At 53.1% G+C, this 57,671-nt stretch carries 52 protein-coding genes, 1 other RNA gene and 1 pseudogene (2 of these 54 running past the window's edge); 32 read left to right on the forward strand and 22 right to left on the reverse strand.

What is annotated here, in order from left to right; genetic code table 11:
• Together EDC52_RS14530 and EDC52_RS14535 are read right to left on the reverse strand one after the other, a co-directional pair.
• Positions 1–29, reverse strand: the 5' portion of a protein-coding gene (locus EDC52_RS14530) for a cupin domain-containing protein (RefSeq protein WP_131866115.1). Its footprint begins 295 nt before the window's first position; the window shows 29 of its 324 coding nt (coding positions 1–29); its start codon is at positions 27–29; its stop codon lies beyond the left edge, outside the window.
• Positions 30–41: 12 nt separating this feature from the next.
• Positions 42–1,208 (reverse strand): oligogalacturonate lyase family protein, encoded by a 1,167-nt coding sequence (locus EDC52_RS14535; protein WP_131866117.1) that lies wholly within the window; start codon positions 1,206–1,208, stop codon positions 42–44.
• 389 nt (positions 1,209–1,597) lie between these two features.
• Between EDC52_RS14535 and EDC52_RS14540 the strand changes: the two are divergent.
• From EDC52_RS14540 to EDC52_RS14570, 7 genes and pseudogenes are all read left to right on the forward strand, one after another.
• Positions 1,598–3,148, forward strand: a pseudogene (locus tag EDC52_RS14540) (MFS transporter).
• A 90-nt stretch (positions 3,149–3,238) separates the two neighbouring features.
• Positions 3,239–5,428, forward strand: a complete 2,190-nt coding sequence (locus tag EDC52_RS14545) for a right-handed parallel beta-helix repeat-containing protein (RefSeq protein WP_131866119.1) — start codon at positions 3,239–3,241, stop codon at positions 5,426–5,428.
• A 416-nt stretch (positions 5,429–5,844) separates the two neighbouring features.
• Positions 5,845–6,735 carry a carbohydrate ABC transporter permease gene (locus EDC52_RS14550; RefSeq protein ID WP_131866121.1) on the forward strand — a complete coding sequence of 297 codons (891 nt, stop codon included), beginning with the start codon at positions 5,845–5,847 and terminating at the stop codon, positions 6,733–6,735.
• Positions 6,728–7,639, forward strand: coding sequence for a carbohydrate ABC transporter permease (locus tag EDC52_RS14555; RefSeq protein ID WP_131866123.1), 912 nt, complete (start codon positions 6,728–6,730; stop codon positions 7,637–7,639). Before EDC52_RS14550 ends, EDC52_RS14555 begins: the two co-directional genes overlap by 8 nt.
• 16 nt (positions 7,640–7,655) lie before the next feature.
• Positions 7,656–8,783 (forward strand): ABC transporter ATP-binding protein, encoded by a 1,128-nt coding sequence (locus EDC52_RS14560; protein ID WP_131866125.1) that lies wholly within the window; start codon positions 7,656–7,658, stop codon positions 8,781–8,783.
• A 13-nt stretch (positions 8,784–8,796) separates the two neighbouring features.
• The gene (locus EDC52_RS14565) at positions 8,797–10,086 is read left to right on the forward strand and encodes an ABC transporter substrate-binding protein (RefSeq protein ID WP_131866127.1); all 1,290 of its coding nucleotides are present in this window, start codon (positions 8,797–8,799) and stop codon (positions 10,084–10,086) included.
• Between the two features lie 279 nt (positions 10,087–10,365).
• Positions 10,366–11,046 carry an oligogalacturonate-specific porin KdgM family protein gene (locus EDC52_RS14570; protein WP_131866129.1) on the forward strand — a complete coding sequence of 227 codons (681 nt, stop codon included), beginning with the start codon at positions 10,366–10,368 and terminating at the stop codon, positions 11,044–11,046.
• 198 nt (positions 11,047–11,244) lie between these two features.
• On the opposite strand, the gene pepT is transcribed toward EDC52_RS14570, so the two are convergent.
• Positions 11,245–12,480 carry a peptidase T gene (gene pepT / locus EDC52_RS14575; RefSeq protein ID WP_131866131.1) on the reverse strand — a complete coding sequence of 412 codons (1,236 nt, stop codon included), beginning with the start codon at positions 12,478–12,480 and terminating at the stop codon, positions 11,245–11,247.
• Between the two features lie 169 nt (positions 12,481–12,649).
• On the opposite strand from pepT, the gene EDC52_RS14580 reads away from it, so the two are divergent.
• A complete protein-coding gene (locus tag EDC52_RS14580) occupies positions 12,650–14,242 on the forward strand; it encodes an ABC transporter substrate-binding protein (protein WP_131866133.1) in 1,593 nt (530 codons plus the stop codon).
• 222 nt (positions 14,243–14,464) lie between these two features.
• Here the strand turns inward: EDC52_RS14580 and EDC52_RS14585 are convergent, their stop codons facing one another.
• Positions 14,465–15,055 carry a SadB/YajI family lipoprotein gene (locus EDC52_RS14585; protein ID WP_131866135.1) on the reverse strand — a complete coding sequence of 197 codons (591 nt, stop codon included), beginning with the start codon at positions 15,053–15,055 and terminating at the stop codon, positions 14,465–14,467.
• Positions 15,056–15,231: 176 nt separating this feature from the next.
• On the opposite strand from EDC52_RS14585, the gene nrdR reads away from it, so the two are divergent.
• From nrdR to pgpA, 6 genes are all read left to right on the forward strand, one after another.
• Complete coding sequence (nrdR, locus tag EDC52_RS14590; RefSeq protein WP_131866137.1) at positions 15,232–15,684, forward strand: transcriptional regulator NrdR; 453 nt, start codon at positions 15,232–15,234, stop codon at positions 15,682–15,684.
• Positions 15,685–15,697: 13 nt separating this feature from the next.
• Positions 15,698–16,825, forward strand: coding sequence for a bifunctional diaminohydroxyphosphoribosylaminopyrimidine deaminase/5-amino-6-(5-phosphoribosylamino)uracil reductase RibD (gene ribD, locus EDC52_RS14595; protein ID WP_131866139.1), 1,128 nt, complete (start codon positions 15,698–15,700; stop codon positions 16,823–16,825).
• A gap of 86 nt (positions 16,826–16,911) precedes the next feature.
• Positions 16,912–17,382 carry a 6,7-dimethyl-8-ribityllumazine synthase gene (ribH, locus tag EDC52_RS14600; protein ID WP_131866141.1) on the forward strand — a complete coding sequence of 157 codons (471 nt, stop codon included), beginning with the start codon at positions 16,912–16,914 and terminating at the stop codon, positions 17,380–17,382.
• A gap of 15 nt (positions 17,383–17,397) precedes the next feature.
• On the forward strand, positions 17,398–17,817 hold the full coding sequence (gene nusB, locus EDC52_RS14605) for a transcription antitermination factor NusB (RefSeq protein ID WP_131866143.1): 420 nt from the start codon (positions 17,398–17,400) through the stop codon (positions 17,815–17,817).
• A gap of 95 nt (positions 17,818–17,912) precedes the next feature.
• Positions 17,913–18,887, forward strand: coding sequence for a thiamine-phosphate kinase (thiL, locus tag EDC52_RS14610; protein ID WP_131866145.1), 975 nt, complete (start codon positions 17,913–17,915; stop codon positions 18,885–18,887).
• A gap of 3 nt (positions 18,888–18,890) precedes the next feature.
• Positions 18,891–19,394 carry a phosphatidylglycerophosphatase A gene (gene pgpA / locus EDC52_RS14615; protein WP_196237772.1) on the forward strand — a complete coding sequence of 168 codons (504 nt, stop codon included), beginning with the start codon at positions 18,891–18,893 and terminating at the stop codon, positions 19,392–19,394.
• Positions 19,395–19,444: 50 nt separating this feature from the next.
• Here the strand turns inward: pgpA and EDC52_RS14620 are convergent, their stop codons facing one another.
• The 4 genes from EDC52_RS14620 to xseB all read right to left on the reverse strand — a co-directional run bounded on the left by EDC52_RS14620 (position 19,445) and on the right by xseB (position 23,540).
• Positions 19,445–20,419, reverse strand: a complete 975-nt coding sequence (locus tag EDC52_RS14620) for an aldo/keto reductase (RefSeq protein ID WP_131866147.1) — start codon at positions 20,417–20,419, stop codon at positions 19,445–19,447.
• A 73-nt stretch (positions 20,420–20,492) separates the two neighbouring features.
• Positions 20,493–22,355 carry a 1-deoxy-D-xylulose-5-phosphate synthase gene (gene dxs, locus EDC52_RS14625; protein WP_131866149.1) on the reverse strand — a complete coding sequence of 621 codons (1,863 nt, stop codon included), beginning with the start codon at positions 22,353–22,355 and terminating at the stop codon, positions 20,493–20,495.
• A gap of 37 nt (positions 22,356–22,392) precedes the next feature.
• A complete protein-coding gene (ispA, locus tag EDC52_RS14630; RefSeq protein WP_131866151.1) occupies positions 22,393–23,295 on the reverse strand; it encodes a (2E,6E)-farnesyl diphosphate synthase in 903 nt (300 codons plus the stop codon).
• A 2-nt stretch (positions 23,296–23,297) separates the two neighbouring features.
• Positions 23,298–23,540, reverse strand: a complete 243-nt coding sequence (gene xseB / locus EDC52_RS14635; RefSeq protein ID WP_131866153.1) for an exodeoxyribonuclease VII small subunit — start codon at positions 23,538–23,540, stop codon at positions 23,298–23,300.
• 225 nt (positions 23,541–23,765) lie between these two features.
• Between xseB and thiI the strand changes: the two genes are divergently transcribed.
• On the forward strand, positions 23,766–25,214 hold the full coding sequence (gene thiI / locus EDC52_RS14640; RefSeq protein WP_131866155.1) for a tRNA uracil 4-sulfurtransferase ThiI: 1,449 nt from the start codon (positions 23,766–23,768) through the stop codon (positions 25,212–25,214).
• On the opposite strand, the gene yajL is transcribed toward thiI, so the two are convergent.
• Positions 25,202–25,810: a protein deglycase YajL gene (gene yajL, locus EDC52_RS14645; RefSeq protein ID WP_131866157.1), complete on the reverse strand. Its 609-nt coding sequence runs from the start codon at positions 25,808–25,810 to the stop codon at positions 25,202–25,204. The two genes, thiI and yajL, sit on opposite strands and share 13 nt — an antisense overlap.
• Positions 25,773–26,687 carry a 2-dehydropantoate 2-reductase gene (gene panE / locus EDC52_RS14650; RefSeq protein ID WP_131866159.1) on the reverse strand — a complete coding sequence of 305 codons (915 nt, stop codon included), beginning with the start codon at positions 26,685–26,687 and terminating at the stop codon, positions 25,773–25,775. The genes yajL and panE overlap by 38 nt, the downstream gene beginning before the upstream one ends.
• Positions 26,688–26,900: 213 nt before the next feature.
• Between panE and EDC52_RS14655 the strand changes: the two genes are divergently transcribed.
• Positions 26,901–27,392, forward strand: coding sequence for a YajQ family cyclic di-GMP-binding protein (locus EDC52_RS14655; protein ID WP_131866161.1), 492 nt, complete (start codon positions 26,901–26,903; stop codon positions 27,390–27,392).
• Between the two features lie 133 nt (positions 27,393–27,525).
• Here the strand turns inward: EDC52_RS14655 and EDC52_RS14660 are convergent, their stop codons facing one another.
• The 8 genes from EDC52_RS14660 to EDC52_RS14695 all read right to left on the reverse strand — a co-directional run bounded on the left by EDC52_RS14660 (position 27,526) and on the right by EDC52_RS14695 (position 36,403).
• Positions 27,526–28,887 (reverse strand): MFS transporter, encoded by a 1,362-nt coding sequence (locus EDC52_RS14660; RefSeq protein ID WP_131866163.1) that lies wholly within the window; start codon positions 28,885–28,887, stop codon positions 27,526–27,528.
• A 154-nt stretch (positions 28,888–29,041) separates the two neighbouring features.
• Entirely contained in the window at positions 29,042–29,932 is an 891-nt protein-coding gene (gene cyoE, locus EDC52_RS14665; RefSeq protein ID WP_131866165.1) for a heme o synthase, read from the reverse strand.
• A gap of 16 nt (positions 29,933–29,948) precedes the next feature.
• Positions 29,949–30,281: a cytochrome o ubiquinol oxidase subunit IV gene (locus EDC52_RS14670; RefSeq protein WP_131866167.1), complete on the reverse strand. Its 333-nt coding sequence runs from the start codon at positions 30,279–30,281 to the stop codon at positions 29,949–29,951.
• Positions 30,281–30,904: a cytochrome o ubiquinol oxidase subunit III gene (locus tag EDC52_RS14675; RefSeq protein ID WP_131866168.1), complete on the reverse strand. Its 624-nt coding sequence runs from the start codon at positions 30,902–30,904 to the stop codon at positions 30,281–30,283. Before EDC52_RS14675 ends, EDC52_RS14670 begins: the two co-directional genes overlap by 1 nt.
• Positions 30,894–32,888 (reverse strand): cytochrome o ubiquinol oxidase subunit I, encoded by a 1,995-nt coding sequence (gene cyoB, locus EDC52_RS14680; RefSeq protein WP_131866170.1) that lies wholly within the window; start codon positions 32,886–32,888, stop codon positions 30,894–30,896. Before cyoB ends, EDC52_RS14675 begins: the two co-directional genes overlap by 11 nt.
• A gap of 5 nt (positions 32,889–32,893) precedes the next feature.
• On the reverse strand, positions 32,894–33,820 hold the full coding sequence (cyoA, locus tag EDC52_RS14685) for a cytochrome o ubiquinol oxidase subunit II (RefSeq protein WP_131866172.1): 927 nt from the start codon (positions 33,818–33,820) through the stop codon (positions 32,894–32,896).
• A gap of 458 nt (positions 33,821–34,278) precedes the next feature.
• Positions 34,279–35,766 carry a muropeptide MFS transporter AmpG gene (ampG, locus tag EDC52_RS14690; protein WP_131866173.1) on the reverse strand — a complete coding sequence of 496 codons (1,488 nt, stop codon included), beginning with the start codon at positions 35,764–35,766 and terminating at the stop codon, positions 34,279–34,281.
• 58 nt (positions 35,767–35,824) lie between these two features.
• The gene (locus tag EDC52_RS14695) at positions 35,825–36,403 is read right to left on the reverse strand and encodes a lipoprotein (protein ID WP_131866175.1); all 579 of its coding nucleotides are present in this window, start codon (positions 36,401–36,403) and stop codon (positions 35,825–35,827) included.
• 294 nt (positions 36,404–36,697) lie between these two features.
• Between EDC52_RS14695 and bolA the strand changes: the two genes are divergently transcribed.
• The 9 genes from bolA (at position 36,698) to EDC52_RS14740 (ending at position 47,616) form a co-directional block, all read left to right on the forward strand.
• Entirely contained in the window at positions 36,698–37,018 is a 321-nt protein-coding gene (bolA, locus tag EDC52_RS14700) for a transcriptional regulator BolA (RefSeq protein WP_131866312.1), read from the forward strand.
• Between the two features lie 322 nt (positions 37,019–37,340).
• Positions 37,341–38,645 carry a trigger factor gene (gene tig, locus EDC52_RS14705; RefSeq protein ID WP_131866177.1) on the forward strand — a complete coding sequence of 435 codons (1,305 nt, stop codon included), beginning with the start codon at positions 37,341–37,343 and terminating at the stop codon, positions 38,643–38,645.
• Positions 38,646–39,059: 414 nt separating this feature from the next.
• Positions 39,060–39,683, forward strand: coding sequence for an ATP-dependent Clp endopeptidase proteolytic subunit ClpP (clpP, locus tag EDC52_RS14710; protein WP_131866179.1), 624 nt, complete (start codon positions 39,060–39,062; stop codon positions 39,681–39,683).
• A gap of 114 nt (positions 39,684–39,797) precedes the next feature.
• The gene (clpX, locus tag EDC52_RS14715; protein WP_131866181.1) at positions 39,798–41,072 is read left to right on the forward strand and encodes an ATP-dependent protease ATP-binding subunit ClpX; all 1,275 of its coding nucleotides are present in this window, start codon (positions 39,798–39,800) and stop codon (positions 41,070–41,072) included.
• A gap of 194 nt (positions 41,073–41,266) precedes the next feature.
• On the forward strand, positions 41,267–43,627 hold the full coding sequence (gene lon / locus EDC52_RS14720; RefSeq protein ID WP_165911726.1) for an endopeptidase La: 2,361 nt from the start codon (positions 41,267–41,269) through the stop codon (positions 43,625–43,627).
• Positions 43,628–43,836: 209 nt separating this feature from the next.
• Positions 43,837–44,109, forward strand: a complete 273-nt coding sequence (gene hupB / locus EDC52_RS14725) for a nucleoid-associated protein HU-beta (RefSeq protein WP_131866185.1) — start codon at positions 43,837–43,839, stop codon at positions 44,107–44,109.
• A gap of 241 nt (positions 44,110–44,350) precedes the next feature.
• Complete coding sequence (gene ppiD, locus EDC52_RS14730) at positions 44,351–46,231, forward strand: peptidylprolyl isomerase (protein ID WP_131866187.1); 1,881 nt, start codon at positions 44,351–44,353, stop codon at positions 46,229–46,231.
• A gap of 176 nt (positions 46,232–46,407) precedes the next feature.
• Positions 46,408–47,073: a ComEA family DNA-binding protein gene (locus tag EDC52_RS20360; RefSeq protein ID WP_131866189.1), complete on the forward strand. Its 666-nt coding sequence runs from the start codon at positions 46,408–46,410 to the stop codon at positions 47,071–47,073.
• 261 nt (positions 47,074–47,334) lie between these two features.
• A complete protein-coding gene (locus EDC52_RS14740; protein WP_131866190.1) occupies positions 47,335–47,616 on the forward strand; it encodes an Arc family DNA-binding protein in 282 nt (93 codons plus the stop codon).
• A gap of 112 nt (positions 47,617–47,728) precedes the next feature.
• Here the strand turns inward: EDC52_RS14740 and queC are convergent, their stop codons facing one another.
• Both queC and EDC52_RS14750 read right to left on the reverse strand, forming a co-directional pair.
• Entirely contained in the window at positions 47,729–48,424 is a 696-nt protein-coding gene (gene queC / locus EDC52_RS14745; protein ID WP_131866314.1) for a 7-cyano-7-deazaguanine synthase QueC, read from the reverse strand.
• Between the two features lie 75 nt (positions 48,425–48,499).
• Positions 48,500–49,540: a PLP-dependent cysteine synthase family protein gene (locus tag EDC52_RS14750; protein ID WP_131866192.1), complete on the reverse strand. Its 1,041-nt coding sequence runs from the start codon at positions 49,538–49,540 to the stop codon at positions 48,500–48,502.
• A gap of 114 nt (positions 49,541–49,654) precedes the next feature.
• Between EDC52_RS14750 and EDC52_RS14755 the strand changes: the two genes are divergently transcribed.
• From EDC52_RS14755 to EDC52_RS14780, 6 genes are all read left to right on the forward strand, one after another.
• Positions 49,655–50,110 carry an Lrp/AsnC family transcriptional regulator gene (locus tag EDC52_RS14755; RefSeq protein WP_131866194.1) on the forward strand — a complete coding sequence of 152 codons (456 nt, stop codon included), beginning with the start codon at positions 49,655–49,657 and terminating at the stop codon, positions 50,108–50,110.
• Positions 50,111–50,188: 78 nt separating this feature from the next.
• Positions 50,189–51,958 carry a SmdA family multidrug ABC transporter permease/ATP-binding protein gene (locus EDC52_RS14760; RefSeq protein WP_131866196.1) on the forward strand — a complete coding sequence of 590 codons (1,770 nt, stop codon included), beginning with the start codon at positions 50,189–50,191 and terminating at the stop codon, positions 51,956–51,958.
• Positions 51,951–53,723: a SmdB family multidrug efflux ABC transporter permease/ATP-binding protein gene (locus EDC52_RS14765; protein WP_131866198.1), complete on the forward strand. Its 1,773-nt coding sequence runs from the start codon at positions 51,951–51,953 to the stop codon at positions 53,721–53,723. The genes EDC52_RS14760 and EDC52_RS14765 overlap by 8 nt, the downstream gene beginning before the upstream one ends.
• Before the next feature lie 244 nt (positions 53,724–53,967).
• The gene (gene glnK, locus EDC52_RS14770) at positions 53,968–54,306 is read left to right on the forward strand and encodes a P-II family nitrogen regulator (protein ID WP_024104989.1); all 339 of its coding nucleotides are present in this window, start codon (positions 53,968–53,970) and stop codon (positions 54,304–54,306) included.
• A gap of 38 nt (positions 54,307–54,344) precedes the next feature.
• Positions 54,345–55,631 (forward strand): ammonium transporter AmtB, encoded by a 1,287-nt coding sequence (gene amtB, locus EDC52_RS14775; protein WP_165911727.1) that lies wholly within the window; start codon positions 54,345–54,347, stop codon positions 55,629–55,631.
• Positions 55,632–55,879: 248 nt separating this feature from the next.
• Positions 55,880–56,440: a YbaY family lipoprotein gene (locus EDC52_RS14780; protein ID WP_131866202.1), complete on the forward strand. Its 561-nt coding sequence runs from the start codon at positions 55,880–55,882 to the stop codon at positions 56,438–56,440.
• 56 nt (positions 56,441–56,496) lie between these two features.
• Here the strand turns inward: EDC52_RS14780 and EDC52_RS14785 are convergent, their stop codons facing one another.
• Positions 56,497–56,844 carry an MGMT family protein gene (locus EDC52_RS14785; RefSeq protein ID WP_165911728.1) on the reverse strand — a complete coding sequence of 116 codons (348 nt, stop codon included), beginning with the start codon at positions 56,842–56,844 and terminating at the stop codon, positions 56,497–56,499.
• Between the two features lie 158 nt (positions 56,845–57,002).
• Here EDC52_RS14785 and ffs point away from each other — a divergent pair.
• Positions 57,003–57,099: signal recognition particle sRNA small type (ffs, locus tag EDC52_RS14790), an RNA gene on the forward strand.
• 385 nt (positions 57,100–57,484) lie between these two features.
• On the opposite strand, the gene EDC52_RS14795 is transcribed toward ffs, so the two are convergent.
• On the reverse strand, positions 57,485–57,671 hold the 3' portion of the coding sequence (locus EDC52_RS14795; RefSeq protein ID WP_131866204.1) for an HHA domain-containing protein. 17 nt of this gene lie beyond the right edge of the window; the window shows 187 of its 204 coding nt (coding positions 18–204); its start codon lies beyond the right edge, outside the window — the gene reads right to left on this strand; the stop codon is at positions 57,485–57,487.

Genomic DNA, 57,671 nt, shown 5'->3' on the forward strand with positions numbered 1-57,671 from the left:
TCAATCGTATCTTTATAGTAAATAAACATCTTGAATCCTCGTTAATTGAAAAGTTGTGGCCCAATGTTCACCAGATAGAGCGCCGGTTTGCCATCACAGTCAGAGGTATAGAGTACCTGTTTGTTATCCGGGCTGAACGACGGATGGGGATGGGTCACCTGGCGATCGCCGTTAAGCACTTTCCACGAGCTGTTGTGGGCGGATAAGCGGGCATGGCGGCGGGTCGCTACGTCAAAGATATAGAGCCAGGGATCATTCTGAATACGGTAACCGCCGCTGTCAGAGACATCAACCGGCGCATCAGCGCCGTCGCCGACCAGCAGTGTCCCGTCTTCATTGCTCATCAAGTGGGAGCAAGCCGGCATCAGCATCAGTTCCTCATTGACGCCGGTATCAGGATTAAAGCGGCAGATGCGGCGGTCCTGTTCCCCTTTCAGATAAGAAACATAGATCATCGCCTGCCCGTTCGGTACCCAGAACTCATGGGTGCAGCTCTCGCCTTCGGCGTGCTCTTTGACCTTACGCATCTGGCTGCCATCTTGATTGATAAGCCACATCCGCGCATCGACCAGGTCATGGGGGCCTTCATGGCAGAAGGCAACGGTGTTGTCATCGTGGGGCCGATAAATCGGATGTCCAAGCCATTCATTGGCGTCCAGGATAACCGTGGCCTCACCGGTAGCCAGGTCGACGCGCAGTAATCGGCAGTGTGGCTGGCGAGTATAGAAATCCCGGAATACTTTCCAGTCGGTAAGCGGTGTCCAGTCGGCTTTAGCGATCTCGATGCCCACCATCGAGGTGCAATCGCTGTTGGCCACCCAGGTACCATAACCCACCCATGCGTCCGGAACCTGATAGACGGTGGTTTCGGCGAGATCGCTCAAGCTGACCTTTTGCAGGAAACGTTCATTTTTCACGTAATAAAGATACTGATCATCCGGTGATAAAAAACCACCAAAGGTATTGTCACCTTCGCCTTCGGTCAGCTGTAGCGCTTGCTGCTGGCGCAGATCAAGCAAGTAGTAGTTACGACGCCCCTCAAATTCGGCGCCGAAAATCAGTTTGCTGCCATCTTGGGTAAAGCATTTCTGATAAAAATAATTGCGATGGCAGATGACCTCGGGGGGCGTCAAGCGAGTGACCGTGGCCCCGGTATCCGGATCCTGAAAAACATGAAAATCGAGTGGTATGACTTTTCCTTTTGGCATGGCTTACCTCATAACTCCTGTGACAGCCCGATAACCCTGCGGGCGCAAAATTAAGACAACAATTATTTTATGAAACATTGTTTCAATTATTGAGGGGATAATAACGAATCAGGGTAAAACCTACAGCTATAGGCACGATAAATGTATTGCTGATCACAAAATACTTTAGGCCCTGAGCAATGCATTCCTGCTTAGCCCTCGGGCTGTAGATAACCCCAGTTGTTAGATCGCCGGTGGTCAGTTTAATTTTGTTACACATGTCTCATTTGTGAAATTAATCACCTTTTGAATAACCTGATGTGATTTCAATCACACTAAATTACCGATCCAAACCGTATAAAACCGAAATTCCTATAATTTTAAAACATTGGTTTATTTTTCATATGGAGATGACGGTGAAAGAAAGAAATGTGTCATTCGGGCATTTATTGGCCTACGGTGGGGGGAATTTACTCGGCAGTGGGGCGCTGGCAATCAGCGGAGCCTGGCTACTCTACTTCTACACAACATTTTGCGGACTGACGCTCATCCAGGCATCCGCCATCTTTTCAATCGCCAGCATCATTGATGCAATCAGTAACCCAGTAATGGGCTACCTGACGGATAATTTCAGCAACACTCGGCTGGGTAAAAAATTCGGCCGCCGCAGGTTCTTTATTTTACTGGGGATCCCGCTGATGATGTTCTACCCACTGCTGTGGGTGGATGGCTTCGGCTTCTGGTACTACCTGGCGACCTATGTCATATTCGAGCTGATTTATACTTCGGTAATGGTGCCTTATGAAACGCTGGCTACCGAAATGACCAGCGATTTCTCCATACGCTCTAAAATGACCGGCTACAAAGCGATCTTCGGCAAGTTAGCTAATTTCCTGGCGGCGTTTATTCCGGGCCAGTTCATCCTTATTTATGGTAAAGATTCCGCCCAACCCTTCTTTTATACCGGCCTGACTTATGGTGTTATTTTATTTATTGCGGTAGCGGCGCTGTATTTTACCAGTTGGGAACGCAAATCCGAGGCTGAAAAACAGGTCAGGCTGAAGGCAAATTCCCTGGCCACCAGTCTGCTTACCATGAGCCGGGATATGAAGTCCACCTTCCATTTACGGGTATTCCGCAAACACCTCGGCATGTACTTGTTCGGCTTTGGCGCCGAATGGCTTTTTGCGTCGATCTTTACTTATTTCGTTATTTTCGTTATGCAGTTCAACCCGGCCATGGTTGCCGGTCTCAACAGCTTAAACTCGATATTGCAGCTGTGCTCTACAGCGCTGTTTATTGCTTTTTGCGTCAAGCATGGATTCAGCAAGCCATACAGTCTGGCGCTGGGCATCGTTATCTTTTCGGTGCTGCTCTATACCATGCTCTACTTCTTACACCTGCCAGCACAGTGGGTCACCGTGGCGATGATATCGATTACCGTGATCTTTGGTATTGGCACCGGCGGCGTGTATTACATCCCCTGGACGGTATATACCTTCCTGGCCGATGTGGATGAAGTTTTCACTGGCCGTCGCCGGGAAGGGATTTACGCCGGCGCCATGACGTTCTCGGGCAAAATTACCCGCTCGATCATTGTTTTCCTGATGGGATCAATCCTCAGTTATTACGGATTCCAGTCCAAATCCTAGGTCCAGCCAGAAAGCGCGGTCAACGCGATAGCCATTGTGTTTGCTGCCGGCGTAATTATTCTCGCCCTGACGGCCATAGTTTTCAGTTCACAGATGAAGCTGAATCGCAAAACGCACAGGGTGGTGCTGGCTGAAGTGGCCCGGATCAAAGCCGGCGGCAAGGTCAGTGACATTGAGCCCCAGGCAAGGGCGGTGATTGAGGATCTGGTGGGTTACCCTTATGAACAGTGTTGGGGAAATAATAAAGCCTGCCAAAAAATGCTGGGGGCGAATCCTCTCGAGGCGTATCAGGTCAAGGAAGCCCACTGATGGCGGCGGGCCAACACTGCGCTGGTAGCTATTTTATCAACCTTCCCCCGCTACGGTACAGGTAGCGGGTTTACAGCGGATCGGACAGGCATGTTGCGATTATTCATAACGGCGGTGGTGGTGATGCTCACAGTAAATCCGGCAGCGGCAACTGACATACCGGACGTTTCACGTCTACGTTGGCAAAAGATCACCTTCGGGCAATCAACCGACATCGATTTTGCCACTAACGTCCTTGCCGACAAGGTTGGCGTCAATGATGTCACCGTCGGCGGCAAGAAATTGCCCCAGGCGGTGCCGATGGCGCTGCAAACGCCGTTTACCCTGGAAAGCCGCGGCGGCAAGATAGGCAACAGCCATGACGGGCTGACGTTTTATTACACCACCTTGCCGGTGAATGTAAATTTCGTGCTGCAGGCTACGGTTTCCGTTTCACAATTCGGCCCAGAAAACGGCGCCAAGCCCGCCGGCCAGGAAGGCGTCGGCATGCTGGTGAGGGATGTGATTGGCCAGGGCCGGCAGGAACAGCCGGTAGCCGGTTATGAAGAGTTTCCCGCCTCCGCCAACCAGGTGATGAATGCCATCCTGACCCAGGATAAGCGGTCCCATACCCGCGTCCAGGCTTCGCATATTACCCGCACCGGTTCACTCCAGCCAGCGGGTAATCAGGGGGTGCAAATCACCCGACAATCTTATCAGCCCGATATAGATCTGGCAAAAACGCCGAGCTTCAGGCTGCGATTGGAACGCACCGACCAGGATTTTGTCACCGGCTTTGCCCCGCTCGACAGCGAGCAGTGGGTGAACCATCGCGTCGAGGGTGCTGATCTGGTGGCGGTTCAACGCAAAGACGTCTATTACCTGGGCTTCTTTGCCGCTCGCAATGCCCGGATGACCGTTGATAACGTCAAGCTCAGCCTGAGTGCAGCCCATACGGTAGCCAGCAAGCCGAAACCGCTCGTCCTGGCGCCGCTGAAAGTTGAACTGGCTTCGTCGCCGGTCAGTGCCTTTGCTGATTATGCGTTCCAGCTGCGAGCCAATCGGGATGGCAGAGTGACGGTAAGGCAGGATCAGGTGGTGCTGGCGGCGGAAAGCCCATTGAAGGCCGGTGATGTTATCTCGATTCCGGCGACACTGCATCGGCCTGTCAGCCAGTTCAGTTATGTGTTTACCGATAGCGACGGCAGGCAACTTGCTGAGCAAACCACTGAGGTTAGCTGGCAGCAGCAGTTTACCGACGGCGATACGCTGTGGGTTTCGCCGCAAGGACTGGCGGCAAACGACGGCACGGCCAGTAAGCCTTTGGACTTCGCTACCGCCGTCGCGGTGCTGCCGCCAGGAGGGACGATTTTGCTGCAACAGGGGGAGTATCCGTTAGCCACTATCCCGGCTACCGCCAGCGGCAGCCCTACGCGGATAAAAACGCTTAAAGCCGCCGGTGAGAAAGTGGTTTTTCACGGCCTGTCGCTGTCAGGGCATTACTGGATGATAGCCAATATCGAGGTTACCGGTAAAAGCTTTCATATTGCCGGCAGTCATAACCATATCGACCGAGTGATTGCCCATCATGCGGATGATACCGGTATCTGGGTCTCATCGCCGGAAGGCATCGGCCGGGCGTTATGGGCCAGCCATAATCTGATTTCCAACTCAGAGTCTTTTGCCAACAAGGATCCGGGCAACATTAACGCCGACGGCTTTGCGGTCAAGATGCGGGTAGGAGCAGGTAATCGTGTGGTGAACTGCATTGCGCATGACAATGCAGATGACGGTTTTGACCTGTTTAACAAAATCGAAGATGGCCCCAATGGGCAGGTAGTGATCGAAAACAGCATCGCCCTTAACAATACCAATAATGGCTTTAAGCTTGGTGGGGAAGGGCAATCCGTGGCGCATCGGTCAAGCGGAAACTTGGCGGTTGGCAACGGCATGGACGGCTTTACCGATAATTTCAATCCCGGTCAATTGGCTATTCAACACAATATAGCGCTGGATAATAAACGATTTAATTTCATCTTCCGCCAGGGGCCTTATAATGATCCCAATGAACAAGGCGTATTTAAAAATAATATTTCCTTGCGAACCAGTGCCACACAATACAATGATGTGATAACAGGACATGCCGATAATAGTAACTTTTTTTATCAAAATAATCACACCATTAACAACGATGGTATCGTGCTTAATAATCGCCAATTTATTTCATTATCGGTGCCGGAACATTTTTCCCGACAAGCTGACGGCGCCTTTGAACTGGGCGATTTCCTAAAGCGAAGATAGCCTAGCGGGCTGTCGATGCCCGCAGCCGCTGCTTTTGCCCACCGCCTGTCAGCGTTATCGCCGGCAGGCTTGACTGTGCCTGGAATTATCGAGAAAACAGGCGTAATGAACCCTGACAGAGGACGTTTAGCGGCCATCATGCCCAGGCGACATAATAAATAAATTCAATCATTTGCACCGGGAGGGAAGCATGCCGAAATGGATTTATGTAAGGAAATAAGTCGGGGATCACATTTTCAAGATCCTACCGATGACGGCGGGCAAAAATACCCATAGAGTAAAATGAAATGGTGTTTCTATTTTATTGTTTTGAGGTTTTAAATTTGAATAAATTCATTCACCTGGTTTGAGCGGCGACTCACACTTACTGACTTTTTTGTTTGACAACAGCCGATTACCTTACACGGACAAGCATTATGAATGAAAACAAAATGCTGGGACTGGCCTACATCTCTCCCTATATAATAGGGCTGCTGGTGTTTACCGCTTATCCCTTTATTTCTTCGTTGGTCCTGAGTTTTACCGAATATGATTTAATGAGCCCGCCGGTATTTAACGGGGTTGAGAATTACCGTTATATGTTTGCGGAGGATGATCTTTTTTGGAAATCCATGGGCGTGACCTTTGCGTATGTATTCTTGACTATTCCGCTTAAGCTTGCATTTGCATTATTTATCGCCTTTGTGCTGAATTTCAAGTTGCGCGGCATCGGCATGTTTCGTACCGCATTCTACGTGCCATCTATCCTCGGCAGCAGCGTGGCGATTGCAGTATTGTGGCGTGCGCTGTTCGCCATTGATGGGCTGCTGAATGCCATTATTGGCGTGCTGGGATTCGACCCGGTGAACTGGCTGGGCGAACCTTCCCTTGCACTGATGTCGGTGACTCTGCTGCGTGTATGGCAGTTTGGATCGGCGATGGTTATCTTCCTGGCTGCACTGCAGAATGTGCCTCAATCCCAATATGAAGCCGCCATGATTGATGGTGCTTCCAAATGGCAAATGTTCACCAAGGTAACGGTGCCGCTGATTACGCCGGTGATATTCTTCAACTTCATCATGCAGACGACCCAGGCGTTCCAGGAATTCACTGCGCCTTATGTGATTACCGGTGGTGGCCCGACCCATTACACCTACCTGTTCTCACTTTATATTTACGACACCGCATTCAAATACTTTGATATGGGCTATGGCTCTGCGCTGGCGTGGGTGCTGTTCCTGGTGGTGGCGGTATTCGCGTCCGTCGCGTTCAAGTCATCTAAATACTGGGTGTTTTACTCCGCCGATAAAGGAGGAAAAAATGGCTGATTTACCACAGTACACTGACGCTAAAGCCCTGTCGGAAGCCGCAGAACGTGAAATCAAGCGGACCCGCCGCCGTGAGCGCATTAACGCAACCTTTCGCTATACCACACTGATTGTGGTTGGCCTGCTGATGCTCTATCCACTGGCGTGGATGTTCTCGGCCTCGTTCAAGCCCAATCAGGAAATCTTTACCACCATGGGGCTTTGGCCGGCGCATCCGACCTGGGAAGGTTTTATCAACGGTTGGAAGACCAGTACCGAATACACCTTCGGGCATTACATGCTTAATACCTTTAAGTACGTCATCCCCAAGGTACTGTTAACCATCATTTCATCGACCATCGTGGCCTATGGATTTGCCCGTTTTGAAATCCCGTTCAAGGGCTTCTGGTTCGGAACACTGATTACCACCATGCTGCTGCCAAGTACCGTGCTGCTTATCCCTCAGTACATCATGTTCCGTGAGCTGGGCATGCTTAACAGCTATATGCCGCTGTACCTGCCGCTGGCATTTGCCACTCAGGGCTTCTTTGTCTTCATGCTTATCCAGTTTCTGCGCGGTGTACCGCGTGATATGGAAGAAGCGGCCCAGATCGATGGCTGTAATTCCTGGCAGGTGCTGTGGTATGTGCTGGTGCCGATTTTACGGCCGGCGATCATTTCGGTCGCTCTGTTCCAGTTCATGTGGTCGATGAACGATTTCATCGGTCCGCTGATTTATGTTTACAGCGTAGATAAATACCCGATAGCGCTGGCGCTAAAAATGTCTATCGACGTTACCGAAGGGGCACCGTGGAATGAGATCCTGGCAATGGCAAGCATCTCTATCCTGCCGTCCATCATCGTTTTCTTCCTGGCGCAGCGCTATTTCGTGCAGGGCGTGACCAGCAGTGGAATCAAAGGTTAATTGAGGAAAAGAAGTCATGGCAGAAGTCATTTTTAATAAACTCGAAAAAGTGTACTCCAATGGTTTCAAGGCGGTGCACGGTATTGACCTGCGGATCCAGGACGGAGAGTTCATGGTCATCGTCGGCCCTTCGGGCTGCGCCAAGTCAACCACGCTGCGCATGCTGGCCGGGCTGGAAACCATCAGCGGCGGAGAGATCCGTATCGGCAGCCGGGTAGTCAATAACCTGGCGCCGAAAGCGCGCGGTATCGCCATGGTATTCCAGAACTATGCGCTTTATCCCCATATGACGGTGCGGGAAAACCTGGCATTTGGCCTGAAGCTGAGCAAAATGCCGAAAGAACAAATCAAAACCCAGGTTGAGGAAGCGGCACGGATTCTGGAGCTGGAAGATTTGCTCGAACGCCTGCCACGCCAGCTTTCAGGCGGGCAAGCCCAGCGGGTGGCGGTCGGTCGCGCCATCGTCAAAAAGCCGGATGTGTTCCTGTTCGATGAACCGCTGTCTAACCTGGATGCCAAATTGCGCGCGTCAATGCGCATCCGTATTTCGGATCTGCACAAGCACCTTAAGCAAAGCGGCAAAGCGGCGACCACCGTTTATGTTACCCATGATCAGACTGAAGCCATGACCATGGGCGACCGTATCTGCGTAATGAAACTTGGCCATATCATGCAGGTTGATACCCCGGACAATCTTTATCATTACCCAAAAAATATGTTTGTCGCCGGTTTTATCGGTGCGCCGGAAATGAACATCAAACCTGGCCAGTTGGTTGAAAGCAACGGCCAGGTATCGCTACAGATCGGTCATTCGCTGCTGACGCTCAATGCCCATCAGCAGGAAAAAGTCAGGAGCTATGTCGGCAAACCCATTTTTTACGGTATCCGCCCCGAGTTTGTCACCATTACCGAAGCGGCAGCCCTTAGCAATGGCGGCAGTGGTGAACTGGTACGCGTCGAAAATATGGGCCACGAATTCTTTATTTATATCCGGGTGGGCGATGTCGAATTGACCAGCCGTATGCCATCGGATGAAGCCAGAGTGATGATCGCCAAGGGGCTGAATCGTCAAATTGGTTTCGCGTTTAGCATGGAACACTGTCATCTCTTTGATGCAGCGACAGAAAATAACATTACCCTATGAAGGAATGTACCCTATGAAAAGAACGCTAATTAACCTGGTCGTCGCCGGTAGTCTGGCGATGCTATCTTCTCAGGCCTTTGCAGCAGAGCAGGTCGATCTGCGCATGTCCTGGTGGGGCGGCAATGGTCGGCATCAGGTGACGCTTAAAGCGCTGGATCAATTTCATCAAAAGTACCCCAATATTACCGTTAAAGCGGAATATACCGGCTGGGACGGACATTTATCACGCCTGACCACGCAGATTGCCGGCGGTACTGAGCCTGATGTTATGCAGACCAACTGGAACTGGCTGCCGATTTTTTCTAAAACCGGCACCGGTTTCTATGATTTGAACAGTGTCGCCGATACATTGGATTTAAAACAGTTCAACCCGGGCGATCTTGAGCAGACGACGGTCGACGGTAAACTGAACGGTATTCCGACCTCGGTGACAGCGCGAATTTTTTATTACAACGATGAGACCTGGAAGAAGGCTGGAGTCGATTATCCCAAGAACTGGGATGAACTGATTGCCGCTGGTAAGGTATTTAAAGAAAAACTGGGCGATAAGTATTACCCGATCATCCTGGAGCATCAGGATACTTTTGCTTTGATCAGTTCTTACATGATCCAGAAGTACAATCAACCGGCGGTGGATGAGAAGGGCAAAAAATTTGCCTGGAGCAAAGATCGCTGGGTTGAATTCTTTACCCTGTATAAAACCATGGTAGATAGTCATGTTATGCCTTCATCGAAATACTACGCCTCGTTCGGCAAAAATAACATGTATGAAATGAAACCATGGATCAACGGGGAATGGGCGGGTACCTATATGTGGAACTCCACCATAACTAAATATTCCGATAACCTGGTCGCGCCGGCAAAACTGGACCTGGGCCCTTATCCGATGTTACCGGATGCCAAAGATGCAGGGTTATTCTTTAAGCCCGCCCAGATGTTGTCGATTGGCAAATCGACCAAACATCCTAAAGAAGCCGCTTTATTGATTAATTTTCTGCTTAACAGCCCAGAAGGGGTGAAAACTCTGGGTCTTGAACGTGGCGTGCCGCTGAGTAAAGCGGCGGTTGAAACCTTGACCAATGATGGCGTAATCAAGGATGGTGATCCGGCAGTAGCGGGTCTAAAACTGGCTTTATCATTGCCACATGATTTGACAACCTCACCTTATTTTGATGATCCGCAAATAGTGACGTTATTTGGGAATGCTATTCAGTCCATTGATTATGGTCAGAAGACGGTGGAAGAAACCGCTGAAGATTTCCAACGTCAGGGAGACCGTATTATTAAACGCGCCACCCGTTAAACATTAACCTGCCGCTTAATACGTTAATAAAGCGTTATAAGTATTAAGGTAATGATGTTGTTCATTTCACCCTGCCATCGATGATGGCGGGGTAGTTTTGCTTCTTATTTATCCATTAAAAAACAAGTAGTTAGATCAAGATCACATCTATGAAGACATCCCCAGGTAATACCGCATAGTTATGATTGCGATCACACATTTAGCTAACTAAATAGTTAAAATCCAATACCAGATTAAAAGAAACAATATTTCAATTATAACGACAGTGGATGATTAATTATGAAGATAAAGCTCCTTACCCTGGGTGTGGCCGCCGTACTCTGTGCAAATGCTGGTGCAGTCAGTGTTGACCTCCGTCATGAATATACTGATGACAGCCGTGCTAATAAAGATCGCGTATTAGTTGCTCATCGCTTCGATAATGGTTTTGGATTCTCTGTGGAAGCCAAAGCTAAATCAGGTGGTGATGATGAGCAAAAGCCTTTCAATGACATGGTAGATAATGGATCTGAATATGACATTAACTATCAATATAAACTGACGCCAGAGGTTAACCTGCAACCAGGCCTGGCATTTGAAACCTCGTCCAGCAAAGCAATCTACAAGCCATATTTACGCGCCCAATATACTTTCGACAGCGGTATTTATGTAGCTGCCCGCTATCGTTATGAATATACGCGCGACACCACCACCGGTGCTGAGGATGAGCACGTTAACCGCGGTGAAGCCTGGTTAGGTTATCGCTGGGATAAATGGCGTGCAGAATTGAACTATATTTACAAAAAGAGTGATTTGGTCAAATTCGATAATAAGAAAGAAGATTACGAATATGATGGTAAATTGCAGTATTCCATTAACAAGAACTGGGCCCCTTATATTGCGGTAGGTAACGTTTCAGTCCGTAAGACCACCGACGAACGCCAGACGCGTTATCGGGTAGGGGTACAGTACAGCTTCTGATAACCTGTCGGTTGCAGCGTTATATACCGAGGGGCACTGGGTTAGATTGCGCTGACCCAGTGCCTTGAGGTTTTTTAATGCAGGCTGGCACTGTTACTGCATTCAACCATCGAATTCCCCTTACGCACCCTCATTCCTATTTCTTCGACGACCACATTGTGCAACAAACACACCCTTTGTCCTATCCTTGGGCTTCGATTATCGATTCCGGGCGGCCAGTAGGCAGAGGGCCAGGGCGACTTCATACGATTTGACAAAAGAAGGTATCGGCAGGAACTCGAACGGCGAATGGAAATTATGTGCGCCGGTAAAAAAGTTGGGCGTCAACAGCCCTTTAGCTGATAGGGCAGCGCCGTCAGTGCCGCCGCGCATCGGGGTAACCTTAGGCGTCACGCCGACCTGCGACATAGCGGCAAAAATCAAATCAACCGCCCGGCGATCCTCGCCGATGGCATTACTGATATTGCTATAGGTGTCGGTAATGGTGCATTCCACCCGGCCGGTCGGATAAGCGGCGGCAATCTGTTGTGCCGTTTCAGTCAGCTGTTGTTTGCGTGCGGCAAAACTGTCCAGAAAAAAATCGCGGATCGAGACATTCAGACGAGCCTTATTGGCATCGGCGCTAAGCCCATTGAACCAGATATAGCCTTCTCGCCCCTCGGTATGCTCTGGCGTTTGCCGGCGGTCAAACTGACTGATGAAGTCATGGGCCATCAGCAGTGGATTGACCAGCACGTTTTTAGCCGACATCGGATGCGCGGGGACGCCGGTAAAGACAATATTCGCCGCTGCGGCATTGAAGTTTTCATACACCACTTCCCCCAGTTCACAGCAGTCGATAGTCCAGGCGAAATCGACGTCAAACCGCTTCAGGTCCAGGGCTTTGGCACCGCGCAGGCCAATTTCTTCATCCGGTACAAACGCGACGACGATATCGCCGTGCTGCATATCGGCGCTGATATTCTCCAGTACTGTCATCACCACCGTGACCGCTGCCTTATTGTCCGCACCCAGCACGCTGGTGCCGTCGCTGAAAATAATCTGCTGGCCGGCGTAGGCCTTGATTTCAGGATGTTCTTCTACCCGCAGCCAGATATCCTGGGCCGGATTGAGGCACAGATCCTGACCGCTGAAGGTCAGTACCTGAGGATGAATATCGGCTGACAGGCCGACGTCGACGGTATCGATATGGGTAATGAAGCCAATGCGCGGCGCGCCGGCGACATTGCCGCGTTTAACTGCGGTCACGGTCGCACGGTCATCTATCTGTATCTCCTCCAGACCGAGTGTGGCCAGTTCGTCGGCCAGCATTTGCGCCAGCACCTGCTGACCAGGGGTGCTGGGAAGGCGAGTGGCCGCAGGATCACTCTGGCTGGTTACCGAGAGGTAGCGAAAAAAGCGGGAGGTCAATTGAGCGCTCAGAGCGTCAGTCATACAGATTCCTTTTATTAATCTTTTGCAATTATCTTTAAGCTACATAATAGTGAAGGTTATTAATAGGATGATTGGTTGTTTTTTTTTTACGTTTGCCGTCAGGTAAACCTTATCTCCGGGTCGATATCCTCGACGTATTGATGGGTCACTTTGTATAGGATTGTTAGCCATGAAAATGCGGCTGTTCAGATATACCCTTGCAGCGCTGGCGGTAGCCGCGTCCTCGTCGGTAGCGGCAAAAACGTTGGTGTATTGTTCAGAGGGGTCGCCGGAGAATTTCAATCCGCAGATTTATACCTCCGGCACCAGCGTTGATTCCAGTGCAGTGCCACTGTATAACCGATTGGTCGATTTCAAAGTGGGTACCACTGAACTGGTGCCAAGCCTGGCCGAGCGTTGGGATATCAGCGATGACGGAAAGGTCTATACGTTTCACTTGCGCAAAGGGGTAAAGATCCACAGCAATAAGAATTTTACCCCCAGCCGGGATTTCGATGCCGATGATGTGGTTTTCTCCTTTATGCGCCAAAAAGATCCGGCCCATCCTTACCATAAGGTTTCCGGCGGCGCCTATACCAACTTTGACAGCCTGGAGTTCGGCTCGCTTATCACCGCTATCGATAAGCTGGACTCGCATACCGTGCGTTTTACCCTTGCCCATGCGGAAGCGCCTTTCCTGGCCGATCTGGCTTGGTATTTTGCCTCAATCCTATCGGCTGAATATGCCGATAAGATGCTTAAAGCCGGTACGCCTGAAAAAGTGGATCGCGAGCCGGTCGGCACCGGCCCATTCCAACTGGTTCAGTACCAGAAGGACTCACGCATTTTGTATAAGGCTTTCCCTGACTACTGGGCCGGCAAGGCCAACATCGATCGCCTGGTGTTTTCGATAACGCCAGATGCGTCCACCCGTCTGGCCAAGCTCGAAAAGAATGAATGCCAGGTAATGCCGTTCCCCAATCCGGCTGATCTGCCGCGTATGCGTGACAATCCCGATATCAACCTGCAGCAAAAGGCTGGGTTGAACATTGGTTTCCTGGCCTTCAATACCCAGAAAGCGCCGTTGGATAAGGTGAAAGTTCGTCAGGCGCTGACAATGGCAATCAATAAACCGGCGATCATTGAGGCGGTATTCCAGGGGACCGGCATTGCAGCCAAAAACCTGCTGCCGCCGGACGTATGGAGTGCCGATAAGGATTTGACGGATTATCCTTATGACCCGGAAAAGGCGAAATCGCTGCTGAAAGAGGCCGGCATGGCTGAAGGATTTACCATCGATTTATGGGCGATGCCGGTCCAGCGCCCCTATAATCCGAACGCCCGCCGCATGGCGGAAATGATCCAGGCGGATTGGGCGCGGATTGGCGTCAAGGCCAAGGTGGTAACCTATGAGTGGGGCGAATACCTGACCCGGGTCAAGAGCGGCGAACATCAGGCAGCCTTAATGGGCTGGACGACGGCGACAGGTGATCCAGACAACTTTTTCGGACCGCTGTTCAGCTGTACCTCGGCCAATGGCGGTTCCAACTCGTCCAAATGGTGTTATAAGCCTTTTGACGACCTAATCCAGCAGGCGCGGACCGTCAGCGATCAAGGCGAACGTACCGCGCTCTACCAGCAGGCCCAGGTGATTATGCATGAACAGGCGCCGGCAGTGATGATCGCGCATTCGACGATATTCGAGCCGGTGCGCAAAGAAGTCAGCGGTTATGAAATTGATCCGTTCGGTAAACATATCTTCTATCAGGTCGATATCAAGTGACTATCGCGGTGACGCAGGCGATATGATGTCGTCCGCCGTTGTGGTCGGCAGGGATAATGTTATCGCCCTCCAGCGGTACACCGCGTCAGGCTGAAACCTCAGTCCCGGGATCGGCTAGCGGATCCCGGGACTTTTTCGTTTCGCTGACTGCCTTGGCAGCGACCTGTACCCGTCAGCCCCACGTTCCGGCTATCGCCAGCAGCGTACCTGACGACGCAGCGGTTACTGCTGATCGCGCGGCTTGGTCGCATCCGGGGAAGGGGGGTTAACCGGTGACTGGCGGGTGATATCGTGCAGGCGGATATAGCCCACCTGTTCAGGCGTCAACCCGCTGAGGCGCAGTTCAACCGTGGCTTCGGATCGCCCCAGCAGCGACGCCGGCACCGAGATAGGCTGGCTAAGCGTATCGACAGTCAGCGGCTTGCCGGAAGTGGGGTCGATTTGTCCCCAGTCGACGACGGCATTCAGCGACTGCAGGGCGGTCGCGTCGGCGGTTCGGATGTGCAGCAATGCCCGGGCACCATTGGCTTCAGGCTCTACCCGGCCAAGGGAAACCTGAAGTTTACCGGCATCGCTGTCGACTCTGGCGGCGGTCTGTGCGGCGGGGTACAGGTAAACGCCGGTGGTCGACTGTTCATTGAGGGTATTTTGCAGCAGCAGAGCCGATGCTTGATCATTCAGATATTGCAGCTGCTGGTTGAGTTTGCTGACTTGATTTTTGAGTTGCGGCAACTCCTTATCGGTTGATGACGCGCATCCTGACAGCATCGCCAGGGCGAGGAGAGTACAAACTGTACGATAACCGGTTGTCATGGCAAGCATTTCCTGTGGGTAAGCGGTGAGTAAAAGCTTAGCCTTTAACCTGATGAAAGTCATGGGGTCAAGGGGGTAAACAGCGGGTTATATTCCCTCTGTGGGGGATGCTGCTTTGTTGTCGGCGTCGTTCGCGTTAAACTGGATTTTTGCCTATCAGCCTGTCAGGGACCTTTATGCATTGCCCTTTTTGTTCTGCCGTGGATACCAAGGTTATCGATTCCCGCCTGGTGGGGGAAGGCACCCAGGTGCGCCGCCGCCGCCAGTGCGTGCTTTGCAATGAAAGATTCACCACGTTTGAAGTGGCTGAACTGGTGTTGCCGCGAGTGATCAAGAGTAACGATGTGCGCGAGCCTTTCAATGAGGACAAGCTGCGCAGCGGTTTTCTCAAGGCGCTTGAAAAAAGGCCGGTCAAAGCCGATGACGTTGAAATGGCGATAAACCACATCAAATCTCAGTTGCGGGCGACAGGCGAAAGGGAGGTTGCCAGCAAAATGATTGGCAACCTGGTCATGGACGCGCTGAAAAAACTGGATAAAGTCGCCTATATCCGTTTTGCTTCGGTTTACCGCAGTTTTGAAGATATCCGCGAGTTCGGCGAGGAAATTGCCCGGCTCCAGGACAAATAATCAAGGATTCTGGATGCACCAGCCCGATGAGTTTTATCTGTCGCGCGCGTTCGAACTGGCCCGACGGGGACAATTTACCACCGCACCTAACCCTAATGTCGGCTGCGTGATTGTCCAGCAAGGTCGGATTGTCGGCGAGGGTTTCCACCTGCGCGCCGGCGAGCCACACGCGGAAGTGCATGCTTTACGCATGGCCGGCGAAGCGGCCCGCGGCGCAACCGCCTATGTCACTCTGGAACCCTGCAGCCATCATGGCCGGACCCCCCCCTGTGCGGATGCGCTGATTGCCGCCGGCATAGCACGGGTAGTGGTGGCGATGCAGGATCCCAATCCCCAGGTTGCCGGCAGCGGACTGCATCGGCTGCGGCAAGCCGGGATTGAGGTAAGCCATAATCTGATGCTCACCGAGGCCGAAGCGGTCAATCCGGGCTTTCTGAAACGCATGCGTACCGGCATCCCATTTATCCAGCTGAAAATGGCGGCCTCACTCGACGGCCGAACGGCGATGGCATCCGGTGAAAGCCAGTGGATTACCTCGCCCGAGGCGCGTCGCGACGTGCAGCACTTCCGGGCCCTCTGCGGGGCGATACTTTCCAGCGGGGCGACGATAGTGGCCGACGATCCCGCGTTGAATGTGCGCTGGGACGGATTGCCAGAAAGTGTTCAGGCGGCGTATCCCAGGGACTCGCTCCGTCAACCGGTACGGGTCATTGTCGACAGCCAGAACCGGGTGACCCCGGCCCATCGGCTGGTGGCGCAGGACGGACAAACCTGGCTTGCCCGGCTAACGGCGGACCAACAGGCATGGCCTGCCGGCGTGGAGCAACTGATCCTGCCGGCCGGTGCCGGTCCGGCGCCGGGCATCGATTTGGTGGCGCTGATGATGCAGCTGTCCCGCCGCCAGATCAATTCCGTCTGGGTAGAAGCCGGCGCTTCACTTGCCGGCGCGCTGCTCAACGCCGGCCTGGTGGATGAACTCATTCTCTACATGGCGCCCAGGCTCTTGGGCGATACTGCGCGTGGGCTTTGTGTCCTGCCGGGCCTGGAATGTCTAGCGGATGCGCCTGCATTCAGCATTACCGACCTGCGCCGCGTCGGGCCGGATATCCGCCTGCGGCTTAAACCTGAGGATGGGCACTAATTGGCCCGCGCAGCAGTCGAAGGAATATGTTAGAATCCGCCCCCTCGTGGGGCCATTACAGCCATTTTGCCATTTGAAGGAAAGCCATGAACGTAATTGAAGGTGTTGTCGCTACTCCTGATGCCCGCATCGCTATTGCCATTGCGCGCTTCAATCACTTTATCAATGACAGCCTGCTTGAAGGCGCTATCGATGCCCTGAAGCGCATTGGTCAGGTAAAAGAAGACAACATCACTGTGGTTTGGGTGCCCGGCGCCTATGAGTTGCCGTTGGTGACCCGTGCGCTGGCCAACAGCAAAAAATACGACGCTGTGGTTGCGCTGGGCACGGTTATCCGTGGCGGCACCGCCCATTTTGAATATGTTGCCGGTGAGTGCAGCTCTGGTTTGTCAAGCGTCGCCATGAGCAGTGAACTGCCGGTGGCCTTCGGCGTCCTGACCACTGAAAGCATTGAACAGGCAATTGAACGTGCCGGCACCAAAGCCGGTAACAAGGGTGCGGAAGCTGCTCTGACCGCGCTTGAAATGATTAACGTACTGAAAGCTATCAAAGCGTAAGTAAAGGGGAAATTCGTGAAACCTGCCGCTCGTCGCCGTGCCCGTGAATGTGCCGTCCAGGCGCTTTACTCATGGCAGTTATCTCATAATGACATTGCTGACATCGAAGTTGAGTTCCTGGCGGAACAGGATGTTAAAGATGTTGATGTCGCTTATTTTCGTGAGCTTTATACCGGCACGGCGACACACGCAGCGGAGCTTGATAAGCTGATGGCGCCTTTCCTTTCACGCCAGCTCGATGAGCTGGGCCATGTTGAAAGGGCTATCCTGCGTCTGGCGTTGTATGAATTAAGCAAACGCCTGGATGTGCCTTACAAAGTGGCGATCAACGAAGCGATCGAACTGGCGAAAACCTTCGGTGCTGAAGAGAGTCACAAATTTGTCAACGGCGTACTGGATAAAGCCGCACCTCATATTCGCCCCAACAGAAAGTAACGTTAAACAGACCAGGCCGCGCTGGCCGGGCCTTATCTCCCTCGCCTGGCATCGTATTCGATGCCAAGGCGTCAATAAAACTATGTGGACAGGTTATGGCATGTGGCGAATTTGATCTGATTGCCCGCTACTTTGATCGCGTTCGTAGTGTACGCCGTGATGTAGCCGTTGGCATCGGAGATGATTGTGCTCTGCTGTCGGTTGATGAAAAAAAACTGATCGCAGTCAGCACCGATACACTGGTATCCGGGATCCATTTTTTGCCGGATATCTCACCCGCCGATCTTGGCTATAAATCTCTGGCAGTAAACTTGAGCGATCTGGCGGCCATGGGCGCCGATCCGGCCTGGCTTTCGCTGGCGCTGACTCTGCCGGAAGTCAACGAACCCTGGCTGGCGGCCTTCAGTGACAGCTTGTTTGATCTGCTTAATTATTACGGTATGCAACTGATCGGCGGCGATACGACCCGCGGGCCGCTTAGCCTGACGCTGACTATCCAGGGGCTGATTCCTGCAGGCAGTGCGCTTACGCGTTCCGGCGCCCGTATCGGCGACTGGATTTACGTCACCGGAACGCTGGGTGACAGCGCCGCCGGTCTGGCTATCCTGCAGGACCGGCTCACGGTGGCGGAGAAGGCCGATCGTGATTATCTGCTGTCCCGGCATCTCAGGCCGCAGCCCCGTATCTTGCAGGGTCAGGCGCTGCGCAAGCTGGCAAGTTCCGCCATTGATCTCTCCGATGGCGTGATAGCCGATCTTCAGCACATCCTGAAACGCAGCGATTGCGGCGCTCGACTGTTCCTCGACGAAATTCCCCGTTCCGCGGCGCTGCTGCGCCAGACCTCCATGGAACAGTCTTTGCAATGGGCACTGGCGGGGGGAGAAGATTACGAGCTGTGCTTTACCGTGCCGGAGATCAACCGTGGGGCACTGGATGTCGCGCTCGGTCATACGGGAGCGGATTTTACCTGTATCGGACAGATCGGGCCGAAAAGCGAAGGCATTCAGTTTATCAGCAACAATCGGCCGGTTGAAAATATCTGGCTCGGTTATGATCATTTCAGGGAATAATACATGGCAATAGTGGATATGGCGGCCGGGAAAAGCCGGGTCAGGCTGACCAATCCTTGGCATTTTCTGGCAACCGGTTTTGGCAGCGGCATGTTTCCCTGGATGCCCGGTACCGCCGGTTCGCTGGCGGCAATTCCGGTTTGGTGCCTGCTTATTCAGGCACCCTGGCAGGTTTATTCACTGTTGGTCATGTTTGCCATCTGCATGGGCGTATTCTTCTGCCACCAGACCGCTGCCGATATGGGCGTTCATGACCATGGCTGCATTGTCTGGGATGAATTTGTCGGTATGTGGATAACGCTGATGGCGCTGCCGGTCAATGAATGGCAATGGGTGGCCGCCGGTTTTGTGCTGTTCCGGATCCTGGATATCTGGAAGCCTTGGCCGATACGCTGGTTTGATCGTAATGTGCAGGGCGGAATGGGGATAATGATCGATGATGTGGTCGCCGGCATCCTGTCCGCCGGTATTATCTATCTGGTCGGTCACCACTGGCCGCTGTTCTGATCCGCTGTGCCTTTTCCCCTGGCCGGACGCCGATCAGGGGAGGGCATTGATTAATCAAATCCGGTGATGTGATGGGGCTGGTACGGCGATTCCAGTTCGGCAATCTCTTCCGGCTCAAGGGTCACATCAACCGCGGCGACCAAATCCGTAAACTGTTCGGCGCGCGAGGCGCCGATGATCGGTGCGGTGACCGCAGGCTTGGACAACATCCAGGCTAATGCCACCTGTGCCCGTGAAATACCCTTCCTGTCGGCAATGACTGCCACCCGTTCGGCAATCTTGCTGTCCGTTTCGGTCGAGTGATCGTAAAGCTTTTTGCCTACTTCATCGGAGACAGTGCGGGCGGTGGTCTCTCCCCATGGGCGGGTGAGGCGGCCGCGGGCAAGCGGGCTCCAGGGCAGCACGGCAATGTTTTCCGCCTGGCATAGGGGATGCATCTCGCGCTCTTCTTCACGCTGAATCAGGTTGTACTGATCCTGCATGCTGACAAAACGGCTCCAGCCATGCAAATCGGCAGTGTACAAGGCGCGGGCGAACTGCCAGGCATACATGGATGAGGCGCCGATATGGCGTGCCTTGCCTGATTTGACCACCTCATCCAGCGCAGCCAGGGTCTCCTCCAGCGGCGTGTCGTAATCCCAGCGATGGATCTGCAGTAAATCGACATAGTCGGTGCCCAGCCGGGTAAGGCTGTCATCGATAGACTGCAGAATATTTTTTCGCGACAGTCCTTTACCAAGGTTACTCATCGGGAAGTAGACTTTGGTCGCCAGGACGATATCTTCGCGCCGAGCAAAATCGCTAAGCGCCTTGCCGACGATTTCTTCGCTGCTGCCGTCGGAATAACTGTTGGCGGTGTCAAAAAAATTGATGCCGGATTCCAGCGCCAGGCGAACAAGCTTACGGGAGCTGTCTTCGGGTAAGGTCCAGGCATGGTTGCCGCGCACCGGATCGCCGAATGTCATACAGCCGAGACAAAGGCGGGAAATTCGAAGATCGGTGGTACCGAGTGTCGTATATTCCATGGTTATCTCCTGAAACGAGATGGGCTGAGCGTTAATGCTGAGCTGAGCTGGTTATGCCGGCTGGCGGCGCAAATCATGCCAGCCATTGGGTGATGCGGCGCTCAATACCGGCGGCATCCAGTCCCAGATCGGCGCGGATTTCCTGCTGCGATCCCTGAGAGATAAATCGATCCGGTAGGCCGATATTCAGCACCGGCACGGCGATGCGCTTAAGCATCAGGAACTCATTCACTCCACTGCCGGCACCGCCGATAACCGCATTTTCTTCCAGGGTAACCAGGGCATCATGGCCGGCTGCCAGCTCGGTAATCAGCGCGGTATCCAGCGGCTTGACGAAGCGCATGTCCACAAGCGTCGCATCAAGCTGGTCTGCCGCCTGGCGGGCTTGGGGCAGCAGCGTGCCGAAATTGAGGATCGCAATGGTGTTTCCCTGCCGCAGCACCACGCCCTTGCCAAGCGGCAGGCACTCAAGAGGCGCCAGCGCGGCGCCGGTGCCGGTGCCGCGCGGATAACGCACCGCCGAGGGACCATCCTGGTAATGATAGCCAGTATGCAGCATCTGGCGGCACTCGTTTTCATCACTCGGCGCCATGACAACCATCCCCGGAATACAGCGCAGGAATGAAAAGTCAAACGCGCCCTGATGGGTTTGACCGTCCGCGCCGACGATGCCGCCGCGATCGATGGCGAACAGTACCGGCGCTTTCTGGATCGCCACATCATGGATCAACTGATCATAAGCACGCTGCAGGAAGGTGGAATAGATCGCCACTACCGGCTTATAGCCGCCAATCGCCAGTCCGGCGGCAAAGGTGACCGCATGCTGTTCGGCAATGGCCACATCGAAATACTGTCGCGGGAACTGCCGAGAAAAGGCGACCATGCCTGAGCCTTCGCGCATGGCAGGAGTGATTGCCATCAGGCGGGTATCTTTGGCGGCGGTTTCGCACAGCCATTGGCCGAACACCGCTGAAAAGGTCGGCAGACCGCCGGCGCTCTTGGGCAGGGTGCCGATGATCGGGTCAAATTTGGGTACTGCATGCCAGCCGATAGGATCTTTTTCCGCCGGGGCATAGCCGCGGCCTTTCTTGGTCATGATGTGCAAAAATTGCGGACCCTTCATGCCGCGCATGTTCTTCAGGGTCTGAACCAGGCCGTGGACGTCATGACCGTCCACCGGTCCGATATAATTGAATCCCAGTTCTTCGAACAGGGTGCCAGGCACCACCATGCCTTTGATATGTTCTTCGGTGCGCTTGACCAGTTCCTTGATCGGCGGGATGCCGGACAGCACCTTTTTACCGCCTTCGCGCAAGGTCGAATAGAGTTTGCCGGAAAGGATCTGTGCCAGGTGATTATTCAGGGCACCGACGTTCTCAGAGATCGACATCTCATTATCGTTAAGCACCACCAGCAGATCGGACTTGATATCGCCTGCATGGTTCATGGCTTCAAACGCCATGCCGGCCGTAATGGCGCCGTCGCCGATGACGCAGACCGTGCGACGGCCTTTGCCTTCGTGCTCCGCCGCCACCGCCATGCCCAGGCCAGCACTTATCGATGTAGAGGAATGGCCGACGGACAATACGTCATATTCGCTTTCCTCGCGCCATGGAAACGGATGGAGCCCGTCTTTCTGGCGGATGGTCGAGATGCGATCCCGCCTCCCGGTCAGAATTTTGTGAGGATAAGCCTGGTGGCCTACATCCCAAATCAGATGATCAAATGGTGTGTTGTATACATAGTGCAGGGCAACAGTCAGCTCAACGGTTCCTAATCCCGATGCGAAATGGCCGCTGGAACGACTTACGCTTTCCAGCAGGAAGGTCCGGAGCTCATCGCAAAGCGCTGGCAAACTTTCTTTTGGCAACTGCCGCAGCTCAATCGGTGTATCAGCCAGTGCCAATGTCGGGTATTTCGTTATATCAAGGCTCATCGGGTGCTCGTATCGGGGATGTTAAAAACCGCTGTGCTTATTTATCTCGTTCAATGATGTAGCGCGCCAGCGATATCAATGCAGAGGTATCATAACCCAGCGTGGAGATACATTCTAAAGAAGCCAGAGATTCCTGATAAAGGTCACGTGCTTTTGCTCGGGCCATATCCAGTCCCAGCAGCGCGGGATAGGTACTCTTGCCCAACTGCTGATCGGCGCCCTGGCGTTTGCCGGTAGTGCTTGAGTCGCCCACCACGTCCAGAATATCGTCCTGGACCTGAAATGCCAGGCCGATCGCTGATGCATAGCGCATCAGATGCGGCATCGCTTGACGGCCGGGCTCGCCGGCGGCCAGGGCGCCCAACACTACGGCGGCGCTAATCAACGCGCCGGTTTTATGACGATGGACCTCTTCCAGCGCATCGAGACCCACCTGATGTCCCTCAGCCGCCAGATCAAGAACCTGCCCCAGGCACATGCCCTCAGCACCGCTGGCACTGGCCAACGCTGAAATCATCGCAATGCGGTCCCGGTCGTCGACCGCAGGCATAGCGCCATCGGCCAGGATGGAGAAGGCCAGGGTCTGCAGCGCGTCGCCCGCCAGAATAGCGGTAGTTTCGCCGAATTTGATATGGCAGGTCGGCCTCCCGCGCCGCAGATCATCGTCGTCCATGGCGGGTAAATCGTCATGAATCAATGAATAGGCGTGAATACATTCGACCGCGGCGGCCGGCACATCCAGACTGTCGTCACTGACGCCGAACAATCTACCGGTCTGGTAGACCAGAAACGGCCGCAGACGTTTACCGCCTAGTAACGCACCGTAGCGCATCGCTTGTGCCAGCGGCTCGCCGTTGTGGCTCAGTCTGCCGAGATAATGCTCCAGCGCGGCATCGACCCGATGATGGCTGTCATCAAGCTGCTGCAAAAAGTCCGACATGATCATTCACTGTCCGGGGTAAAAGGCGCCAGCGGCGCGTTTTCGCCATCATTAAGCAGGATCTGCACCCGCTGTTCGGCCTGCTGCAGCGTTAATTGACCCTGACGGGCTAACTGGACGCCATGCTCAAATTCATTCAGCGCCTCTTCAAGAGGCAGTTCGCCGGACTCAAGGCGGGTGACGATAGATTCCAATTCTTTAAGTGCAGTTTCGAAACTGGCGGGTTGTTCAGCTTTTTTTGGCATAATATTTTTTCAACAGGGTATATCGTGGCTTGGGATGAAACCGCCAACGTTAGCCCAGAGTGCGATGATAAGCAAATTGAGCCTCAGCATCACCGAATATGGTGTTATACTTCGCGGCTCGACTGATATGCGCTATCCCGCGAGCCGCCGCCGGGATACCGATACCTCATTATATATAACGTGTTCCAATACGTTACCCTTTTAAGATTAAAAACGACGATCGCCATGAAGTTTATCATCAAATTGTTCCCGGAAATCACTATAAAGAGTCAATCCGTCAGATTGCGCTTTATAAAAATTCTTACCAGTAATATCCGTAACATCCTGAAGCATTTGGATGAATCGCTGGCGGTCGTTCGGCATTGGGATCACATCGAAGTGCGTACCCGCGATGAGTCCCAGCACCAGATCATCCGCGACAGCCTGACGCGCATCCCCGGTATTCATCATATCCTGGCGGTCGAAGACCGGCCCTGGACCGACATGCATGACATCTATGAGCAGACCCTGGCGCTCAATCATGATCGGCTGGTCGGTAAAACGTTTTGTGTGCGTGTAAAGCGTCGCGGTACCCATCCCTTTTCCTCCCAGGACGTCGAACGCTATGTTGGCGGCGGATTGAATCAACATGTCGCCGCCACCCGCGTAAAATTAACCAAGCCGGAAGAAACGGTACTGCTGGAGATAGAAAACGATCGGTTGTTGCTGGTAACCGGCCGTTATGAGGGCATCGGCGGCTTCCCGATCGGTACCCAGGAAGATGTACTGTCGCTGATTTCCGGCGGTTTTGATTCGGGCGTCTCCAGCTATATGCTGATGCGTCGCGGCTGCCGGGTGCATTACTGCTTCTTCAATCTGGGCGGTGCCGCCCACGAAATCGGCGTCAGACAGGTTGCCCAGCATTTATGGAATCGCTATGGCAGTTCCCATCGGGTTCGGTTTATTTCGATCGATTTCGCGGCGGTGGTGTCGGAAATTCTCGAAAAGGTAGACGACGGCCAAATGGGCGTGGTGCTTAAACGCATGATGGTGCGGGCCGCTTCCCAGATGGCCGAGCGCTTCGGTATCCAGGCGCTGGTCACCGGTGAAGCTCTGGGCCAGGTATCGAGCCAGACCCTGACCAATCTGCGTCTGATCGACAATGCCTCGGACACGCTGGTACTGCGGCCGCTGATTTCTCACGATAAAGAACACATTATCACTATGGCCCGGTCGATTGGTACCGAAGAGTTTGCCAAGACCATGCCGGAATACTGTGGGGTGATTTCCAAGAGCCCGACGGTAAAAGCCGTTAAGGCAAGGATAGAAAAAGAAGAAACGCATTTTGATTTCAGCGTGCTTGAAAACGCCGTTGCCCAGGCGGAATGTATTGATATCCGCGAGATCCTGGAGCAGACCCGCCAGGACCTAGTGGAAGTCGAAACGGTAGCCGGATTCACGGAACAGGATATTGTGCTGGATATTCGCTCGGTTGACGAGCAGGACGCCAGCCCCCTGACGCTGGATAACGTTCAGGTACAGTGCCTGCCGTTTTACAAACTGAGTAGCCAGTTCGGCGACCTGGACCAGAGCAAATCTTACCTTCTCTATTGCGATCGCGGCGTAATGAGCCGACTCCAGGCGCTTTATCTGCGCGAACAGGGTTTTAACAATGTGAAGGTCTACCGCCCCTGAACTGATGGCTGGCGATAATCATCGATACCCTCGGGCAACACCAACTGGGCGGCAACCTCTGCCGCCTTTTCTCTCGTTATCAGCAGGCTGATGATATGGAGGGCAAAATCGATGGCGGTGGCAGGTCCCTGGCTGGTCAGCAGATTATAACGGGGCTCATAAACGGTGCGCCGCCCTTGCCAGCAATCGGCCGGGATACGTTCTTTCAGTCCGGGGAAGCCGGTTATTTTCGCCTTGGGAAAGAGGTCATGCCGGATAAGCACCAGCGCCGGCGCGGCACAAATCGCTGCGACTAATCGTTCGGAGCGGTGGTGAGCGGCAAGGGTGTCTACCAGCAGTTGGCTGTCGCCGAATGCTTCAGCGCCTTTAAGCCCGCCGGGCAGCACGATGACATCAAAAGTCTGTCCGCTAACCGATGCCAGCGAAACATCCGCCAGCAGGGTTACCCCGCGGGAACAGATTACCTGCAGGTTACCGTCGGGATTGACACTCGCTAACGTTACCGCTATCCCCGCCCGCGCCAGCAAGTCAACAACCGTAACGGCTTCCGTTTCTTCGCTACCATTCGCCAGACAAACCAGTGCTGTTACGCTCATAGCTATCCTCCTTACGTTTGATTATCTCATACAGCCGCTGGTTTTCGGGCAGGCAGAGCCCATGAGCCCGCGCCCGGCGCAACAGAAAACCATTGATGTAATCAATCTCGGTATGCCGCTGGGCTCTGATATCCTGCAGCATTGACGAGGTGTTTTTCGCCGTGGCGGCGATGATCTGGCCGATAAAAAACAACAGGCTTTCATATGAAGTATGGTATCCCTCACGATCCATGACCATCGCCGCTTCTCGGCACAGCGCCTCAATTTCTGTCTGATAGCGGGCTACCTGGCCATTGACGCAGTCATATTTAACCGACAGCGGGTTCAGTACGCTATTGGCCGCCAGTTTTATCCAGCAGGAGGCGGCAATATTGTTGTGCCAGGCAACATCGGGCAGGGCGTCATGCAGGACTTCGGCCAGATAGCTCAGTGACTGGGCATTGGCCGTGGCGGCACCGATACGGGTAGTGCCGTTGGCTACATGGATGATCCTGCCGTGAGCATCGCGATAGGCGGCATGGGTCGTTGTCCCTTGAATGATCGGCTGACTGATGGCGGGCAGTTCTTCCCGCGTACCCAGTCCGTTGTGCAGTAATATAATGGTGCAATCGGGTTTGAGCTGGGGAAGCAGAGTCCTGACCGCGCCCGAAACCTGCCAGGCCTTCAGGGTTACCAGCAGAAAATGACTTTTGCCCAGATGTGCCGCATTGTTCGCCGGCAGTTGATAGCGTACGTGTTCACCTTCGACGGTCTGAACGTCAACGTGGCAGACCTGCTGAGGCACCCGCAGCCAGCCTTGCACGTTATGCCCTTGATAGTGCAGCGCCGAAAGCCATAATTGGCCCAGCGAACCGCACCCGAGAACAGTAATATTCATGTCCTAACCTTTATATGGGATGAGCCGTATTAAGTCCATCGTAAGGGTTAATGAGTCATTATAGACTTAAACGCTATTTATACGCCAAAAAGACCTCCGCATCACTGCTGCCGATTCGGTCGTTGCCGGGAAACATAGCATTTTGAAACTCAGTTACCAAGCGGGTATGATGCTCTTTAAAGCATGGCCTGAAATTGAATCCGGAGTAACAGTATGCCCTCATTTGACATCGTTTCTGAAATTGATATGCAGGAAGTTCGCAATGCGGTGGAAAACGCCAACCGTGAACTCAGTACTCGCTGGGACTTTCGTAACGTGCTGGCGAGCTTTGAGCTGAATGAAAAAAATCAAACTATCAAAGCGCTCAGCGAATCTGAATTCCAGGTACAGCAGTTGATTGAAATCTTGCGGGAAAAGCTCGCCAAACGAGGAATTGAAGGCGCGGCGTTGGAGTTGCCCGACAATCTTGAGCACAGCGGTAAAACCTGGAGCACTGAAGCCAAGCTTAAGCAGGGCATTGAATCCCTGCAGGCCAAAAAGCTGGTAAAACTCATCAAGGACAGCAAGCTCAAGGTGCAGGCGCAGATCCAGGGCGAACAGGTGAGGGTAACCGGCAAAGCCCGTGATGATCTGCAGGGCGTCATTGCTTTAATTAAGAGCGCTGAACTTGATCAGCCCTTCCAGTACACCAACTTTCGCGACTGAAAATATGACACCCCCGGCCCATCAGGCCGGGTGTTATCATTGCAGCTGTCCGGCTATTGCGCCGGCAATGCTGGCATGACGACTTATCCGCAGACTATCTGCCCGCACTGTCTGACCGATAAATTTGAAGGTATCACTCGGCAACCAGTTGTTCGAGTCGCTGGCGGTTGGTCAGTTTGGTATCTACCTTCACATAGGCGCTGTACTCTTCCTTGACTACCACCACTTCAACCACCCCCGGCTGTGCCTGCAGACGCTGAGTCAGCGTGGTATCCTGCGCGGCGTCGGTTGAAAGGGTGATGCGCAGGCTGCTGACGTACGGCGGCTCGCGCAATCGGATGCTTATCAGCAGCCAGATAAGCGTAATGGCTGCCCCGCCCATATAGACCATTCTGGCCCCGTCGAGCTGGAACAGCCAGCCCCCCAGCATGCCGCCGAAAGCGACGCCGAGGAACTGGCTGGTGCTGTAGACCCCCATGGCAGTGCCTTTAAAACCGGCAGGAGATATTTTGCTGATGAGGGAGGGAAGAAGGGCTTCCATGATATTGAATGCCAGGAAAAACAGCTGCAGGCCGATATAAAGTGACCAAAGATGCAGTCCTGCCCCGGTGAAGACGATTTCCGCCAGCAACAGGACAGCCACACAGCCGATAAATACCCGGCGCATCTGCCGCTTTATCTCTGCGTAAATGATAAAGGGGATGACGGCGGCGAATGATATCAGCATCGTCACCAGATACACCTTCCAGTGTTCGGCTGCCAGCAATCCGGCCTTTTCCAGCATCGGCGGCAGGGCGACAAAATTTGACATCAACAATGCGTGCAGGCAAAAAATACCGATATTCAGTTTCAGCAATTGGCCATTGGCCAGCACCTTGCGAAAACTGCCTTTAACGATACCCGATTCGCGATTGAGGATATGGTCCTCTGCATCCGGCACCAGCGTCAGTGTGATAAGGATTCCCGCCAGTGCCAGCAGGGCAATCCCCCAGAACAGGGCCTGTAGGCCAAAGGCATGGGTGATAACGGGTCCGGCCACCATGGCGATGGCAAAGGTAATGCCGAAACTGACGCCAATGAACGCCATGGCTTTAGTGCGGTTCTGCTCGCGGGTCAGGTCTGAGAGCAGGGCCATTACTGCGGCGGCGATAGCGCCGGATCCCTGCAGGGCGCGGCCGAGGATAACACCCCAGATACTGTCGGTAAGCGCCGCGATAACGCTGCCAAGAGCGAACACCAGCAAACCGCCGACGATAAGCGGCTTACGGCCGACCTTGTCCGACAGTAAGCCGAAGGGAATCTGAAAAACCGCTTGCGCCAATCCGTATATACCTATCGCCAGGCCTATCAGGGCTTCACTGGCACCCTGCAGCGCCATGCCATAGGTAGTCAGCACCGGCAAAACCATAAACATGCCCAGCATGCGTAAGGAAAAGACAGTACCCAGACCCCAGGTTGCGCGATACTCCACTGCGGTCATCTTGTTGTCGTTCATTGAAACCTCGATAGTGCGGACCGCGTTATGTTAATTCCATCCACGCCGGGGGTAAATTGAATGTTTAACGGTAAAAACGGAGTGAAAGCGGGGAACTGAAACTATCAACCGGGACGTGAGCCCGGTTGATATAAATGTGGCTTGCTGCTGGAATCTACCAGACGTAGGTCAGCAGGCTATTCGACGCCGGTACCATAAAATCCACTGACATCATTACGCTCAGCGAAGTGATGGCGACAATGGAGAAAATGAACAGCTTGCGCGCCCATACCTTATCGTCATTAGCAGATTTATAGCCCTGTAATGCCATACCCAGCCACCACACGCTGACCGAGGCCGCAACAATCAGGTATTTATAACCCGCATAGCCGCTTAGCGTCAGCATCAGCGTGGCCACCATAAACCCGATAATATAAAGGGTGATATGGTGCTTGGTCACCGATATGCCGCGCTTCACCGGCAGCACCGGTATGGATGCTGCCTGATAATCCTTGAAGCGGAAAATGGCAATGGCATAAGAGTGAGGCATCTGCCACAGGCTGAAGATCAACAGCAGAATAAGCGCTCCGGTATCAAACTGGTTACTGACGGCACAGTAACCAATGACCGGCGGAGCAGCGCCTGAAAGACTGCCTATCAGCGTGCCGTAGACGGATTTACGTTTCATGTACAGGCTGTAGATGCCGACATAAACAATAAAGCCCATCACCGCCAGCCACATCGCCAGCGGGTTGGCTGCCATATACAGCATGACGAAGCCGGCAATACCCAATGAGGTTGCGTAAACCAGGCTGACTTTCGGAGAAATTAATCCCTTCACCAGGACCCTGTTCTTGGTCCTTTCCATTTTCTTGTCGATATCGCGATCGATAAAGTTGTTAAAAACACAACCGGAAGCGACCACCAGCGATACACCGACCAGGGTGGCAAAAAACAGGGTGTAATCAATGTGGCCCTTTGAGGCCAGCAAAAATCCCCCGATGACAGAAATTAAATTACCAAAAATAATTCCCGGTTTTGTAACTTGCAGGTATTGCTTGATCATTACCGTTGCGCTCTTTTTAGTGGCCCATCAAGTTGTAGTTGAGGTACCACATAATCCATAAGGAGCCCACAACAAGAATAGCGATGATTAATACTGCAAAGATCAGCGCCACCAGATTCCACTGCTGTTCTGATGACGAATCAAGATGCAGGAAGTAAATCAGATGAACGACTATCTGAACAACAGCACAAATAACCAGGACCGCCAGCAGAACCCCTTTAGACGCGCTGCCGTTCATCACCATCAGGAACGGAATCAGGGTCAGGATAACCGACAAGACAAAGCCGATCAGATAGGATTTCAGGCTGCCGTGGCTGGCACCGGCGTGGCCGGTAGTATCATGACTCATTACATTGCCCCCAGTAGATATACCACGGTAAAGACACAAATCCATACCACGTCAAGGAAATGCCAGAACAGGCTCAGGCACATCAGTCGAGTCTGGTTAGTCGGGGTAAGACCGCGACGGGAAACCTGGATCATCATCACCAGGATCCACACCAGGCCGGAAGTCACGTGCAGACCATGGGTGCCGACCAGCGCAAAGAAGCCTGACAGGAAGGCGCTGCGATCCGGACCATAGCCTTCGACTATCAGATGATGGAATTCATAGATTTCCATGCAAATAAAGCCGAGACCGAACAGGAAGGTCAGACCCAGCCAGGTATTAACCTGGCCTTTATTGCCCCTGTTCATGGCAAGCATCGCCATGCCGTAGGTAATACTGCTGAATAACAGGAAGAAGGTTTCTACGAGTACAAACGGCAGTTCAAAGATCTCTTTGCCCGTTGGACCGTCTGCGACACCATTCACCAGTACGGCGTAGGTGGCGAACAGCGTAGCGAACAAAATACAGTCGCTCATCAGATAGATCCAGAAGCCGAATACCTTGGTGGCTCCCGTATCGTGGTGCCCGTGCTCGGCATGGGCAGTATCGTGGTGATCGTGCTTAGACAGAGTGTTAGTTGACATTATTCAGGCCCGCTTCACTAATTTGTTCAAAATGCCGATTTTCGATTTTTTCGACTTCACTCACTGGCACGTAATAATCCACGTCCTGATTGAAGCTGTGGACTATCCAGGTAATGATCATGCCTGCAAAACCGGCAATGGCAAGCCACCAGATATGCCAGATCATGGCAAAACCGAAGAACAGGCTGAACAGCGCGATAACAATACCGGCAGCGGTGTTTTTCGGCATATGGATCTGCTCATAGGCCTTGGGTTGCTGGTAGGCGGAACCTTCTTCTTTCATTTCCCAGAACACATCTCGGCGGTCTTTAACTTCAGGCACCAGGGCGAAGTTGTAGAACGGCGGGGGAGAAGAGGTTGACCATTCCAGCGTACGGGCGCCCCATGGGTCACCGGTAATATCACGGTTTTTCTCACGGTCGCGGATACTGACGACAATCTGGATGACCTGACACAGAATGCCCACGGCAATCAGTGCGGCACCTACGGCAGCGACCATCAGCATGGTATGGAAAGTCGGATCGATCTGCTGGCTGAGACGGCGAGTCATCCCCATGAAGCCCAATACGTAGAGCGGCATGAAGGCCACGAAGAAACCGATGATCCAGAACCAGAACGCGCGCTTGCCCCATTTTTCGTCCAACGTGAAGCCGAACGCTTTCGGGAACCAGTAGGTCATGCCGGCGAAGCAGCCAAACACCACGCCACCGATAATTACGTTATGGAAATGCGCGATCAGGAACAGGCTGTTATGCAGGACAAAGTCAGCACCCGGCACTGCCAGCAGTACCCCGGTCATCCCGCCGATGGAGAAGGTGATGATGAAGCCAACGGTCCAGAGCATCGCCGAGTTGAAGACGATACGGCCCTGGTACATGGTGAACAGCCAGTTGAAGATTTTCACGCCAGTAGGGATAGCAATGATCATCGTCATGATGCCGAAGAAGGCGTTGACGTTGGCGCCGGAACCCATGGTAAAGAAGTGGTGCAGCCATACGCAGAACGACAGCACGGTAATGGCAATGGTTGCCCATACCAGCGAGGTATAGCCGAACAGCCGTTTTTTAGAGAAGGTGGCGACCACTTCCGAGAACACGCCAAACACCGGCAGCACCAGGATATACACTTCCGGATGTCCCCACGCCCAGAACAGGTTGACATACATCATCATGTTGCCCCCCATGTCGTTGGTGAAGAAATGGGTACCCAGGTAGCGGTCAAGCGTCAGCAGAACGATGGTCACGGTCAGGATCGGGAACGCAGCGATAATCAGCACGTTGGTGCACAGCGACGCCCAGGTAAATACCGGCATCTTCATCATCGGCATGCCCGGCGCACGCATGCGCAGGATAGTGGCGAAGAAGTTGACCCCGGTCAGGGTAGTACCAATCCCGGCTATCTGGATACTCCATATCCAGTAGTCTACCCCGACGCCGGGACTGTACTCCTTGCCTGAAAGCGGCGGATAGGCAACCCAGCCGGTCTGAGCAAATTCTCCCAGGCCCAGCGAGATGTTAATCAGCACTACGCCGACGACAAAGAACCAGAAGCTCAGTGAGTTCAGGAAAGGATAGGCCACGTCACGCGCACCAATCTGCAGCGGCACTGCCAGGTTCATCAAGCCGACCACAAAAGGCGTGGCCATGAAGATAATCATGATAACGCCGTGTGCGGTGACCACCTGGTCATAATGGTGAGGCGGCAGGAAACCGGCTTCACCGGCGGAGGCCAGCGCCTGCTGTGAACGCATCATCACCGCATCGGCAAAGCCACGCAGCAGCATCACGAAGGCAACGATGATATACATGATGCCGATTTTCTTGTGGTCTACCGAAGTGAACCATTCTTTCCAAAGATATTCCCATTTACGGTAATAGGTCAGGGCCGCCACAATGGCGATACCCAACAGGCCTACAACTGCCAGGGTTATCATAATGATCGGTTCGTGGTACGGAACCGCATCAAGCGTTAATTTTCCGAACATCGTTTTTATTCCTCGGTACCCGCGTGAGAGTGTTCACTCATGTCCATGCCCGCTTCCTGGGTCATGTCCATGCTTTTACCCTTGCCCATGAACTTGCCGATAACAGATTGGTAGAGATCAGGTTTAACGCTGGAGAAGTATTCCACCGGATGATATTCACTCGGCGCTGCCAGCTGTTCGTAGGCTTCCATGGTGGTAAGGGTGTTAGGCGACGATTTCGCCTTCTGGACCCACTGTTCGAACCCTTGCTGATCCTCGGTGGCAATGGCGGTAAACTTCATGCCGGAGAACCCTTTGCCGCTGAAGTTCGACGAGATGCCATTATAGGATCCCGGCTCATTGGCAATCAGGTGTAGCGTGGAGTTCATGCCGGCCATGGCGTAAAGCTGACCGCCTAAACGGGGAATAAAGAACGAGTTCATAACCGAGTTGGAGGTAATCTCGAACTTGACCGGCACATGCTGTGGAAAGGCGATTTCATTCACCGTGGCGATACCCTGCTCAGGATAAATAAACAGCCATTTCCAATCCATCGCCACCACCTGAATCGTCATGGTGGGGGCATCGGATTCGATGGGTTTTCTCGGGTCCAGGGCATGGGTTGATTTCCACGTCAGGATTGCCAGGAAGATAATGATAAGAATGGGCACGGTCCAGACCACCAGTTCCACCTTGTTGGAGTGTGACCAGTTTGGGCTGTACGTTGCCTTGGTATTCGACGCGCGATATTTGATGGCAAAGACTACCGCCATGACAATGGCCGGGATAACCACGATCAACATCAGCCCTAAGGCAGTCAGTATTAGCGAACGTTGCTCCAGTCCAATCTGTCCTTTAGGATTCATTAATGCCATATCACATCCACTCAATAATGCAGTGGCGGTAATCAATGACAAAATCCCCAAACTCTTATTGTATTTCCTGAGTCTCATCTACCGACCTCAATAAAAAATGGGCTCTAATGTCGTTTCTTGTGTGTGGGCATTTTACGGGAAGGTTGCAGTACTGTAAACACGCATCAACTTTTGTCAGAAACATGTTTCCGCGTTCTGCAACTCATGTCACATCTGTTCAAAAGGGTGACAAAATATTATTTGCGACAAAGGCTTAGAGATAAATGACCTTTAAGGCGTTTTTAATTGATACAGAAAGAATAACGCCTGGCCGCCAGTATCATTGTGTTAACAAAACAATATCATTTTGAGACAAATAAAAAACAAAGCGGCAAATACGACCTCTGCAAAATAGTAGCTGGGCAAAACTGTCACGCTTGCGTCGTATTAAATGTTTTGTGCGAAAGCGATGAAATATTTCCTCCTTGAGTCCTATTCCTTAAAAAATGCGCAGTCAGTGAACGTTCAATCCCTCGGTGAGCCGGGGCTTTCCCTAATCACAACATACGCCGTGAGCGGGCCATGGATAAATAGTCACACCCACAGCCTATCAGTATACTCAATGACATCAACACTGCGCCGCTTTCCCAAAAGAAACTGGCTACCGGCAATGGGGCCATCCAGTCAAGCGCCGCAAGGATCACCAGGATGATACCGGCGACAAACATAGCGGCCCCCAGCAGCAGCAAACGCAGATTCCAGCGATAGGCGGCGCTGAAATGACCGCGGCGCAAAAAGCTGTCGGTTTGCTGGGTGTAGCTCAGCGTCCGCTTGCATAATTGCAGCACCACCAGCCCGGGCAGAGCGGCGATGACTGAAAACAGATAGAACCATGCCCAGCCATGAAGCTCTACGAACCAGCCAGCCACCGGACCGACATACACCCGGCCTATCGCCGCCAGGGCGGACAGCAGGGCGAACTGGGTTGCAGAAAACGATTTATTGCACAAGGTCATCAGCAGCGCAACAAACGCCGCCGTCCCCATGCCGCCGCACAGATTTTCCATGAAAATCGCCGTGCCCATGGTAACGATATTTTTGTCGGTTATGGCCAGTACCCAGTAGCCGGCATTGGAAGCCGCCTGCAGCAGACCGAATACCATCAGTGCGCGAAACAGCGACATCCTTACCATCAACAACCCGCCGAGCAGGGTGCCGATAATGGTCGCCAGCAGCCCGAGCGTCTTGTTGACGACACCGACTTCGCCGGCGGCAAAACCCACCTCCCGGATGAGGAAAGTGGTGCTGAGGCTTAAGGCAAATGCATCGCCCAGCTTGTAAAGGATAATCAGCATCAGGATCAGCCAGGCATTATCGCGGCCGAAAAAGTCCCTCAGCGGCGCGATTATCGCCTGTTCGAGGTTTCGCGGAACCGGCACGGCGTTTTCAGGCTCGGGGGCGATGATAGCGGCCAGGACACCTATCAGCATCAGGCCGGCCATTAGCCAGTAAGTGGCTTGCCAGCCCAGCAGTCGGTCGGCAAGCCATAGCGCCAGTCCTCCCGACACCAGCATCGCGATGCGATAGCCAAGCACCGACACCGCCGCGCCGGTGCCGCGCTCCTGAGCCGATAGCAGGTCCGTCTTATAGGCATCAAAAACGATATCCTGGGAGGCGGAACAGAAAGCGACCCATACTGCCAGCGCTGCAAGCCATACCAGGTCTGCTGAGGGATCGCGCGTTCCCATGATCACCAGGCCGACAATCAGCAGCAACTGGGTAATCACCAACCAGCCGCGCCGCCGCCCAAGCAGGGGCGGGGTATAGCGGTCCATCACCGGCGCCCACAAGAATTTGAAGACGTAGGCCTGGCCTACCAGTGAAAAGAAGCCGATGGTTTTCAAATCGACGTTGGCCACGGTCATCCAGGCCTGAAGCGTGCCCGAGGTCAACGCCAGCGGCAACCCGGACGCAAAGCCAAGGCAAAGTAACATGAGCGACCGCGGCTGCGCCAGCGTCGCCAGGCTTAACGATTGATGTGACATAAGCTGCTTTTCAATGGTCCGCCCTTGCAGGCGGACAGTCCATAACAGACGGCCAAGATTACCGCGCGTTCTCTTTGATGAACGTACTGACGCTGGTGTCTTTGGCCATATCGGAGATGACATCGCCCAGCACGTTGTTGACCGCTTCGGTTATCTTTTTGTTACTGGCGGTGAAAGGACCCTGGATGTTATACACCGACTGGTACTTTTTCACTTGCTTGTTGCCGTTTTTGGCCGTAGCCAGGATGGAGATATCTGCGCGGGTGGTAATATTGTAACGAACGTTGCCCTCAGACACGTCGGCAAACAAACGATCGACCACGATTTGCAGATCGACTCCGCCGGTAGGACCCACCATATAGCCGCGCGCGGTCATCTGTTTTTCCAGCACTTCCTGCAGCAGGAAGCGGATATCGCGCGTAGCGGTCAGCGTCTCCAGTTGTCCATCGCGATTGACTTTGGCCAGCGCCTGATCCGAACGCTGGTCGGCGCCATTGATACTGATAGTGATGCCCATTAGCGATGGATCCTGCTGAGGCAAGTCAATTTTGGGCGTAATATCAAGGGTATTACTCTTGGTGGCGCAGCCGGCCAGCACTATAACCGCAAACAAGGGCATCATTAATTTTTTCAGCATATTCGCTTTCTCAATCCATGGCGGGTGGTGGGTAATTTTGCCACATCATAACATTGCCCTTGTCGGGGGGAAGACCAGAATTACGCTAATTTATGATGGTTTTAGCCCGATAGACGCTATTCACCTTCAGCTGTACGGCCTCGTCCTGTGCCTGCCCTCTATTCATCGGTTCCGGTAAGCAGAGAGGATATCGGCCGCTTGGGGCAGAATTTTACTGTACACCTACGGTGACTTAATAAAAAATAAGCTAAAATTTTAATGTGGGCCGCTGTGCGCTGCCGGTGTCAGGAGGTGATAATGATTCGCGAACAACAAATAGAAGCAAAATTAAGGGCTGAGTTCGACCCGCTTTATCTTGAGGTCACCGATGAAAGTTATCGGCATAATGTTCCTGCAGGTTCAGAGAGTCATTTCAAGGTAGTACTGGTCAGCGATCGCTTTGCCGGTGAGCGTTTCCTGAGTCGCCATCGGGCCATTTACGCAACGCTTTCAGAAGAACTGTCCGGCCAAGTGCATGCTCTGGCATTACATACCTACACCATCAAGGAATGGGAGGGTCTGCAGGATACCGTTCCGGTTTCTCCGCCGTGTCGTGGCGCAGGACAGTTCGCCTGATAATCCCGTTCGCTCTGCCGGTGGAATACCGCTGCTGAAAACGGCCCGTTGGCCGTTTTTTTTCTTTTTTATCCTTAAACCCCCGCTTGTCAGGCAATTTACGCGCTGTTCTCGACTCATAAAGACGATACCGCTATAATGCCGCGTCTTATATTTCCGGAATGTATTCGGGATGCTTCTGACGACGACGGGCAACAGGAATCAAAACAGGTATTCCTCCCGGTTTTAAGAGGCCATTTTCACGTCAGTGGACCTGGATGACCGCTTCTTTGAAAACGGCTTCTGGAGTTGACCGAGCACTGTGATTTTTTGAGGTAACGAGATGCAAGTTTCTGTTGAGACCACTGAAGGCCTGGGGCGCCGCGTATCCATCACCGTCGCCGCCGATGCCATTGAACAAGCGGTAAAAAGCGAACTGGTGAATGTCGCCAAGAAAGTTCGCATTGATGGCTTTCGCAAAGGAAAGGTTCCGCATCACATCGTCGCTCAGCGTTACGGTTCATCCGTACGCCAGGATGTTCTGAGCGATCTGATGCAGCGCAATTTTGTCGATGCCATCATCCAGGAAAAAATCAATCCGGTCGGCGCGCCTAATTATGTGCCCGGCGATTACAAAATCGGCGAAGATTTCTCTTACGCGGTAGAGTTTGAAGTTTACCCGGAAGTTGAGCTCAAAGGACTCGATGGTATCGAAGTCGAAAAGCCAAAGGTTTCTGTCAATGATGCCGATGTTGATACCATGCTTGAAACGCTTCGCAAGCAACAGGCTGACTGGAAAGAAACCGATGCTGCCGCTGACAAGGAAGATCGCGTCACGGTTGATTTCACCGGCACTATCGATGGTGAAGAGTTTGAAGGCGGTAAAGCCAGCGATTTTGTGCTTGCCATGGGACAGGGTCGCATGATCCCTGGTTTCGAAGACGGCGTTATCGGCCATAAAGCCGGTGAAAGTTTTGAAATCGATGTCACTTTCCCAGCCGATTACCACGCTGAAAACCTGAAAGACAAAGCGGCGAAATTCGCCATTGTCTTGAAGAAAGTCGAACAGCGTGAACTGCCTGAGTTGACCGAAGAATTCATCAAGCGCTTTGGTGTTGCCGATGGTTCTCTGGACGGCCTTCGTGCAGAAGTACGCAAGAACATGGAGCGTGAGCTGAAAAATGCGGTACGCAGCCGTGTGAAGACCCAGGTTATCGACGGTCTTATCAATGCGAACAGCATCGACGTGCCTGCTGCCCTGGTAGACGGCGAAATCGATGTGCTGCGTCGTCAGGCTGCCCAGCGTTTCGGTGGTGATGAAAAACAGGCGCTTGAATTGCCGCGCGAACTGTTTGAAGAGCAGGCCAGACGTCGTGTGATCGTTGGTCTTTTGCTGGGCGAAGTGATCAAGACCCACGAGCTGAAAGCTGATGATGAGCGTGTCAACACGCTGATCGAAGAAATGGCGTCTGCTTACGAAGATCCGCAGGAAGTGATTGAGTTCTACGGTAAAAACCAAGAACTTATGAACAATATGCGTAATGTTGCCCTGGAAGAACAAGCGGTTGAAGCTCTGTTGGCGAATGCAAAAGTCAGCGAGAAAGAAACCACTTTCAATGAGCTGATGAACCAGCCGGCCACGGCCTGATAAGATGCCGAGCCAGGGTCATCCTGGCGCTAAAGGCCTGTTTATCATTGAAAGCCTGTCATCCTGGATGGCAGGTTTTTTTGTTTTTATGGCATGATTTCATCATTCCTTAAGAGATAATTAACGCTATATTTATATGCCATGCAATGTTAAAAATGGGGCATGGCGGTTGAAGATAACCCCGGGACGGGGACTATCTGCAAATGTCGGCGTTGTCAGTGCTTGAAAAGTGATTGCTGGCCCCCATCTAAATAAGAAAGGGGATAATAAAGCTCAGATCTCAGTGATCTCCCAGACTGATAATGCCGGTCTGGTTAACAAGGCAGCCCGGTTGCCGTACATGGTGATCATTATCCATCTCGCGTAGAATTGGAAAAGTGATAGCGCCAAGCGAAATTTATCTAGGAGACGATAATGTCCTACAGTGGCGAAAGAGATCAATTAGCACCCCATATGGCCCTGGTGCCGATGGTAATAGAACAGACTTCACGAGGCGAACGCTCGTTCGACATCTACTCGCGCCTGTTAAAAGAACGTATTATCTTTTTGACCGGCCAGGTCGAAGATCACATGGCGAATCTCATCACCGCCCAGCTGTTGTTCCTCGAAGCCGAAAACACTGAAAAAGACATTTACCTTTATATCAACTCTCCCGGTGGAGTGATCACCGCAGGGATGTCTATTTATGACACCATGCAGTTTATCAAACCCGATGTCAGCACCATCTGCATGGGACAGGCTTGTTCAATGGGAGCATTCCTGCTGACCGCCGGCGCTAAAGGCAAACGTCACTGCCTGCCCAATTCCCGGGTGATGATTCACCAGCCATTAGGCGGTTTCCAGGGGCAAGCAACCGATATTGAAATTCATGCGCGGGAAATACTGAAGGTGAAATCCCGGATGAATGAGTTGATGGCCAAACATACGGGACGCTCTCTTGAAACAATAGAGAGTGACACGGAACGTGACCGTTTCCTCTCCGCTGATGAGGCGGTAGAATACGGATTGGTGGATTCAGTCATGAGTCAGCGTGGCTAAGCCGATAATTCCGGCATGCCATAGGCTATAGTTAATGTAGTGAGTCGTTCGGCAGGAGAGTAGACCCTGCCGCGACAGGTGAAAGTTAAGCAGTCGCAAAGAAGAGGTTTACTGATGACAGATAAGCGCAAAGACGGTTCAGGAAAGCTGCTGTATTGCTCTTTCTGCGGTAAAAGCCAACATGAGGTGCGCAAGCTAATCGCCGGGCCGTCCGTGTATATCTGCGATGAATGCGTCGATTTATGCAATGACATTATCCGCGAAGAGATTAAAGAGGTAGCGCCTCATCGGGAACGTAGCGCGTTGCCGACGCCGCACGAGATTCGTCACCATCTGGACGATTATGTCATCGGCCAGGAAAAGGCAAAAAAAGTCCTCGCCGTGGCGGTTTATAACCACTATAAGCGTCTGCGCAACGGTGATACCAGCAACGGCATTGAACTTGGAAAGAGTAATATTCTGCTGATTGGCCCGACCGGTAGCGGGAAGACACTGTTAGCTGAAACGCTGGCACGCTTCCTTGACGTTCCCTTTACCATGGCGGACGCCACCACCCTGACTGAAGCCGGTTATGTGGGTGAAGACGTCGAGAATATTATCCAGAAATTGCTGCAAAAATGTGACTATGACGTGCAGAAGGCGCAGCGCGGCATTGTCTACATCGATGAAATCGACAAAATTTCACGTAAGTCGGATAACCCGTCAATCACTCGTGACGTGTCCGGTGAGGGCGTCCAGCAAGCGCTGCTGAAACTGATCGAAGGCACTATCGCTGCCGTTCCTCCCCAGGGTGGGCGTAAGCATCCGCAACAGGAATTCTTGCAGGTTGATACCTCCAAGATTCTGTTTATCTGCGGTGGTGCCTTTGCTGGCCTCGACAAGGTGATTGAGCAGCGTACTGAAACCGGTCGCGGCATTGGTTTTGGCGCCACGGTAAAAGCCAGCTCAGAGAAGTTCACTGAAGGCCAGTTGCTGACTCAGGTAGAGCCGGAGGATTTAATCAAATTCGGTTTGATTCCCGAATTTATCGGCCGTCTGCCGGTCGTTGCTACCCTTAACGAGCTGAGCGAAGACGCGTTGATTCAGATTCTGCGTGAGCCTAAAAACGCCCTGACCAAGCAGTACCAGGCGCTGTTCAACCTGGAAGGGGTCGAGCTTGAATTCCGGGATGAAGCGCTGACGGCGATTGCCAAGAAAGCGATGGCGCGCAAGACCGGCGCTCGAGGTCTGCGCTCTATCGTTGAAGCGGCTCTGTTGGAAACCATGTACGAATTGCCGTCTCAGGACAGCGTGGAAAAAGTCGTCATTGATGAGTCGGTGATCGCCGGCCAGTCGGAGCCGTTGCTGATTTACGGCAAGCATGAGGCTCAGCAAGCCTCCGGCGAATAAACACGCACGGCCGGACAGGCTTACCATAAAAGTACAGGGGGAATTCTTTCCCCCTTTTTTTTTCGGTTACTCTTACCGTTGAATGTGAGTGATTCGCCCCAATATACTCAAATACCTATACTTGATAAAACTGGCTAAAGCCGAGTTTTGCGAATCCCCTAAATCTGGCGGAAGCTAAACTAAGAGAGAGCTCTATGAATGCTGAGCGTTCCGAACGCATTGAAATACCCGTATTGCCTCTTCGCGATGTAGTGGTGTATCCACACATGGTGATACCGCTGTTTGTTGGTCGGGAGAAGTCGATACGGTGTCTTGAAGCTGCCATGGATAGTGACAAGAAAATCATGCTGGTGGCGCAAAAGGAAGCTTCAACGGACGAGCCGGGCATTAACGATCTTTTCTCGGTCGGTACCGTCTCTTCGATTCTCCAGATGCTGAAACTGCCTGATGGCACGGTAAAGGTACTGGTGGAAGGGCTCCAGCGCGCCCGTATTACCCAACTGTCTGACAGTGGTGATTACTTTCAGGCTGAGGCAGACTATTTCGAGTCGCCCGAAATTGATGAGCGTGAGCAGGAAGTGCTGGTTCGCACCGCGATCAATCAATTCGAAGGCTACATCAAGCTTAACAAAAAAATCCCGCCTGAAGTGCTGACTTCGCTTAACAGCATCGACGATGCCGCGCGCTTGGCCGATACGATTGCCGCCCATATGCCGCTTAAGCTCAGCGATAAACAATCAGTGCTGGAAATGGCCGACATTACCGAGCGCCTGGAATACCTGATGGCGATGATGGAATCCGAAATCGACCTGTTGCAGGTTGAAAAACGTATCCGCAATCGCGTCAAGAAACAGATGGAAAAAAGCCAGCGTGAGTATTATCTGAATGAGCAAATGAAGGCCATTCAGAAAGAGCTGGGCGAGATGGATGATGCGCCGGACGAAAACGAAGCGCTGAAGCGTAAAATCGAAGCAGCCAAAATGCCTAAAGAGGCGCGCGAAAAAACCGAAGCCGAACTGCAGAAACTCAAGATGATGTCGCCGATGTCTGCCGAAGCGACGGTGGTGCGTGGTTATATCGACTGGATGCTGTCGGTGCCATGGCATGCTCGCACCAAGGTTAAAAAAGACTTGGTCAAGGCGCAGGAAGTACTCGATAAAGATCATTATGGTCTGGAACGCGTCAAGGATCGTATCCTTGAATATTTAGCGGTTCAGAGCCGAGTAAGTAAGATCAAAGGCCCTATTCTTTGCCTGGTGGGGCCGCCAGGGGTAGGTAAAACCTCCCTTGGACAGTCAATTGCCAAAGCGACCGGTCGCCAGTATGTCCGTATGGCCCTGGGTGGGGTACGTGATGAAGCTGAAATCCGTGGCCATCGCCGCACCTATATCGGCTCAATGCCGGGCAAGTTGATTCAGAAGATGTCCAAGGTCGGTGTGAAGAATCCGCTGTTCCTGCTCGACGAGATCGACAAGATGTCGTCGGATATGCGTGGCGATCCGGCGTCAGCCCTGCTGGAAGTCCTGGATCCGGAACAGAATGTGGCATTTAACGATCACTATCTGGAAGTCGATTACGATCTGTCGGATGTGATGTTTGTCGCCACCTCCAACTCCATGAATATACCGGCGCCGCTGCTTGATCGTATGGAAGTCATTCGCCTCTCCGGTTATACCGAAGATGAAAAGCTAAACATTGCCCGTGAGCATTTGCTGCAAAAGCAAATCGAACGCAATGCGCTCAAGAACAGCGAAATTACCGTGGATGACAGTGCCCTGATAGGCATCATCCGTTACTACACTCGTGAAGCCGGCGTACGTAACCTGGAGCGTGAAATTTCCAAGCTGTGCCGGAAAGCGGTCAAGACGCTGCTGATGGACAAGAGTATCAAGCACATCGATATCAATGGCGATAACCTGCATGAGTTCCTGGGAACCCAACGCTTCGACTACGGACGTGCTGAAGGTGAAAACCGCATTGGCCAAGTGACCGGTCTCGCCTGGACTGAAGTCGGCGGCGACTTGCTGACTATCGAAACGGCGTGTGTGCCCGGTAAAGGCAAGCTCACCTACACCGGTTCCCTGGGTGAAGTCATGCAGGAGTCTATCCAGGCAGCGCTGACCGTGGTGCGCGCCCGTGCCGACAAACTCGGTATCAATCCCGATTTTTATGAAAAGCGCGATATTCACGTTCATGTTCCTGAAGGCGCTACACCGAAAGACGGTCCGAGTGCCGGGATAGCCATGTGCACGGCTCTGGTTTCATGCCTGACCGGCAATCCGGTGCGCGCCAATGTCGCCATGACCGGTGAGATCACTTTGCGTGGTCAGGTGTTGCCGATTGGCGGCCTGAAGGAAAAGCTGCTGGCAGCCCACCGCGGCGGCATCAAGACGGTACTTATTCCTTTTGAGAATAAACGCGATTTGGAAGATATGCCTGCCAATGTCATTCGCGACCTGGATATCCATCCGGTGCAGCGTATTGACGAAGTCCTTACTCTGGCGTTGCAGAATGCGCCTTTTGGTATGGAAGTGGTCACGGAGACGGTAAAATAATCGGTCGTAATCCTATTTAGCGTTAAAATCGGGCTGGCAGGTGAAATCGTACTTGCCAGCTTTTTTTTGTACCGTTAAGTTAGATCCGGTTTGGTACAGGTAACATCCCGGGCATGCTTGCCTGGGGCCAACAGGCTTGATATAACAGCTGCGCTGTCGCGTTTAGGGACAATCCACCGCGACGAGAGAATTTTAGAGGGGATGAAAGAGTGAACAAGTCACAACTGATCGACAAAATTGCCGCAAACGCAGATATTTCCAAAGCCGCGGCCGGACGTGCACTGGACGCCATCATTGGTTCGGTGACAGAGACTTTGCAGCAGGGAGAAGAAGTGGCGCTGGTGGGTTTTGGCACTTTTTCCGTACGTGAGCGCTCAGCCCGTTCTGGCCGCAACCCCCAGACCGGCAAAGAAATCAGTATCCCGGCTGCCAAAGTGCCCGGTTTTCGCGCTGGAAAAGGCTTGAAAGACGCTGTCAACTGATTGTTACCCAGCCGTTTTTTACGGCAAACTATTACCTGACGCAGGGGATAGGGTAGGGTAGAATACAAGGCACATCGCCATGATGTGCCTTTTTTTATGTAATCGCTGACAGACTGCCAAAGCCGTTGTCAGAGAAATAGCTTTAGCGCGCAGCGGCTTTTACCGGCAACACGCCATGAAGGCGGGACCCGGTTACCGGCGCAGAGGTTTCATTCATACTACAGCGGAGTGTTGTCACACCATGATGGACAATTTACGCGCGGCCGCTAATAACGTCGTGCTCAAAATTCTTCTGGCACTTATAGCTCTTTCATTCGTGCTGACCGGCGTAGGTGGTTACGTGGCCGGTGGCGGCGGTGATTATGCCGCCGAAGTCAACGGGCAGCAAATCAGCCGTGCTCAGCTTGAACAGGCCGTTCAGAATGAACGCAGCCGCCAGCAGGAATCCATGGGCGCAGCCTTTTCTACGCTGGCAAGCCAGGATGGTTATATGCAGCAGATGCGCCAGCAGGTGCTGTCGCAACTGATCGACGAAACCCTGCTTGATCAATATGCGGCAACCCTCGGGCTTGCCATCAGCGATGAACAGGTGCGTCAGGCTATCTTCAACATACCGGCATTTCGGACCGATAATAAATTCGATAATGCCAAATACCGCGCCATGATTGCCAATATGGGTCTCAGCGCCGATCAATATGCTCAGTTGATGCGTAAGCAACTGCTGACCCAGCAATTGATCCAGGGTTTGGCCGGTACCGGCTTTATGCTGCCGGAGGAAACCGAACGTCTGCTGTCGGTTGCGGTTCAGAGTCGCCAGGCTCGCCTGGCCACCTTTGATATTGATGCGCTGGCGCAAAAGCAGACCGTTTCTGATGATGAGATCCAGTCCAGCTACCAGCAAAACAAGGAAAAATACCTGTCTCCTGAAGCCTTCCAGGTCAGCTACCTGATGATGGATGCCGCAGCCATCATGGATAAGACCACGGTCAGCGACGCTGAAGTGCAAAGCTACTATGACCAGCATCAGGAACAGTTCGCTCAGCCGGCCCGTAAGCGTTACAGCATCATCCAGAGCAATACTGAGGCGGACGCCGCTGCGGTGTTGGATCAACTGAAAAAAGGCGCCGATTTCGCTACACTGGCCAAAGAAAAATCCTCAGATGCTATCTCCGGCAAGAATGGTGGCGATATCGGCTGGATGGAAGAGGGATCTACGGTCGAAGAGCTGCAAAAAGCCCAACTGAATGACAAGGGCCAACTTTCCGGCGTGATTACTTCTTCGGTCGGTTTCCTGGTGGCGCGTCTTGATGATATCCAGCCGCAACAGGTAAAACCGCTGGCTGCCGTTCGCGACCAGGTGGCGGCGAAAGTGAAGCAGGAGAAATCACTGGATGCCTACTATGCCGAGCAGCAGAAAGCGAGCGATGCGGCCAGTAACGATAACGAATCGCTGGAGTCCGCCCAAGCGGCTATCGGCGGCAAAATTGTTCAGACCGACTGGTTTACCCGGGATAACCTGCCTGAAGCGCTGAATACCGATGCGGTCAGTCAAGTCTTGTTCAATGGCTCATTGCTGGGCAGCAATGGCGCGCCGAGTAATAATTCTGATTTGGTCACCCTGGATGGCGATCGCGCGCTGATTCTGCGTATCTCGGGCCACCGGCCTGAAAGCATTCAACCGCTGGAAAAGGTGCGTGGGCAGGTTGAGCTGCAGGTCAAACGCGAGAAGGCTATCCGGCAGGCGCGGGTTGACGCCCAAAAGCTGCTGGTTTCACTGAAGCAGGCTAAGGCCGACGATGCGCTCAAGTCCGCCGGTATCGCATTCAGCGATGGGCAGACCTATGACTCCGCCATGCAGAATGACGCGCTGTCGCGGGCTATTTTTGCCCTGCCGCAGCCGCAGCAAGGCAAACCCTCTTACGGTATGTCCGAAGATGCCAAGGGCAATATTGTTCTGGTCGCGCTGGAAAGCGTCACCCCACGTAAACTGGATGACCAGCAGCGCGGACAGTTTGTCTCGCAACTGAACCAGGGTATGACCGGCGTTACCTTCGATGCGCTGATAAACGACCTTCGCAGCGATGCCAAGATCAAAATGGGCAGTGCCGCACAAATGCAATAAAGGTCTCAAATAATCTGAGTTTGCTGTAATACCAAAAGGCCGCTTACGCGGCCTTTTGCATATCCGGCGGATGCCAATTGTCGTGTGGTTAGCGTTAAGACATGCTGGCAGGGTGATACTACAAGGAGAAACCTATCATGCGATTAACTACCCTACCTGCCTGCGGCATGATGCTAATGGCGTCACTGCTGTTCGGCAGTTTTCATAGCGCACTTGCCGGTCCCGCCCCCGCCCCCAGGCATGCGCCTGCCGCCGCCGTCAACAGTTCCGGACCATCGACTCTCCAACCCGGTGAAGACGAAGATGATGAAGCGGAAGACAGTGCTGACGCATCATTGGAAGACCGCTTTGCGAAGCCTAAGGACGGTGGTAAGTCGTCCGACAAGGGCGACAGCATCGAGAAGCATAGAGGCGATGCTGTGTTGGCCGAGAAGGGCGACAGCACTGCTGAAGGAAGGAGTCTCAGTGCGCTGATAGAGAAGGATGACAGCGCTGCCCCTGCAAAACAGACTAAGGCCGCGGCAGAAAAAGACAGCGGTGGCCCTCGACCTTCTGAACCAAGCGCGGCGGATAATAAAGCCAAGAAAAACAGGCACTCAGGGGGTAGCCGTAACACAACTACCGAGAAAGCAAAAGAGGGTAGCGACGATAAAGTGAACATCAATACCGCCGATGCAGAGGATCTTGCCGACGCGCTGAACGGCATCGGCCCCAAAAAAGCTGAGGCAATCATCAGCTATCGTGAAAAGAATGGGCCTTTTACCAATATTGAGGATCTGTCGAAAGTTAAAGGCATTGGCCCCGCCATCATCAAGCGTAATAAAGATATTATCGACTTTTAATGCAATCGCCACGCTTTCGTTATATCAGTCCGGACCTGATTAGCCCGCGTTAGGGTGACAGCGTTATTTCACGTCTGGACCTGAATGGCCAATTTGAAAGAGAAAGGTTTGTTTCTGTCCTAAAAGCCGCTTAATTCATAACGCCTATAATGAGGTGACGGTAGATGAAGGTGACTGATTATATTAAATTTTTGTGACAGTGTAGACTTCGATGCCCAGATTTCCTAATTTAGTCTTTCACCTTAAATTGGGAATGCACTAATGAGTGATACAGCTAATCTAACCATTAAGTTACCGGTTGAGCTAAAAGAAAAGATTAAGGCCATCGCGGAAGAGAAAAGTGTTTCCATGAGTGCGGAGATTGGTGAAAGGCTGGTATTGAGCATAAATCAGGACAGTGAAAGCGGTGCTTATGGCCAGCATGCGGGCATCGACAGTCAGGATACCCAGGAGGTCACTGAGCAGCCCTTGACCGAAGCTGAAATCAAGAAACTTCGGCAACTGCTCAATATGAACTTACGCAAGAAGTTGAAAAAGAAATAAATTTTGCGTTAACGGCACGGGTTAATTGCCGATGTATATCCATTTGCCGATGATAAGCCCGAAGAGGGAATAGCCATTCCCTCTTCTATGATCATTTTTCTGTCAGGGCGGGTCATAACTGAGGGCTTTTTCGCCTCAATGATGCCATTACTGCTGTCGGATCCTGCTGATAGTCTGCCAGACCTTTTGCGCGTAAATGACATGCTGCACATTCGCCGCACCCGTCCCCTTTGATACCGTTGTAGCAGGTCAGCGTGTGATGACGAATCACGTCCAGTTTTCCATAGTGAGCGGCTAAAGCCCAGGTTTCAGCCTTATTAAGCCACATCAGGGGAGTGATGAATCGAATATGCCGAGCCAAGCCCAGCGTCACCGCAGTATTGAGCGCTCGCACAAATTCATCCCGGCAGTCGGGATAGCCGGAAAAATCAGTCTCACAGACGCCGGTAATCACCGATTCAGCACCAACCTGATAAGCATATATAGCTGCAAGTGTCAGGAACAGGATATTGCGGCCGGGGACAAACGTGCTGGGGAGTGCATCAGTTTGGTCATCAAACCGGGGAACGGGAATGCTATCGCGAGTCAGGCTGCTGACTGCCAACGCATTAAGCAGCCCGGCATCGATGAATTTATGGGCCACCGCGCCCAGGCTTACCGACAGTTCGCGGGCGATATCTATTTCCGCCCGATGGCGCTGTCCATAATCAAAAGTCACGCAGTGGACCTCGTCATATTGGCTTAGCGCCTGAATCAGGCAGGTTGTTGAATCCTGTCCGCCACTGAAAACTACCACCGCTCGTTTCATCATAAACCCTAAGGACGCAAAACCCTTATGTTAGTGCCTCTGGAGCCGGATGAACAGAGATCCGGCTCAGGGCGGTTAAATGGCGTTCAATTGCTCAGTCCAGGCTGACAGGCTACCGATATGTTCGGCGACCCATTCAGGCCGATAATACGTGTCCTGATACCGTTCACCGCTGTCACAGAGCAGGGTGACAATGGCCCCTCGTTGGCCTGAAGCACGCATGCGCTGGGCGAGTTGCAGTACGCCCCACACGTTGGTGCCGGTGGAACCGCCCACCTGTCGACCGAGCAGTTTCTCCAGCCAGTAGAGCGTAGCAATGCTGGCGGCGTCAGGTACCGAGATCATTTCGTCAATGACGCCGGGTATAAACGAAGGTTCCACCCTGGGTCGGCCGATGCCTTCAATTCTGCCGGCAGCCGTAGAGGTCAGAGCGCAGTCGCCCTGCTGGTAATAATCATGGAAAACCGAATTTTCAGGATCAACCACCACCAGTCGGGTGTTGTGGCCGCGATAACGGATATAGCGGCCCAGGGTGGCTGAGGTACCGCCGGTGCCTGCGCTCATGACGATATAGCTGGGTTCGGCAAAGGGTTCACGGGTCATCTGGCGGAAAATACTGTCGGCAATATTATTATTGCCCCGCCAGTCGGTGGCTCTTTCCGCATAGGTAAACTGGTCCATATAATGTCCGCCCAGTTCACCGGCCAGATTTTTAGCGGTGTCATAGAGCTGGCTGCTGTGTTCGACGAAATGGCAGCTGCCGCCATACTGGCTGATTTGTTCAACTTTACGGCGGGCGGTGCAGGCGGGCATGACGGCGATAAACGGCAGGCCAAGTAGCCGGGCAAAATAGGCTTCCGATACCGCAGTGCTTCCTGAAGACGCTTCAACGATAGGCTTGCCGGCTTTGATCCAGCCATTGCATAGGCCATACAGGAAAAGCGACCTGGCCAGCCGATGCTTGAGACTGCCCGAAGGGTGAGTGCTTTCATCTTTCAGGTAAAAATAAATGCCTTCGAAGGCAGGCAGCTGAAAGCGAATAAGGTGGGTATCTGCCGAGCGTTGAAAATCCGCTTCTATAGCATTGACGGCCTGTTTGATCCACTGCGAGGTCATAATGATTATCCTAGTGATGAGTCTAAATATCATAATGGCTATTAACGAAAATTAAATTGCTATTTGTTTTATTAAATCGTCAAATAGGAGAAAATTATTCTCTGGAACGCCGGTATGCTGGATAAAATTGACCGCGCATTATTGGCAATGCTGCAGCAAGACTGCACCAGTTCGCTGCAGTCGCTGGCCGAGGCTGTAAACCTGACGACGACGCCCTGCTGGAAGCGCCTGAAACGCCTCGACGATGCCGGTATAATCCGGGCCCGCGTCGCCCTGCTGGATAATGAAAAACTGGGCCTGTCGCTAACGGCTTTTGTGCTGATTAAAACCCAGCACCATACCAGCGAATGGTATCAGGCGTTGGTGTCGGTCGTGGAAACCATGCCCCAGGTACTGGCGTTTTATCGCATGGCGGGTGAGTATGACTACCTGATGCAGGTACTGGTGGCCGATATGAAGAGTTACGATCTTTTTTATAAGCAGTTGGTTAACGGCGTTCCCGGTTTAATCGATGTAACCACCAGTTTTGCCATGGAAAAAATTAAGAATACTACCGTTTTACCACTATAATAGGGGTTTGCCCGATCCGGCGAGTGTGCCGGTGCCGGTTGTCGCAAGGCTGGCGGGATAGCTTAGGAAAGAGGCTGCGTGAGATTATTTGCACAACTCAGTTGGTATTTTCGTCGCGAGTGGAGGCGTTATCTTGGCTCGGTCGGACTGCTCATCATTATCGCCCTGCTGCAACTGATACCCCCAAAACTGGTTGGCGTGATTATCGACGGCGTAACGACCGGACGCGCCTCGACGCGGCTCATCCTGACCTGGCTGGCGGTGATGGCCGTGACGGCTTTGCTGGTCTATCTGTTGCGTTATGTATGGCGGGTACTGCTGTTTGGCGCCTCTTATCAACTGGCGGTTGAACTGCGATCAAGGCTTTACAGCCAATTGAGCCGACAATTACCTGGATTTTATCTGCGCCATCGTACCGGCGATTTGATGGCCCGGGCGACCAATGATGTAGACCGGGTGGTATTCGCTGCGGGTGAAGGCGTGCTTACGCTGGTGGACTCGATGGTGATGGGCTGCTCGGTGTTGCTGGTCATGAGTCTGCAAATCAGCTGGGAACTGACATTGTTGTCGCTGCTGCCGATGCCGGTGATGGCGCTGGTGGTCAAGCGCAATGGCGATGCCCTGCACGAGCGGTTCAAAACTGCGCAGGCGGCCTTTTCCACGCTCAATAACCAGACACAGGAAAATCTCAGCAGTATCCGCATGATTAAATCTTTCGGCCTGGAAGATTACCAGTCTGGTCGATTTGCCCGGGTGGCCGTTGATGCCGGTGACAAAAATATGCTGGTGGCCAGAGTGGATGCCCGATTTGATCCCACCATCTATCTGGCGATAGGTACCTCCAACCTCTTGGCGATCGGCGGCGGCAGCTGGATGGTGACGCATGATGCGCTGACGCTGGGACAGCTCACCAGCTTTATCATGTATCTGGGGCTGATGATCTGGCCGATGCTGGCGCTGGCGTGGATGTTCAACATCGTTGAGCGCGGCAGTGCCGCCTACAGCCGCATCCGTCAGACTTTGGATACCCCTGCCGACGTTGTTGATGGTACGCTGGATTTACCGCCAGGCCGGGGTACGTTGTCGGTTGATATCACCCAATTTACTTATCCCCATAGCCCGCAGCCGGCGCTGCATGATATCAGGCTGGTGCTTGCGCCCGGGCGGATGCTCGGTATTTGCGGGCCGACCGGTGCGGGTAAAAGCACCCTGCTGTCGCTTATCCAGCGTCATTTCGATGTGACCGAGGGCAGCATCTGTTTTCATTCTCAGCCTCTGCCCCGTTTAAAACTGGACAGCTGGCACAGCCGGATTGCCGTCGTCAGCCAGACGCCGTTTCTTTTTTCCGATACTGTCGCCAGCAATATCGGCCTAGGACGACCGGAAGCCAGCCAGCAGGAGATAGAGTCTGTCGCTAAGCTCGCCTGTGTCCACGATGATATTCTGCGTTTGCCTCAGGGGTACGACACCGAAGTGGGTGAGCGGGGCGTGATGCTTTCCGGCGGCCAGAAACAGCGGCTGGCGATTGCCAGGGCACTGCTGTTGGCATCGGAAATCCTGATTCTGGATGATGCGCTGTCCGCGGTCGATGGCAGAACCGAATACCAGGTGCTGGAGAACCTGCGCCAGTGGGGCAGGGATCGGACGGTGATTATCACCGCCCATCGTTTGTCCGCGCTGAGCTCGGCCAGTGAAATCGTGGTGCTTCAACGAGGCACGATTACGCAACATGGCCGGCATGACCAGCTGCAGCTGCAACCCGGTTGGTATCGGGACATGACGCTGTATCAGCAAATCGAAGCCGCCCTCAATGACGAAAATGCCGACCCGGGAGACCCGCATGCATAACTGGCGTACGCTGTGGCCAACGTTGAAACGGCTGCTAGGCTATAGCCGGCCTTATCGCCGGCCGCTCACCCTGGCGGTAGCGCTGCTATGGCTGGCGGCGGGGGCCGAGGTGGCCGGACCGATCGTTATCAGCTATTTCATCGATCATGTGCTGCCGATGGAGTCGTTTCCTATGCTGCTGGCCGCAGGGATGGCTGCGGCCTTTATCGGCCTGCAACTGCTGGCTGCTTCGCTGCGCTATTACCAGTCGTTGATGTTCAACCGTACCGCCCTCAGCGTGGTCCAGCAGTTGCGCGCAGAAGTCATGGACGCCTCGCTGCGCCAGCCGTTGAGCACCTTCGATACCCGACCGGTCGGGCAGCTTATCTCCCGGGTGACGAATGACACTGAAGTGGTAAAAGATTTGTACGTCACGGTGATGGCGACGGTATTGCGTTGTCTGGCTCTGATTGGCACCACGCTGGTGGCGATGTTCCTGCTTGACTGGCATATGGCCACCATTGCACTGGTGATTTTCCCGGTAGTAGCGATAGTCATGGCGATTTATCAGTACTACAGCATTCCGATTGTCCGCCAGGTGCGCAGTTACCTGGCGGATATCAATGACGGCTTTAACGAAGTCATCAGTGGCATGAGCCTTATCCAGCAATTTCGTCAGCAGGCACGTTTCGGCCACCGCCTCTCTGCCGCCAGCAATGCGCATTTCACTGCCAGGATGCAGACACTGCGCCTGGATGGCTTTTTGTTACGGCCGTTGCTCAGCCTGTTAACCGCCCTGGTGCTTTGCGGGTTATTGGCGGTCTTCAGCTTCAGTCCTGCCGGCGCTATCGGGGTCGGGGTACTGTATGCCTTTATCAACTATCTAGGCCGCTTAAACGAGCCATTGATTGAATTGACTACCCAGCAATCAATGCTGCAGCAGGCAATCGTTGCCGGTGAGCGTATCTTTGAACTGATGGATGCCGACCAGCAGAACTACGGCAGCGACGATCGACCCTTGACCAGCGGCCGCATTGATATCCGCGATCTCACGTTTTCCTATCGCACCGGTACGCCGGTGCTGCAAAATATTTCGCTGACAATACCGTCGCGCAATTTTGTTGCCTTGGTCGGACATACCGGTAGCGGTAAGAGTACATTGGCAAATCTTATCATGGGATATTATCCAGCCGACGCTGGCGAACTGTTACTGGACCAGCGTACGATCAGCAGCCTGAGCCACCGCGCGCTGCGCCAGGGAGTGGCTATCGTTCAGCAAGATCCGGTGGTCATGGCGGATACCGTACTGGCCAATATCACCCTTGGGCGACAGGTCAGTGAACAACAGGCCTGGGAGGCACTGGAGAAGGTTCAGTTGGCTGAACTGGTCAGGTCTTTTCCCGACGGCATCCATGCCGAGTTGGGAGAGCAGGGCAATACCCTGTCGGTTGGACAAAAACAACTGCTGGCCATGGCGCGGGTACTGGTGGTGACCCCTCAGATTCTTATCCTGGACGAGGCCACCGCCAATATTGACTCCGGGACTGAGCAAGCGATCGCCCGCGCACTCGCCCTGGTAAGGCAATACACCACACTTGTGGTTATTGCCCATCGTCTCTCGACGATTGTCGAGGCCGATCACATTCTGGTATTGCATCGGGGAGAAGCGGTAGAGCAGGGCTCCCACAAGCAATTGCTGCAAAAACAGGGACGCTACTACCAGATGTACCGGCTGCAACAGGCGGGCAAGGCGCTGGACACTACTCCCCAACTCCACGCACCGTGATTGATCACCCTCAGCCGAAATCCTGCCTGCCCCGCACCTGAATCTGGCATTACGCACCAAAAACGTGCGTTAGCAGTTACGGCTTTATTCGGCGTTCACCCACTATGCCTTCCTCGAGGCGCACCGGCCACACTTCCTCGGCTACCGACGGCATATTTACATCACTTCACATTTGTGGCACATGCTTTGCTTTAATCAGCCTGAGTGGTCGCAAGTTCGGATCTACATTCTTGAGGGGGAGTATATGAAGCTGGTAACCGTGGTGATTAAACCATTTAAATTGGAAGACGTGCGTGAAGCATTATCTTCTGTTGGGATACAAGGGCTGACGGTCACCGAGGTTAAGGGATTCGGACGACAGAAAGGCCACGCAGAACTTTATCGCGGCGCGGAATACAGCGTCAATTTCCTGCCGAAGGTCAAAATTGATATTGCCATCGCTGACGATCAGCTGGATGAAGTGATTGATGTCATCAGTAAAGCAGCTTACACCGGGAAAATCGGGGACGGCAAAATTTTTGTTGCTGAGTTGCAGCGGGTCATTCGTATCCGCACCGGCGAAGCCGACGAAGCAGCACTTTAAACGACATGCGCAAATTGTGTAGATAGGGAAGAATGAAAATGAAAAAACTCGTCTCATTAGCTGGCCTCGGTGCTGTATCTATGCTGCCGTCGTGGGCAATCGCCGCCGCACCGGTGGTCGATAAAGCCGACAACGCATTTATGATGATCTGCACCGCGTTGGTGCTTTTTATGACATTACCCGGGATTGCCCTGTTTTACGGCGGCCTGCTGCGCGCCAAGAATGTGTTGTCGATGTTGACTCAAGTAGCGGTAACCTTTGCCATGGTCTGTGTGCTGTGGATGATTTATGGCTATTCAATGGCGTTCAGTGAAGGAAATGCATTTTTCGGCGGCTTTGATATGGCCATGCTGAAAAATATTCCATTGGAAGCGTTGAGCGGGACTTTTTACCAGCTGATCCATGTCGCCTTCCAATGCTCTTTTGCCTGTATCACTGTTGGACTTATCGTTGGCGCTCTGGCTGAGCGTATCCGCTTCTCTGCGGTACTGATATTTGTACTGGTGTGGTTCACTCTGGCCTATCTGCCGATGGCGCACATGGTCTGGGCCGGCGGCTTCCTGGCGGCCAAGGGCGCGCTGGATTTTGCCGGCGGTACCGTCGTACATATCAACGCCGCCAGCGCCGGCCTGGTCGGTGCTTATATGTTGGGTAAACGTTCAGGCTTTGGTAAAGAAGCGTTCAAACCTCACAACCTGCCGATGGTCTTCACCGGCACAGCCATTCTGTATGTAGGCTGGTTCGGCTTTAATGCCGGTTCAGCCAGCGCCGCCAATGCAATTGCCGCTTTGGCTTTCCTGAATACTGTTATTGCTACCGCTGGCGCCATTCTTTCCTGGGTGTTCGCCGAGTGGATGCTGCGTGGCAAACCATCGCTGCTCGGTGCCTGTTCAGGCTGTATCGCCGGGCTGGTCGCCATTACCCCAGCGGCGGGAACGGTGGGCGTTGGCGGTGCGTTGATTATCGGCCTGGTGGGCGGTGCAGCAGGACTCTGGGGTGTGGTGGCCCTGAAAAAATGGCTGCGTGTTGACGATGTCTGCGATGTCTTCGGCGTTCACGGTGTCTGCGGCATCGTTGGCTGTATCCTGACCGGCGTATTTTCAGCCGCTTCTCTGGGAGGGACCGGTTATGCAGAAGGCGTCACCATGGGCCATCAGGTCGGCGTGCAGTTGCTCAGTATCGTGGTTTGTCTGGTGTGGTCTGGCGTAGTGGCCTTTATCGGTTTCAAAATCGCCGATATGGTGGTCGGCCTGCGTGTTTCCGAAGAACAGGAACGCGAAGGTCTGGACGTGAACAGCCATGGCGAAAATGCCTATAACCAGTAATATTGCTGCTGGGTTTATCTCGAAGGGGCGGAAATCCGCCCTTTTTTTTTAGCTTTATTATCGCATATCAGTACCCTGCAGCCAGGGCAAACTCCTAAAAAGCATAAAAAGTTCAGATCTCAGGCAGGAAAATATCGCCAAGCTGTGCCATCCTTAAAACATCAGGTGGGTTGCCACCATGAATTCACCGCTTTCACACCGTATTGCTGTGAATGGTTTTCAAGAAATAATAAAAAGAGGAAGCAAACATGAAACTCTGGCAAATTGTTGGCGGTGTAGCCCTGGGGGTCACACTGGCAGGATGTGCGGATAAGAGTGCGGATGTAGCGACTCCTGCGTTCAAAGCGCCCGGCACCCCGGTTCAGCAGGCAGCGATAGCGCAGCCTTCCGTTTCAGGTACAGTCAATATACGCCAGCGCATTGCGCTGCCGCCCGATGCTGTTTTAACCGTTACGCTTTCTGACGCGTCAGTAGCCGATACGCCCTCAAAAGTCATTTCCCAGCGCGTGGTCCGTACCGAGGGCAAGCAGGCGCCATTCAGCTTTGTACTGCCGTTCAATCCGGCGGATATCCAGCCTAATGCGCGTATCCTGCTGAGTGCGGCAATCACCATCGACGGCCGTATCACGTTTATTACCGAAGAAGTGAAAACCGCGGTGAACAATGGCGCTACTCGTCATGATCTGGTACTGGTGCCCGTACCGTCTGTAGCGGTGCCGACCCAGACGCGCCCGGCGACTACCGTGCCGTCTACCTCTCCGACCCAGGTAACGCCATACCAGACCGCACCTGCGCCGACCCAGCTATGACGCATGAGTGAATAACCTGGCGTATCGCCCGCGACATCCGGCGGGCGATACGTGATTCATTCCCCCCGCCAAAGATAGTTGCTCAGTTCGATACAGCCAGATGGGTCAATCAATACGCCTTCAGCGCGTAATGCTGACTGCTGGCGTTTGAAATCTTCTCCCTGCAGGGAAATCCTTCCCTGGCGATTGACGACACGGTGCCAAGGGAGCAGTGAACCTTCTGGTAAGCGTTTAAGGATGCCTCCTACCTGCCGGGCAGCACGAGGCGAGCCAGCCAAGGTTGCGACCAGTCCATAAGTCATCAGTCGACCTGGAGGAATAGCCGCTAGAATATGGAAAACACGCTGGCGAAAGGAGTCGGTCTGTTGTTGTTCTTTCATATGCCTTGCAAAGGTGATGTTCATAGCGGTTATTCTGTCACAACACCCGCCCTATAGAACAGGGGGGCCGTCTGGCGCCAACAGGCCAATAATCCAGCATTCAATCGGCGCCAGCTTGCAATTCACCCCCCCATCATTGATAATGCCACGCGCTCAGGAAACTGAGCCGTCAATGGAGGCCCTGTTGGTGCTCCCGCAATACTACTTTGTAAACTCGGTCAGGTCCGGAAGGAAGCAGCCGCAGCAGAGGATGTGTGTGCCGGGATGTCGCTGGCAGGGCCTCCACCATTTCAGGGTAATGCTGCATGCGCTTTGCTACTCAGGTTTGGGTGGAAAATAACGGCCAATCAACCTTGCGCTTAAATTTTGCAGCACGAACTTCCCATCTCGTGGTAACACTAATAAGTCATTCACCCTATCTTGGTATAAAAGAGCGAGATGACTATTACTCACTTCAATTAACAATAGCGTTTGGCTATAAACCCCAAGGTACCCTGAACGGTATACGCCACCTTGGCCCAATGGCAATGAGATCCTTCAGGTTATCGGCTCGGGGTTTTCATAAGGCGGTGAACAGCCCTATCGCTTGAAACTGAAAAGTTGTAAGGGATATAAAGTATCATTGCCTATGATGTTGCAAACATCAATTGCGCGTCTCTAATGATTAACGCACATACTTCCAGACGGATACCGGTACTTTATCATATAGCTTGTTCATAGTGAGTTCTGCCAGACGATGATCTGCAGCTGAATTAAATATCTCCAGCTCATCGTCAGACAGTTCATATTTGTTTTTTTCAATGACGCGCTCAAGGGTTTCCATGGTCCTGCATTTACGTAAGCGCATTAAA

Origin of the sequence: Biostraticola tofi, assembly GCF_004343195.1 — a bacterium.
Taxonomy (GTDB): Bacteria; Pseudomonadota; Gammaproteobacteria; order Enterobacterales; family Enterobacteriaceae; genus Biostraticola; species Biostraticola tofi.

Bases quoted from the DNA above. Each gene is read 5' to 3' on its own strand.
- nrdR (WP_131866137.1), top strand. From the start codon at position 15,232: ATGCATTGCCCTTTTTGTTCTGCCGTGGATACCAAGGTTATCGATTCC.
- EDC52_RS14755 (WP_131866194.1), top strand. From the start codon at position 49,655: ATGCTGGATAAAATTGACCGCGCATTATTGGCAATGCTGCAGCAAGAC.
- glnK (WP_024104989.1), top strand. From the start codon at position 53,968: ATGAAGCTGGTAACCGTGGTGATTAAACCATTTAAATTGGAAGACGTG.
- amtB (WP_165911727.1), top strand. From the start codon at position 54,345: ATGAAAAAACTCGTCTCATTAGCTGGCCTCGGTGCTGTATCTATGCTG.
- EDC52_RS14585 (WP_131866135.1), bottom strand. From the start codon at position 15,055: ATGACAACCGGTTATCGTACAGTTTGTACTCTCCTCGCCCTGGCGATG.
- EDC52_RS14740 (WP_131866190.1), top strand. From the start codon at position 47,335: ATGAGTGATACAGCTAATCTAACCATTAAGTTACCGGTTGAGCTAAAA.
- EDC52_RS14660 (WP_131866163.1), bottom strand. From the start codon at position 28,887: ATGAACGACAACAAGATGACCGCAGTGGAGTATCGCGCAACCTGGGGT.
- EDC52_RS14560 (WP_131866125.1), top strand. From the start codon at position 7,656: ATGGCAGAAGTCATTTTTAATAAACTCGAAAAAGTGTACTCCAATGGT.
- EDC52_RS14545 (WP_131866119.1), top strand. From the start codon at position 3,239: ATGTTGCGATTATTCATAACGGCGGTGGTGGTGATGCTCACAGTAAAT.
- cyoB (WP_131866170.1), bottom strand. From the start codon at position 32,888: ATGTTCGGAAAATTAACGCTTGATGCGGTTCCGTACCACGAACCGATC.
- ampG (WP_131866173.1), bottom strand. From the start codon at position 35,766: ATGTCACATCAATCGTTAAGCCTGGCGACGCTGGCGCAGCCGCGGTCG.
- EDC52_RS14620 (WP_131866147.1), bottom strand. From the start codon at position 20,419: ATGGAATATACGACACTCGGTACCACCGATCTTCGAATTTCCCGCCTT.
- clpP (WP_131866179.1), top strand. From the start codon at position 39,060: ATGTCCTACAGTGGCGAAAGAGATCAATTAGCACCCCATATGGCCCTG.
- EDC52_RS14565 (WP_131866127.1), top strand. From the start codon at position 8,797: ATGAAAAGAACGCTAATTAACCTGGTCGTCGCCGGTAGTCTGGCGATG.
- thiL (WP_131866145.1), top strand. From the start codon at position 17,913: ATGGCATGTGGCGAATTTGATCTGATTGCCCGCTACTTTGATCGCGTT.
- thiI (WP_131866155.1), top strand. From the start codon at position 23,766: ATGAAGTTTATCATCAAATTGTTCCCGGAAATCACTATAAAGAGTCAA.
- ribD (WP_131866139.1), top strand. From the start codon at position 15,698: ATGCACCAGCCCGATGAGTTTTATCTGTCGCGCGCGTTCGAACTGGCC.
- ribH (WP_131866141.1), top strand. From the start codon at position 16,912: ATGAACGTAATTGAAGGTGTTGTCGCTACTCCTGATGCCCGCATCGCT.
- ppiD (WP_131866187.1), top strand. From the start codon at position 44,351: ATGATGGACAATTTACGCGCGGCCGCTAATAACGTCGTGCTCAAAATT.
- dxs (WP_131866149.1), bottom strand. From the start codon at position 22,355: ATGAGCCTTGATATAACGAAATACCCGACATTGGCACTGGCTGATACA.
- tig (WP_131866177.1), top strand. From the start codon at position 37,341: ATGCAAGTTTCTGTTGAGACCACTGAAGGCCTGGGGCGCCGCGTATCC.
- cyoE (WP_131866165.1), bottom strand. From the start codon at position 29,932: ATGATCAAGCAATACCTGCAAGTTACAAAACCGGGAATTATTTTTGGT.
- EDC52_RS14765 (WP_131866198.1), top strand. From the start codon at position 51,951: ATGCATAACTGGCGTACGCTGTGGCCAACGTTGAAACGGCTGCTAGGC.
- EDC52_RS14535 (WP_131866117.1), bottom strand. From the start codon at position 1,208: ATGCCAAAAGGAAAAGTCATACCACTCGATTTTCATGTTTTTCAGGAT.
- yajL (WP_131866157.1), bottom strand. From the start codon at position 25,810: ATGAGCGTAACAGCACTGGTTTGTCTGGCGAATGGTAGCGAAGAAACG.
- EDC52_RS14655 (WP_131866161.1), top strand. From the start codon at position 26,901: ATGCCCTCATTTGACATCGTTTCTGAAATTGATATGCAGGAAGTTCGC.
- EDC52_RS14580 (WP_131866133.1), top strand. From the start codon at position 12,650: ATGAAAATGCGGCTGTTCAGATATACCCTTGCAGCGCTGGCGGTAGCC.
- EDC52_RS14785 (WP_165911728.1), bottom strand. From the start codon at position 56,844: ATGAACATCACCTTTGCAAGGCATATGAAAGAACAACAACAGACCGAC.
- EDC52_RS20360 (WP_131866189.1), top strand. From the start codon at position 46,408: ATGGCGTCACTGCTGTTCGGCAGTTTTCATAGCGCACTTGCCGGTCCC.
- EDC52_RS14695 (WP_131866175.1), bottom strand. From the start codon at position 36,403: ATGCTGAAAAAATTAATGATGCCCTTGTTTGCGGTTATAGTGCTGGCC.
- EDC52_RS14670 (WP_131866167.1), bottom strand. From the start codon at position 30,281: ATGAGTCATGATACTACCGGCCACGCCGGTGCCAGCCACGGCAGCCTG.
- cyoA (WP_131866172.1), bottom strand. From the start codon at position 33,820: ATGAGACTCAGGAAATACAATAAGAGTTTGGGGATTTTGTCATTGATT.
- EDC52_RS14550 (WP_131866121.1), top strand. From the start codon at position 5,845: ATGAATGAAAACAAAATGCTGGGACTGGCCTACATCTCTCCCTATATA.
- EDC52_RS14750 (WP_131866192.1), bottom strand. From the start codon at position 49,540: ATGACCTCGCAGTGGATCAAACAGGCCGTCAATGCTATAGAAGCGGAT.
- lon (WP_165911726.1), top strand. From the start codon at position 41,267: ATGAATGCTGAGCGTTCCGAACGCATTGAAATACCCGTATTGCCTCTT.
- clpX (WP_131866181.1), top strand. From the start codon at position 39,798: ATGACAGATAAGCGCAAAGACGGTTCAGGAAAGCTGCTGTATTGCTCT.
- ispA (WP_131866151.1), bottom strand. From the start codon at position 23,295: ATGTCGGACTTTTTGCAGCAGCTTGATGACAGCCATCATCGGGTCGAT.
- queC (WP_131866314.1), bottom strand. From the start codon at position 48,424: ATGAAACGAGCGGTGGTAGTTTTCAGTGGCGGACAGGATTCAACAACC.
- EDC52_RS14780 (WP_131866202.1), top strand. From the start codon at position 55,880: ATGAAACTCTGGCAAATTGTTGGCGGTGTAGCCCTGGGGGTCACACTG.
- panE (WP_131866159.1), bottom strand. From the start codon at position 26,687: ATGAATATTACTGTTCTCGGGTGCGGTTCGCTGGGCCAATTATGGCTT.
- EDC52_RS14675 (WP_131866168.1), bottom strand. From the start codon at position 30,904: ATGTCAACTAACACTCTGTCTAAGCACGATCACCACGATACTGCCCAT.
- pepT (WP_131866131.1), bottom strand. From the start codon at position 12,480: ATGACTGACGCTCTGAGCGCTCAATTGACCTCCCGCTTTTTTCGCTAC.
- pgpA (WP_196237772.1), top strand. From the start codon at position 18,891: ATGGCAATAGTGGATATGGCGGCCGGGAAAAGCCGGGTCAGGCTGACC.
- EDC52_RS14570 (WP_131866129.1), top strand. From the start codon at position 10,366: ATGAAGATAAAGCTCCTTACCCTGGGTGTGGCCGCCGTACTCTGTGCA.
- EDC52_RS14555 (WP_131866123.1), top strand. From the start codon at position 6,728: ATGGCTGATTTACCACAGTACACTGACGCTAAAGCCCTGTCGGAAGCC.
- xseB (WP_131866153.1), bottom strand. From the start codon at position 23,540: ATGCCAAAAAAAGCTGAACAACCCGCCAGTTTCGAAACTGCACTTAAA.